57 protein-coding genes (2 of these 57 only partly in view) are annotated in these 54,545 nt (G+C 59.8%); 29 read left to right on the plus strand and 28 right to left on the minus strand.

Annotated elements, in window-relative coordinates; genetic code table 11:
- Both AC1RP7_RS20130 and moaB read right to left on the minus strand, forming a co-directional pair.
- A protein-coding gene (locus tag AC1RP7_RS20130) for a molybdopterin molybdotransferase MoeA (protein WP_090457036.1) crosses the window boundary here: on the minus strand, positions 1-1,081 show its 5' portion. Its footprint begins 146 nt before the window's first position; 1,081 of the gene's 1,227 nt are visible here — the first part of the coding sequence; the start codon lies at positions 1,079-1,081; its stop codon lies beyond the left edge, outside the window.
- Positions 1,065-1,604: a molybdenum cofactor biosynthesis protein B gene (moaB, locus tag AC1RP7_RS20135; protein WP_090457038.1), complete on the minus strand. Its 540-nt coding sequence runs from the start codon at positions 1,602-1,604 to the stop codon at positions 1,065-1,067. Before moaB ends, AC1RP7_RS20130 begins: the two co-directional genes overlap by 17 nt.
- 81 nt (positions 1,605-1,685) lie before the next feature.
- Between moaB and mobA the strand changes: the two genes are divergently transcribed.
- Both mobA and AC1RP7_RS20145 read left to right on the plus strand, forming a co-directional pair.
- Positions 1,686-2,288: a molybdenum cofactor guanylyltransferase MobA gene (mobA, locus tag AC1RP7_RS20140; protein WP_493181035.1), complete on the plus strand. Its 603-nt coding sequence runs from the start codon at positions 1,686-1,688 to the stop codon at positions 2,286-2,288.
- 77 nt (positions 2,289-2,365) lie between these two features.
- Positions 2,366-2,587 (plus strand): YgdI/YgdR family lipoprotein, encoded by a 222-nt coding sequence (locus AC1RP7_RS20145; protein ID WP_007994800.1) that lies wholly within the window; start codon positions 2,366-2,368, stop codon positions 2,585-2,587.
- A gap of 84 nt (positions 2,588-2,671) precedes the next feature.
- On the opposite strand, the gene AC1RP7_RS20150 is transcribed toward AC1RP7_RS20145, so the two are convergent.
- The 4 genes from AC1RP7_RS20150 to AC1RP7_RS20165 all read right to left on the minus strand — a co-directional run bounded on the left by AC1RP7_RS20150 (position 2,672) and on the right by AC1RP7_RS20165 (position 5,729).
- Positions 2,672-3,562: a pseudouridine synthase gene (locus AC1RP7_RS20150; RefSeq protein ID WP_493181036.1), complete on the minus strand. Its 891-nt coding sequence runs from the start codon at positions 3,560-3,562 to the stop codon at positions 2,672-2,674.
- 126 nt (positions 3,563-3,688) lie between these two features.
- Positions 3,689-4,006: a transcriptional regulator gene (locus AC1RP7_RS20155; RefSeq protein WP_090457046.1), complete on the minus strand. Its 318-nt coding sequence runs from the start codon at positions 4,004-4,006 to the stop codon at positions 3,689-3,691.
- A gap of 172 nt (positions 4,007-4,178) precedes the next feature.
- Positions 4,179-4,415 carry a glutaredoxin family protein gene (locus AC1RP7_RS20160; protein ID WP_057713838.1) on the minus strand — a complete coding sequence of 79 codons (237 nt, stop codon included), beginning with the start codon at positions 4,413-4,415 and terminating at the stop codon, positions 4,179-4,181.
- 105 nt (positions 4,416-4,520) lie between these two features.
- Positions 4,521-5,729 carry an ammonium transporter gene (locus AC1RP7_RS20165; protein ID WP_493181037.1) on the minus strand — a complete coding sequence of 403 codons (1,209 nt, stop codon included), beginning with the start codon at positions 5,727-5,729 and terminating at the stop codon, positions 4,521-4,523.
- A gap of 328 nt (positions 5,730-6,057) precedes the next feature.
- On the opposite strand from AC1RP7_RS20165, the gene AC1RP7_RS20170 reads away from it, so the two are divergent.
- The 8 genes from AC1RP7_RS20170 to AC1RP7_RS20205 all read left to right on the plus strand — a co-directional run bounded on the left by AC1RP7_RS20170 (position 6,058) and on the right by AC1RP7_RS20205 (position 16,737).
- Positions 6,058-6,372: an ElaB/YgaM/YqjD family protein gene (locus AC1RP7_RS20170; protein WP_057713836.1), complete on the plus strand. Its 315-nt coding sequence runs from the start codon at positions 6,058-6,060 to the stop codon at positions 6,370-6,372.
- 1 nt (position 6,373) lies between these two features.
- A complete protein-coding gene (locus AC1RP7_RS20175; protein WP_057713835.1) occupies positions 6,374-6,763 on the plus strand; it encodes a phage holin family protein in 390 nt (129 codons plus the stop codon).
- Positions 6,760-7,104: a hypothetical protein gene (locus tag AC1RP7_RS20180; RefSeq protein WP_493181038.1), complete on the plus strand. Its 345-nt coding sequence runs from the start codon at positions 6,760-6,762 to the stop codon at positions 7,102-7,104. The genes AC1RP7_RS20175 and AC1RP7_RS20180 overlap by 4 nt, the downstream gene beginning before the upstream one ends.
- Before the next feature lie 216 nt (positions 7,105-7,320).
- A complete protein-coding gene (locus tag AC1RP7_RS20185; RefSeq protein WP_493181039.1) occupies positions 7,321-8,649 on the plus strand; it encodes a deoxyguanosinetriphosphate triphosphohydrolase in 1,329 nt (442 codons plus the stop codon).
- Between the two features lie 178 nt (positions 8,650-8,827).
- Complete coding sequence (locus AC1RP7_RS20190; protein WP_057713832.1) at positions 8,828-9,220, plus strand: response regulator; 393 nt, start codon at positions 8,828-8,830, stop codon at positions 9,218-9,220.
- 245 nt (positions 9,221-9,465) lie between these two features.
- Complete coding sequence (locus AC1RP7_RS20195) at positions 9,466-10,092, plus strand: response regulator transcription factor (RefSeq protein ID WP_057713831.1); 627 nt, start codon at positions 9,466-9,468, stop codon at positions 10,090-10,092.
- Between the two features lie 8 nt (positions 10,093-10,100).
- Complete coding sequence (locus tag AC1RP7_RS20200) at positions 10,101-13,742, plus strand: transporter substrate-binding domain-containing protein (protein ID WP_493181040.1); 3,642 nt, start codon at positions 10,101-10,103, stop codon at positions 13,740-13,742.
- Between the two features lie 49 nt (positions 13,743-13,791).
- On the plus strand, positions 13,792-16,737 hold the full coding sequence (locus tag AC1RP7_RS20205; protein WP_493181041.1) for an HD domain-containing phosphohydrolase: 2,946 nt from the start codon (positions 13,792-13,794) through the stop codon (positions 16,735-16,737).
- Here the strand turns inward: AC1RP7_RS20205 and AC1RP7_RS20210 are convergent, their stop codons facing one another.
- The gene (locus AC1RP7_RS20210; RefSeq protein WP_057713828.1) at positions 16,738-17,220 is read right to left on the minus strand and encodes a GAF domain-containing protein; all 483 of its coding nucleotides are present in this window, start codon (positions 17,218-17,220) and stop codon (positions 16,738-16,740) included.
- Positions 17,217-18,107, minus strand: coding sequence for an ATP-binding protein (locus tag AC1RP7_RS20215; protein WP_057713827.1), 891 nt, complete (start codon positions 18,105-18,107; stop codon positions 17,217-17,219). The genes AC1RP7_RS20210 and AC1RP7_RS20215 overlap by 4 nt, the downstream gene beginning before the upstream one ends.
- Before the next feature lie 123 nt (positions 18,108-18,230).
- Between AC1RP7_RS20215 and AC1RP7_RS20220 the strand changes: the two genes are divergently transcribed.
- Positions 18,231-20,594, plus strand: a complete 2,364-nt coding sequence (locus AC1RP7_RS20220; RefSeq protein WP_493181042.1) for a hybrid sensor histidine kinase/response regulator — start codon at positions 18,231-18,233, stop codon at positions 20,592-20,594.
- On the opposite strand, the gene AC1RP7_RS20225 is transcribed toward AC1RP7_RS20220, so the two are convergent.
- The 3 genes from AC1RP7_RS20225 to msrB all read right to left on the minus strand — a co-directional run bounded on the left by AC1RP7_RS20225 (position 20,578) and on the right by msrB (position 22,112).
- Positions 20,578-21,039 carry a MarR family winged helix-turn-helix transcriptional regulator gene (locus tag AC1RP7_RS20225; protein ID WP_057713825.1) on the minus strand — a complete coding sequence of 154 codons (462 nt, stop codon included), beginning with the start codon at positions 21,037-21,039 and terminating at the stop codon, positions 20,578-20,580. The two genes, AC1RP7_RS20220 and AC1RP7_RS20225, sit on opposite strands and share 17 nt — an antisense overlap.
- Positions 21,036-21,521, minus strand: coding sequence for a glutathione peroxidase (locus AC1RP7_RS20230; protein ID WP_056727098.1), 486 nt, complete (start codon positions 21,519-21,521; stop codon positions 21,036-21,038). Before AC1RP7_RS20230 ends, AC1RP7_RS20225 begins: the two co-directional genes overlap by 4 nt.
- Before the next feature lie 195 nt (positions 21,522-21,716).
- Entirely contained in the window at positions 21,717-22,112 is a 396-nt protein-coding gene (gene msrB, locus AC1RP7_RS20235) for a peptide-methionine (R)-S-oxide reductase MsrB (protein ID WP_223532610.1), read from the minus strand.
- Between the two features lie 226 nt (positions 22,113-22,338).
- Between msrB and AC1RP7_RS20240 the strand changes: the two genes are divergently transcribed.
- Together AC1RP7_RS20240 and htpX are read left to right on the plus strand one after the other, a co-directional pair.
- Entirely contained in the window at positions 22,339-23,550 is a 1,212-nt protein-coding gene (locus AC1RP7_RS20240; protein ID WP_007973513.1) for a pyridoxal phosphate-dependent aminotransferase, read from the plus strand.
- A 316-nt stretch (positions 23,551-23,866) separates the two neighbouring features.
- Positions 23,867-24,757, plus strand: coding sequence for a protease HtpX (gene htpX, locus AC1RP7_RS20245; RefSeq protein WP_007973520.1), 891 nt, complete (start codon positions 23,867-23,869; stop codon positions 24,755-24,757).
- Positions 24,758-24,938: 181 nt separating this feature from the next.
- Here the strand turns inward: htpX and AC1RP7_RS20250 are convergent, their stop codons facing one another.
- Positions 24,939-25,595 (minus strand): thiopurine S-methyltransferase, encoded by a 657-nt coding sequence (locus tag AC1RP7_RS20250; RefSeq protein ID WP_218543376.1) that lies wholly within the window; start codon positions 25,593-25,595, stop codon positions 24,939-24,941.
- Positions 25,596-25,697: 102 nt separating this feature from the next.
- Here AC1RP7_RS20250 and AC1RP7_RS20255 point away from each other — a divergent pair, with 102 nt between their 5' ends.
- Positions 25,698-26,465: a DODA-type extradiol aromatic ring-opening family dioxygenase gene (locus AC1RP7_RS20255; RefSeq protein ID WP_340313495.1), complete on the plus strand. Its 768-nt coding sequence runs from the start codon at positions 25,698-25,700 to the stop codon at positions 26,463-26,465.
- Between the two features lie 169 nt (positions 26,466-26,634).
- Here the strand turns inward: AC1RP7_RS20255 and AC1RP7_RS20260 are convergent, their stop codons facing one another.
- The gene (locus AC1RP7_RS20260) at positions 26,635-28,308 is read right to left on the minus strand and encodes a DEAD/DEAH box helicase (protein WP_007973525.1); all 1,674 of its coding nucleotides are present in this window, start codon (positions 28,306-28,308) and stop codon (positions 26,635-26,637) included.
- Between the two features lie 422 nt (positions 28,309-28,730).
- Between AC1RP7_RS20260 and AC1RP7_RS20265 the strand changes: the two genes are divergently transcribed.
- Complete coding sequence (locus tag AC1RP7_RS20265; protein ID WP_218494463.1) at positions 28,731-29,522, plus strand: crotonase/enoyl-CoA hydratase family protein; 792 nt, start codon at positions 28,731-28,733, stop codon at positions 29,520-29,522.
- A gap of 106 nt (positions 29,523-29,628) precedes the next feature.
- Here the strand turns inward: AC1RP7_RS20265 and AC1RP7_RS20270 are convergent, their stop codons facing one another.
- A complete protein-coding gene (locus tag AC1RP7_RS20270; protein WP_493181043.1) occupies positions 29,629-30,384 on the minus strand; it encodes a spermidine synthase in 756 nt (251 codons plus the stop codon).
- Between the two features lie 150 nt (positions 30,385-30,534).
- Between AC1RP7_RS20270 and AC1RP7_RS20275 the strand changes: the two genes are divergently transcribed.
- The gene (locus AC1RP7_RS20275; RefSeq protein ID WP_150759484.1) at positions 30,535-31,881 is read left to right on the plus strand and encodes a class II 3-deoxy-7-phosphoheptulonate synthase; all 1,347 of its coding nucleotides are present in this window, start codon (positions 30,535-30,537) and stop codon (positions 31,879-31,881) included.
- A 97-nt stretch (positions 31,882-31,978) separates the two neighbouring features.
- On the opposite strand, the gene AC1RP7_RS20280 is transcribed toward AC1RP7_RS20275, so the two are convergent.
- Entirely contained in the window at positions 31,979-33,208 is a 1,230-nt protein-coding gene (locus AC1RP7_RS20280; protein ID WP_492588381.1) for a winged helix-turn-helix domain-containing protein, read from the minus strand.
- A 64-nt stretch (positions 33,209-33,272) separates the two neighbouring features.
- Positions 33,273-33,488, minus strand: coding sequence for a DUF1127 domain-containing protein (locus tag AC1RP7_RS20285; protein WP_008049076.1), 216 nt, complete (start codon positions 33,486-33,488; stop codon positions 33,273-33,275).
- A gap of 95 nt (positions 33,489-33,583) precedes the next feature.
- On the opposite strand from AC1RP7_RS20285, the gene AC1RP7_RS20290 reads away from it, so the two are divergent.
- Positions 33,584-34,438 (plus strand): LysR substrate-binding domain-containing protein, encoded by an 855-nt coding sequence (locus tag AC1RP7_RS20290; RefSeq protein ID WP_057713818.1) that lies wholly within the window; start codon positions 33,584-33,586, stop codon positions 34,436-34,438.
- Here AC1RP7_RS20290 and AC1RP7_RS20295 read toward each other — a convergent pair.
- Positions 34,428-35,177: a sulfite exporter TauE/SafE family protein gene (locus AC1RP7_RS20295; protein WP_057713817.1), complete on the minus strand. Its 750-nt coding sequence runs from the start codon at positions 35,175-35,177 to the stop codon at positions 34,428-34,430. The two genes, AC1RP7_RS20290 and AC1RP7_RS20295, sit on opposite strands and share 11 nt — an antisense overlap.
- 111 nt (positions 35,178-35,288) lie before the next feature.
- Here AC1RP7_RS20295 and AC1RP7_RS20300 point away from each other — a divergent pair, with 111 nt between their 5' ends.
- The 4 genes from AC1RP7_RS20300 to AC1RP7_RS20315 all read left to right on the plus strand — a co-directional run bounded on the left by AC1RP7_RS20300 (position 35,289) and on the right by AC1RP7_RS20315 (position 38,606).
- Complete coding sequence (locus tag AC1RP7_RS20300) at positions 35,289-36,245, plus strand: LysR family transcriptional regulator (protein WP_090457967.1); 957 nt, start codon at positions 35,289-35,291, stop codon at positions 36,243-36,245.
- Positions 36,246-36,312: 67 nt separating this feature from the next.
- A complete protein-coding gene (locus AC1RP7_RS20305) occupies positions 36,313-36,774 on the plus strand; it encodes a MarR family winged helix-turn-helix transcriptional regulator (protein WP_493181044.1) in 462 nt (153 codons plus the stop codon).
- A 361-nt stretch (positions 36,775-37,135) separates the two neighbouring features.
- Complete coding sequence (locus AC1RP7_RS20310; RefSeq protein ID WP_218494460.1) at positions 37,136-37,555, plus strand: organic hydroperoxide resistance protein; 420 nt, start codon at positions 37,136-37,138, stop codon at positions 37,553-37,555.
- Between the two features lie 34 nt (positions 37,556-37,589).
- The gene (locus AC1RP7_RS20315) at positions 37,590-38,606 is read left to right on the plus strand and encodes an alpha/beta hydrolase (protein ID WP_154910816.1); all 1,017 of its coding nucleotides are present in this window, start codon (positions 37,590-37,592) and stop codon (positions 38,604-38,606) included.
- Positions 38,607-38,796: 190 nt separating this feature from the next.
- Here the strand turns inward: AC1RP7_RS20315 and AC1RP7_RS20320 are convergent, their stop codons facing one another.
- Both AC1RP7_RS20320 and earP read right to left on the minus strand, forming a co-directional pair.
- Positions 38,797-39,366 (minus strand): elongation factor P, encoded by a 570-nt coding sequence (locus tag AC1RP7_RS20320; protein WP_007943632.1) that lies wholly within the window; start codon positions 39,364-39,366, stop codon positions 38,797-38,799.
- Between the two features lie 48 nt (positions 39,367-39,414).
- Positions 39,415-40,557, minus strand: coding sequence for an elongation factor P maturation arginine rhamnosyltransferase EarP (gene earP / locus AC1RP7_RS20325; RefSeq protein ID WP_349734938.1), 1,143 nt, complete (start codon positions 40,555-40,557; stop codon positions 39,415-39,417).
- A gap of 124 nt (positions 40,558-40,681) precedes the next feature.
- Between earP and AC1RP7_RS20330 the strand changes: the two genes are divergently transcribed.
- Both AC1RP7_RS20330 and AC1RP7_RS20335 read left to right on the plus strand, forming a co-directional pair.
- A complete protein-coding gene (locus AC1RP7_RS20330; protein ID WP_349734940.1) occupies positions 40,682-41,092 on the plus strand; it encodes a hypothetical protein in 411 nt (136 codons plus the stop codon).
- 2 nt (positions 41,093-41,094) lie between these two features.
- Positions 41,095-41,577 carry a GreA/GreB family elongation factor gene (locus AC1RP7_RS20335; RefSeq protein WP_057713812.1) on the plus strand — a complete coding sequence of 161 codons (483 nt, stop codon included), beginning with the start codon at positions 41,095-41,097 and terminating at the stop codon, positions 41,575-41,577.
- Positions 41,578-41,593: 16 nt separating this feature from the next.
- Here the strand turns inward: AC1RP7_RS20335 and cysB are convergent, their stop codons facing one another.
- The 5 genes from cysB to AC1RP7_RS20360 form a co-directional block, all read right to left on the minus strand.
- Positions 41,594-42,568 carry an HTH-type transcriptional regulator CysB gene (gene cysB / locus AC1RP7_RS20340; protein WP_015094029.1) on the minus strand — a complete coding sequence of 325 codons (975 nt, stop codon included), beginning with the start codon at positions 42,566-42,568 and terminating at the stop codon, positions 41,594-41,596.
- A gap of 113 nt (positions 42,569-42,681) precedes the next feature.
- Complete coding sequence (locus tag AC1RP7_RS20345) at positions 42,682-43,185, minus strand: universal stress protein (RefSeq protein ID WP_057713811.1); 504 nt, start codon at positions 43,183-43,185, stop codon at positions 42,682-42,684.
- A 95-nt stretch (positions 43,186-43,280) separates the two neighbouring features.
- Positions 43,281-44,186, minus strand: a complete 906-nt coding sequence (locus AC1RP7_RS20350; RefSeq protein ID WP_057713810.1) for a 5'-nucleotidase — start codon at positions 44,184-44,186, stop codon at positions 43,281-43,283.
- Positions 44,187-44,211: 25 nt separating this feature from the next.
- A complete protein-coding gene (locus AC1RP7_RS20355; protein WP_493181045.1) occupies positions 44,212-45,165 on the minus strand; it encodes a putative 2-dehydropantoate 2-reductase in 954 nt (317 codons plus the stop codon).
- Positions 45,162-45,548, minus strand: a complete 387-nt coding sequence (locus tag AC1RP7_RS20360) for a thioredoxin family protein (RefSeq protein WP_057713808.1) — start codon at positions 45,546-45,548, stop codon at positions 45,162-45,164. The genes AC1RP7_RS20355 and AC1RP7_RS20360 overlap by 4 nt, the downstream gene beginning before the upstream one ends.
- Here AC1RP7_RS20360 and AC1RP7_RS20365 point away from each other — a divergent pair.
- Entirely contained in the window at positions 45,547-45,990 is a 444-nt protein-coding gene (locus AC1RP7_RS20365; RefSeq protein ID WP_079246728.1) for a PilZ domain-containing protein, read from the plus strand. The genes AC1RP7_RS20360 and AC1RP7_RS20365 overlap by 2 nt on opposite strands.
- 187 nt (positions 45,991-46,177) lie before the next feature.
- Positions 46,178-47,254 carry a 3-deoxy-7-phosphoheptulonate synthase gene (locus tag AC1RP7_RS20370; RefSeq protein ID WP_007973561.1) on the plus strand — a complete coding sequence of 359 codons (1,077 nt, stop codon included), beginning with the start codon at positions 46,178-46,180 and terminating at the stop codon, positions 47,252-47,254.
- An 86-nt stretch (positions 47,255-47,340) separates the two neighbouring features.
- Here AC1RP7_RS20370 and AC1RP7_RS20375 read toward each other — a convergent pair whose 3' ends face one another.
- A complete protein-coding gene (locus AC1RP7_RS20375; RefSeq protein WP_007973562.1) occupies positions 47,341-47,628 on the minus strand; it encodes a GNAT family N-acetyltransferase in 288 nt (95 codons plus the stop codon).
- 640 nt (positions 47,629-48,268) lie between these two features.
- Here AC1RP7_RS20375 and oprI point away from each other — a divergent pair.
- On the plus strand, positions 48,269-48,520 hold the full coding sequence (gene oprI / locus AC1RP7_RS20380) for an outer membrane lipoprotei OprI (protein WP_003199355.1): 252 nt from the start codon (positions 48,269-48,271) through the stop codon (positions 48,518-48,520).
- A gap of 124 nt (positions 48,521-48,644) precedes the next feature.
- On the opposite strand, the gene AC1RP7_RS20385 is transcribed toward oprI, so the two are convergent.
- The 3 genes from AC1RP7_RS20385 to AC1RP7_RS20395 all read right to left on the minus strand — a co-directional run bounded on the left by AC1RP7_RS20385 (position 48,645) and on the right by AC1RP7_RS20395 (position 51,049).
- Entirely contained in the window at positions 48,645-49,619 is a 975-nt protein-coding gene (locus tag AC1RP7_RS20385; RefSeq protein ID WP_057713807.1) for a L,D-transpeptidase family protein, read from the minus strand.
- A 474-nt stretch (positions 49,620-50,093) separates the two neighbouring features.
- Positions 50,094-50,387, minus strand: a complete 294-nt coding sequence (locus AC1RP7_RS20390) for a hypothetical protein (RefSeq protein WP_003226812.1) — start codon at positions 50,385-50,387, stop codon at positions 50,094-50,096.
- 56 nt (positions 50,388-50,443) lie between these two features.
- Positions 50,444-51,049: an arylesterase gene (locus tag AC1RP7_RS20395; protein WP_090457081.1), complete on the minus strand. Its 606-nt coding sequence runs from the start codon at positions 51,047-51,049 to the stop codon at positions 50,444-50,446.
- A 10-nt stretch (positions 51,050-51,059) separates the two neighbouring features.
- On the opposite strand from AC1RP7_RS20395, the gene AC1RP7_RS20400 reads away from it, so the two are divergent.
- The 3 genes in view from AC1RP7_RS20400 to greB are tightly spaced (at most 34 nt apart) and all read left to right on the plus strand, a layout consistent with a single transcriptional unit that may run on beyond the window.
- The gene (locus AC1RP7_RS20400; RefSeq protein WP_493181046.1) at positions 51,060-51,743 is read left to right on the plus strand and encodes an ABC transporter ATP-binding protein; all 684 of its coding nucleotides are present in this window, start codon (positions 51,060-51,062) and stop codon (positions 51,741-51,743) included.
- Positions 51,743-54,247 carry an ABC transporter permease gene (locus tag AC1RP7_RS20405; protein WP_493181047.1) on the plus strand — a complete coding sequence of 835 codons (2,505 nt, stop codon included), beginning with the start codon at positions 51,743-51,745 and terminating at the stop codon, positions 54,245-54,247. The genes AC1RP7_RS20400 and AC1RP7_RS20405 overlap by 1 nt, the downstream gene beginning before the upstream one ends.
- A gap of 34 nt (positions 54,248-54,281) precedes the next feature.
- Positions 54,282-54,545: the 5' portion of a transcription elongation factor GreB gene (greB, locus tag AC1RP7_RS20410; RefSeq protein WP_057713804.1), read on the plus strand. The gene runs 234 nt beyond the window's last position; the window shows 264 of its 498 coding nt (coding positions 1-264); it begins with the start codon at positions 54,282-54,284; its stop codon lies off the right edge, out of view.

Here is a 54,545-nt window from a genome sequence, read left to right on the forward strand (position 1 = left end):
CGCTTTCCAGCCGTCCGCGCAAATACTCACGCCGATTGCCTGGCTGGAGCCAGTCAAACCCTGCCGGCACCTGCACCTTCAGCGGCTCAACGTCCATTACCCCCTGACGGCGCAAGAGATAGGGCCTGGTCAACAAGGCAAAGGTCACGAGGGTCGATGCGGGATTGCCCGGCAAGCCAATCACCGGCACACCGCGAAAATGCCCGAACGTCAGCGGTTTACCGGGCTTGATGGCGAGTTTCCAAAGCGTCAGTTCGCCCTCCTCGCGCAAGGCGATGCCCAGAAAATCGGCTTCCCCCACCGATACGCCACCGGTCGAGAGGATTAGGTCGACATCTTTCAACTCACCTAATCGGGTGCGAGTGGTTTCCAGATTGTCCGGCAGAATTCCCGCGTCGACGACCTCACACCCCAAACGCTGCAACCAGCTGCACAACAACACCCGGTTGCTGTTGTAGATCTGTCCTGGTCCCAGCGTCTGCCCCGGCTCAATCAACTCGTCGCCGGTAGACAGCACCGCCACGCGCACCTTTCGAACCACCTCCAGCTCAGCGCATCCCAGGGAGGCAGCCAATCCTTGCTCGATCGGCCCCATCTGCGTACCTGCTGGCAGAATCAACTCGCCGACAGTGGTTTCCTGGCCTTGCGGACGGATGTTCTGGCCTTGGGTCAAGGCTTGAGTGAAACGTACTCGCTCATCGGCCTGAACCTCGGCGTTCTCCTGCATCTCGACGCAATCGGCACCGGCGGGAACTGGTGCCCCGGTGAAAATGCGCGCACAGGTTCCTGGCTGCAACGGATCGGGGGCCTGGCCGGCAAACACCTTCTGACTGACCGGCAACGGCTCTCCCGTCCAGTCGACCATGCGCAAGGCATAACCATCCATGGCACTGTTGGGCCAGGGCGGCAGATCAAGCGTCGATACCAGATCCTGCGCCAGTACACGCCCCTGTACCTGCGCCAACGGCAAGCGTTCACGCTCGACAATCCTTGAGGCCTCGGCCATTTCCAGCAAGCGCGCCAACGCCTGCTCGACAGGCATCAGGCTGCCAGACTTGCCAGGCTTACCCACGGGATTCACAAGGCGCGGCCTGTTTCAAATGAGGCACGAAATTGCACGGCCGATGCCGCGCATCCAGCTGCTCGGCCAAAATGCCGTCCCAAGCGGTGCGCACGGCATTGGTCGAGCCCGGCAAGCAGCAAACCAGCGTGCCGTTGGCCAGACCGGCCAACGCCCGGGACTGAACGGTCGAGGTACCGATATCGGCAACCGAGATCTGGCGGAACAGCTCGCCAAATCCATCGACCTGTTTGTCCAGCAGGCACGCGACGGCTTCCGGCGTGCTGTCACGTCCGGTAAAACCGGTGCCGCCGGTGATCAGCACCACCTGCACGACATCGTCGGCAATCCAGTTGGCGACTTGCGCGCGAATTTTGTAGAGGTCATCTTTGAGCAACACCCGGGCGGCCAGGTAATGACCGGCAGCGGTCAAGCCATCGACAAAGACCTGACCTGAGGTGTCGGTTTCCAGTGTGCGGGTATCGCTGACAGTCAGCACTGCAATATTCAGCGGTGCGAAAGGTACATCAGCCTTGGCTTTCATAGGCTCGTCCAGTTGTAGGAGAAACAGCCCGGTGTTATATCACAGCGCTCCGTTTTTTCGCCGCCCCCATGGAGGCTCGCCATGACCACGAATTCACAATTGCCACCCTGCTCCATTCTGCTCCTGGCGGGCGGCCGCGGCCAACGTATGGGGGGGCGGGATAAAGGGTTGCTGGACTGGCACGGCGAACCGCTGATTGTGCATCTGCATCGCAAGACCCGCCCGCTGACCGATGACCTGATCATCTCCTGCAATCGTAACCCTGAGAAGTACGCCCCCTACGCCGACCAGTTGGTCCACGATGATGAAGGTGACTTCCCCGGGCCGCTGGCCGGTATTCGCGCAGGCCTGAAAGCTGCTCGCCATACCCATCTGCTGGTCATGCCCTGTGACGTTCCGGGCATTGATGCGGCGCTGATCGGCAATATGCGCGAGGCCGCCAACCTGCATCCGGACAAGCCGCTGATGGTGCGGCATGATCACCACTGGGAGCCGTTGTTGTGTGTGATTCCCGTGCTACACAGGGCAGCATTCGAAAATGCCTGGAACGAGGGTGAGCGCAGCCCTGGCCGGTTGATGCGCAATCTCGGCGCGACCGCGCTGCAATGCCCCGTCAACGACCCTCGGCTGGCAAATCTCAACACGCCGGAACTTTTAAGCGGTCATGACACTGTGTCAGACTGATATCGATCAGGAACTTGCGCGGACGGTGTACGTCTCAAGTTCAGCAACCACAGAATTCTTATTCGGAGACACAACTCATGACTCAACGGACCCTCGCCACTTTCATGCTCGCACTGGGCCTTGCCACCCTCGCCGGTTGTGCATCGCCTACAGTGATCACCTTGAATGACGGTCGCGAAATCCAGGCCGTCGACACGCCGCAATTCGACAAGGATTCCGGTTTCTACGAATTCGAACAGCTCGACGGCAAGCAGACCCGCATCAACAAAGATCAGGTTCGGACCGTCAAGGAACTGTAATCCCGACGCCGCCGGATACACAAAAGCCCGCTTGATGCGGGCTTTTTCATGCCTGGAGAACAGTGCTTCAGGATCGCTTCCCGATCACCATTGCAGGGTGATTTCACTCTCGAACTCACGCGCCTGGCCCGTGACCGGATCGATAAACTTCAGCCCCTGAGCCAGCAACTTCAAAGGATTGGCGTAGTCATCCTGCGCATCCTTGAGCACCTCGGGGTAAAACGGGTCGTTGCAGATAGCGGCTCCCAACGCCGCCATATGTACCCGTAGCTGATGTTTCTTGCCCGTCACCGGGTAAAGACCATAACGCCAGAGCTCCCCCAGTTTCTCCCTGACTTCGACCGCCGTCTCGGTATTGCTGGCCCCCGGGCCTTCCTGCATGCGGAAGAACGGTTCGCCATCGACCAGTCGGCTTTTATGCACCAACGGAAAAGCCAGGCAGGGCAGCGCCTTTGCGATGGCCTCGTAGCGCTTTTCGATCTGCCGGGTTGGAAACAACGCCTGATAAGCCGAACGGGTCTGCGGATTGGCGGAAAACAGCACCAGCCCCGCGGTGTGCCGGTCGATGCGATGCAATGGCACCAGGTGCGGATTGTCCAGGCGGCGGATCAAGCGCCGGAGCAGCGTTTGTTCGACGTATTCGCCAGCCGGGGTCACCGGCAGGAAATGCGGCTTGTCGGCGACCACCAGATGCTCATCCGCGTACAGAATCGACTCGATCACCGGGATCGGTTTTTCATCCGGCACTTCGCGAAAGTAATGAATCCGCAAACCTTCCCTGTAGACCAGGTCGAGGGCAATCGGCATGCCCTGCCCATCGAGGACCCGGCCACGGGCAATTCTGTCCAGCCATTGTTCACGACCGATGGCGCTGAAATGCTCACACAGGCAATCGACAACGGTCTGCCACGGGCCAGGTGGCAAGTAGAGCGTACTGGCCTGACTGTGTGCCGCGGAAAAAGAAGAAGTGGACATACGAAAGCTCTAACCTCAGTGCAGAGCGGCATTATCCAACAGCAAGGGGAATGAACCTAGGGGGCGTTCTCAATTAGTTTTCCCGTCGCGGCGTGAAAACTAATTGAGAACGCCCCCTAAGATTCCTCAAGCCGGGATCCGCGCGCGCGCCGCCGCTTCGGTGTACTCCTTGAGCCAGCGCAGTACATCGACCGCCTCCCAGCGGGCGGGATCATACAGGGCGTACAACAATCCCTGATAACCCACGACATCGAGTTGCCGGTGATAACCCGCGCGTTGAAACAAGGCTTCGATTTCTGCGAAACAGGTATTGAAATGCGTTTTGTTGAAGGGCGTTTTCCCCTCGGTCACCAGACCATCCAGGCGCAACTCAAGGACAGCCTCGCGCACGACGTCCGCGGACATCCGGTTCACGCTATTCTTCAACTGTTCGACATTGACCACGATTCATCCCTCTCACGCCCGGGCTTGCCTGCTCACTCCCGAAAATCAGGAACGGCAAGACAGGCACTTCGAATAACTGTATACGCATACAGTATCCGATCAACACCGAATAAGCCAAGGGGATCAATCGTAAAGTTCGACAGGCGGGACACGCCACCAACGCAAAAACCGCTCAACCCAGGAACGCCACCACCTGATCGGCACTGAAAGGCCAGCCCAGTTCAGCACCGGTATCGACTCGCCGCAACACCGGAATTCGCAGGCTGTAGGCTGCGAACCATGTTTCATCGTCAGCGATATCCACCAGCTCCACCAGCAGGCCGCGCTCGACGAATTCCATCAGCATGGCTTCGGCTACTTCACAGAGATGGCATCCAAGGGTGCCGAACAGCTGACATTCGGGAAGCATGAGCGCTCAACCAGAAAATGAAGTGATCATTCTAGGCCTGCCCCGAAAAACCGTCGAGCCATTGCGACCCCTGCCATGATGCCGTCGACCATGAAAAGACCTGAGTCAGTCCTGGCTCACGGCGCCGATCTTGTGGATCGACAGGTCCGCGCCGTAATACTCTTCTTCCTGACTCAGGCGCAATCCATGCAGCGCCTTGATCACGCCATACACCGCAAACCCGCCGGCCAGTGCCACAGTGATGCCCAGCGCAGTGCCGATCAACTGGCTGATCAGGCTGACCCCGCCCAACCCGCCCAAAGCGGTCTGGCCGAAAATGCCGCAGGCGATGCCGCCCCACACGCCGCACAAACCATGCAATGGCCACACACCCAACACATCGTCGATGTGCCATTTGCCTTGGGCCGCGGTAAAGCACCAGACAAACAGCGCCCCCGCGATGGCACCAGTGACCAGCGCCCCCACAGGATGCATCAGGTCGGAACCGGCACAGATTGCCACGAGCCCCGCCAACGGGCCGTTGTGCAGAAAGCCGGGGTCATTGCGCCCGACAATCAGCGCCGCCACCGTACCGCCAACCATGGCCATCAACGAATTCACCGCCACCAGTCCGCTGACACCTTGCAGGGTTTGCGCGCTCATGACGTTGAAGCCGAACCAGCCAACAATCAGGATCCACGAGCCCAGTGCCAGAAACGGGATGCTCGATGGCGCGAACGCGACCAGCCGACCGTCGCGATAGCGGCCATTACGCGGTCCGAGCAACAACACCGCCGCCAGTGCCAGCCAACCGCCCATGGCATGCACCACCACCGATCCTGCGAAGTCATGGAAACCGGCGCCAAAGCGCTCCAGCAACCAGGCTTGCAGACCCAGGTTGCCGTTCCAGACAATGCCTTCGAAGAACGGATAGATGAACGCGACGATCAACGCGGTTGCACACAACTGAGGAACAAACCGGGCGCGCTCGGCGATGCCTCCGGAAATGATCGCCGGGATCGCCGCGGCAAAGGTCAGCAGGAAGAAAAACTTCACCAGGCCATAACCATGGTCGGCATTGAGCACCGCCGCTGGTTGCATGAACGTCACGCCATAGGAAATCCAATAGCCTATAAAGAAGTAGGCCAGTGTCGAAACGGCGAAGTCGCTGAGGATTTTCGACAACGCATTGACCTGGTTTTTCTGTCGCACGGTTCCGACTTCGAGAAAGGCGAAACCGGCGTGCATGGCCAGAACCATGACCGCACCGATCAGAATGAACAGCGTGTTGGAGCTATGGGCCAGGGTGTCCACAGCGCTTTGCAGGTTTTCCATGGGATGGGCAGACCTTATGGCAGAAAAAAGCACCAAAGCAGTTCGCGATGACTGGCCATGCACCAAGTTGCAGCTTCAAGACATCAGCGCACTGATCTCGTTGAACCACTTTGGCGCACGGACGCCGTCCAGGAAAAACGCGCCCCGGACGTTTACGCGAGTTTTTGATTGTTGGTCCTACGGTTTTACTGAAATCATGCCCGGCAATAGCGCAATGGTGCGGACCGGCGCACCACGACTCAGCAAAAGTTGTACCAGTCATTTGTACTGAACCTTCGCCGAAGGCTCATACTCGAACGCATCAGAAAGCCACTTAAGGAGATCCACCATGGCCCGCCCCCAGGCAAAGACTGCTCAAGAAATCCTGATGAACGACTTTCAGACACTGGTCAGTGACACCGAACGCTTGCTGGAGCACACCGCGACCCTGGCCGGCGATCAGGCCGACGAGTTGCGCGAGCAGATCCACGAAAGTCTCTTGCGTGCCCGTGAAACCCTGAAGCTGACCGAAGACTCCCTGCGCGAACGCGGCAAGGCTGCTGTCACCGCCACGGAAGACTATGTCCAGGCCAACCCTTGGCAATCTGTCGGGATCGCGGCCGGCGTGGGTTTCCTGATCGGCCTGCTGGCCAGCCGGCGCTGATATGTCGATCGGCGAATCCGGCCCGTCCGTGACGGGAACCAGCTCCTCATCGCGGCGCCTGGGTGCTGCCTTCCTTGGGTTGCTGCACAGCCATGTCGAGCTGTTCGGCATCGAACTGCAGGAACAAAAAGCCCGCACCGTCAGCCTCTTGCTGTTTGCGGGCCTGGCGCTGGTGTTTGCGTTGCTGCTGTTGGTGGGGCTGTCGACGCTGGTGCTTATCGTGTTCTGGGACACGTATCGCCTGACCGCCATCATCGGGCTCTGTGTGTTCTACTCCCTCGCCGCCATATTCTGTGGAATGCGCTTGAGAGCGGCGATTTTCGATGAGTCCTCGCCCTTCCATGGCACCCTGGAAGAGCTGGCCAACGATCGGGAGCGCCTGCTGCCATGAACCTGCCTGAATTGCCACAAAACAGCTCACGCACGGAAATGCGCAAGGCCCTGATCCGCCTGCGCATGGAAATGCACCGCCAGGAAATCCGCCACGAATCCTCGCAACTGCTGCAGCCCTTGCAACGGGTGCGCGGGATGACGCAAAACCTGCAGGAGGGCTTCGGCATCAAGCACGCGCCACTCTGGGGCGTGGCCGCCGTCACCTTGCTGGGCTTTCTGACCGGCAAGGGTGCGAAAAACGGGGGTGGCCTCAGCAGTCTGACCCGGCTGATCCGCCTCGGCACCACACTGGGACCGCTGATCAAACTGATCATGCAGGGCTCTTCGCGCAAAGACTGATCAGTTTCTTTCTGGCTGCATGCTTGCAAAGTCGACGGGATGCGCTCCTCTATCGAGGGGTGCAATCCTGTGCGCCTACCCGATCAACAGGCACCCTCCAGAAAATGATCTTGCAAGGAGGCCTCGATAGCAACGCCGCCGGGTTGTAGTTCCGCTTGCAGGTCATGGCGCGAAACGGGAAGCTAGGCCATCAGACACCTGACGGAGTGACCCGCCTTGGATTGGCATACCCTGCTTACCCGCGAACGCCTCGGAAAACCTTTGCACAGCCCGGAAGAACTCGGCCGCAGCCCTTTTCACAAAGACCACGACCGCATCATTTTCTCGGGAGCTTTCCGCCGTCTCGGGCGCAAGACCCAGGTCCATCCGGTGTCCAGCAACGATCACATTCATACGCGCCTGACCCACTCGCTGGAAGTCAGTTGTGTGGGTCGCTCACTGGGCATGCGCGTCGGCGAAACCATCCGCAGGACCCTGCCCGAATGGTGCGAACCCAGCGATCTGGGGATGGTGGTGCAATCGGCCTGCCTGGCACACGACATCGGCAACCCGCCGTTCGGCCATTCCGGTGAAGACGCGATCCGCCATTGGTTCCAGCAAGCCGCCGGCCGTGGCTGGCTGGATGCAATGAGTGAAGCCGAGCGCAATGACTTCCTGAATTTCGAAGGCAATGCCCAAGGCTTTCGGGTACTCACCCAACTTGAGTATCACCAGTTCGACGGCGGCACCCGCCTGACCTATGCAACGCTGGGCACGTACTTGAAGTATCCATGGACGGCCAGGCACGCCGACTCGCTGGGCTACAAGAAACACAAGTTCGGCTGTTATCAGAGCGAGCTGCCACTGCTGGAGCAGATCGCCCAAAAACTCGGCCTGCCACAACTGGAGGAGCAACGCTGGGCGCGGCACCCGCTGGTGTACCTGATGGAGGCCGCCGACGACATCTGCTATGCGCTGATCGACCTGGAAGACGGCCTGGAAATGGAGTTGCTGGAATACGCCGAAGTCGAATCCCTGCTGTTGGGCCTGGTGGGCGATGACTTGCCGGAGACCTATCGCCAGCTCGGTCCGGACGATTCGCGCCGACGCAAACTGGCTATCCTGCGCGGTAAAGCCATCGAGCACTTGACCAATGCTGCGGCCCGCGCCTTCGTCGAGCAACAGGATGCGCTGCTGGCCGGTACACTGCCCGGCGATCTGGTGGAACACATGCACGGTCCCGCCAAGCGTTGCGTGCTCAATGCCAAGGACATGGCCCGCAAGAAAATCTTCCAGGACAAGCGCAAGACCCTGCATGAGATCGGCGCCTACACCACGCTGGAAATCCTGCTCAACGCCTTTTGCGGTGCCGCGCTGGAGCAGCACAATGGGCGTACGCCGTCGTTCAAGAGCCGCCGCATCCTTGACCTGCTGGGCAACAATGCACCCGATCCTCACGGCCCGTTGCACACTTCGTTTTTGCGCATGATTGATTTCATCGCCGGCATGACCGACAGCTATGCCAGTGACATGGCCTTGGAAATGACCGGCCGCGCCAGGCACTGAGGTGTATCGATTGATCAGCCATTACGGCATTCGTTATGGCTGATACCCCCTTCAGCATCCAACTGCACTCAAGTTTCGTCGAATTGCCCTACAGCACATGTCGAGCAAACTGATCGCTTGCCCGGTACTCTCGCGAAACAATCGCCCTCCCTTCCGTTCGACAGATGAAGTGCGCGCCATGGCCGAAGACGATCTACGCATCCTCGTGGTGGAAGACCATCCCTTCCAACTGATAGCCACTCAATGCCTGCTGGAAAGTTATGGCTTCACCCGGCTGACGACAACCGACAGCGCCAAAGGCGCCCTGCTGCAACTGCTCGGGGCCGACCAACCGTTCGACATCCTTTTATGCGATCAATGCCTGCCCGACCTGACGGGACTCGATCTGGTCCGGTTCGCCAGCCAGCGAGGGTTGATCAGGCAGGCGATCATTCTCAGTAGCCTGACGACATCTGAACTGGATGAGCTTGAAAAAACGGCCTCTGAACAGGGGCTGCCATTATTGGGTTATTTGATAAAACCACTGAAACAATCTGAATTTAGAGACTTGTTGACCTCAGCACCACTATAGAAAAAAACATATAAAAACTGACAAACATACATTGAAAAGCTTACAAACAACTTCCATTTAAAGCACACCCGCATGTTGGACTTCTTTCAGCCTTCCTAATAAGAAACCTAGTTAATACGTAGTCCCATTCTTTTTCATCTGTAGGATTTTTCCTATATTGCTGCTACAGACTGGTCAGTTCATGCGTCCCTCCAAGTATCTGAGCTATGGTGCGCGCTTTATTTGAGCTCGCATGGGACTTGATTATGAACTCCGTTTTTATTGTCGACGATCACCCGGTTATCCGCCTTGCCGTTCGAATGTTACTGGAACATGAAGGTTACAAAGTCGTCGGCGAAACTGACAATGGGGTCGATGCCATGCAGATGGTTCGCGAATGCATGCCCGACCTGGTCATTCTCGACATCAGCATTCCAAAACTGGATGGCCTGGAAGTGCTATCCCGATTCAATGCAATGAGCACCCCTCTTAAAACCCTGGTACTGACAGCGCAATGCCCGACACTTTTCGGTATTCGCTGCATGCAATCGGGTGCATCGGGCTATGTCTGCAAACAAGAGGACATCAGTGAACTGGTCAGCGCCATAAAAGCGGTATTTGCAGGTTACAACTATTTTCCGAGCGAGGCTTTGAACCCCATCCGCGGAGATGAAACACGCTGCATGGAACTGGAACTGTTCAAATCCGTAAACGACCGGGAACTGATGGTCTTGCAACTTTTTGCCCAAGGCCGCACAAACAAGGAAATCGCCAAGGGCATGTTTCTGAGCAACAAGACCGTGAGCACCTACAAAAAGCGCCTCATGCAGAAACTAAAAGCCAAATCCCTGGTTGAACTGATCGAGATGGCAAAACGTAACGCACTCGTGTGAGAACCTGGATGCCCAGACGTTTGAAGGTCTATCTGATTCAATTGACCGCAGGTCTATGCGTGAGCACCTCGTTGTTCGGGGCACCGGGCAATGAAAACTACACGCTGCTCAGCCGCTCGAAGGTCGGAGCGCTGGAGGTTCGGCTGGATGAATCCCAGCGACAATGGATAAAACAAAAAAACCAACTGACGCTCGGTACGTCAGCCCCGGACTATCCACCATTCGACCTGACCACCAGTGGTCAGGACTATGAAGGTTTTACCGCCGATTACGCCGGTCTCCTGGAAAAAGCAACCGGTCTGCCCGTCACGGTTCAGCGTTTCGATTCCCGAGGGGCCGCGATCACTGCGCTGGAAAATGGCGAAGTCGATCTGCTCGGCACCGCCAATGGATTCGAAGCTGGCAACGCCGACATTGCACTGTCCATACCCTATGCCGTCGACCAACCCGTATTGGTCACCCGCGAAGGGGAAACACGATCCCTCACCGATGGCCTGGCCGGATTGCGCCTTAGCATGGTGTATCACTACTTGCCGCTGGCCGAAGTCAAGGCGTTGTATCCGAAGGCGATCATCACGTCTTATCCGTCCTATCAGAATGCGATCAATGCCGTTGCTTTCGATCAGGCGGACGTGTTTCTCGGTGACACCATTTCAACTCACTACATGATCAACAAGGGGTATCTGAACAACATCCGCATGGCCAACTTCGGCAAACATGAAGCCTTTGGTTTCAGCTTCGCCGTCAACCGGAACAACCCTGAGCTGCTCGGCATCATCAACTCCATGATCACGGCCATCCCCTCCAGTGAACGAGAAAACATCGCCAAACGCTGGAGCGCCGGTAGCGACATTCTGCTGACCGATCAAAAGCTGCAACTCACTGACCGCGAAGAACGCTGGCTGAGCCACCACCCGATTGTGCGCGTTGTCGTCAACGAAGCCTTTGCGCCACTGACATTTTTCGATAGCAATGGCAATTTTCGCGGGGTCACCGCAGATTTGCTTGAGCTTATCAGGCTGCGTACCGGCTTGCGCTTCGATATCCGGAGCAGTCGAAGCGATGACGAGATGATCAAACAGATCAAGGACAACAAGGTAGATGTGATCGCCGCGTTGCTCCCCAGTGCCGAACGTCAAACCCAGCTGAACTTTACCCGCCCCTTTCTGGAAAATTCCTACGTCCTGCTGACCCGCAAGGCCGCCGACAGCTCGACCAACCTCGCGCAGCTACAAGACAAGCGCCTGGCCATTGCCCGCGGCAATCCAATCATCGATTACCTGCGCAGAGAGTTTCCCCGAATCAATTTGATCGAAACCCCGGACACCTTCAGCGCCGTGGAGTTGCTCGCCGAAGGCCAGGCAGAGGGCGCGGTGAACTCACTGGTCATTGCCAATTACTTTATTTCCTCGCGGCTGTTCGAGCACACATTGCAAATCAGCACCACCATCGGCACCGAGCAGGCAGCGTTTTCCCTTGCCACCGCTCGGGGCGCCAAAGAGCTGAACGCCATTCTCGACAAGGCATTGCTGAGCATCTCGCCGGAAGAACTGGGCATCATCAACAGTCGCTGGCGCGGCTATTCGGCGTCCTCGCAAAGCACCTGGCGCAACTATCAAAGACTGTTCTACCAAATCGTCATCGGTGCCGGCGTGCTATTGCTGATTTCCATTGCGTGGAACGACTACATGCGACGCCAGATCAAGCAGCGCAAGGCCGCCGAGCGTGCGCTGAACGACCAGTTCGAGTTCATGCGATCGCTGGTCAATGGCACGCCCCATCCGATCTACGTACGTGATCGCCAGGGGCTGCTGCAAAGTTGCAACGACAGTTACCTGCAAGCGTTCTGCGCCCGGCGTGAAGATGTCATTGGCAAAAGCGTCATGCAGGGATCGATGAGCAATGTGTTCGAAGCCCGGGAGTACCAGGCCGACTACCAGCGCGTAGTGGCCGAGGGCAGACCGTTGATCGTCGATCGCGAGCTGCACATTGGTGGCCGGCGGCTGACGATCTATCACTGGATTCTTCCCTATCGGGATTCCAGCGCAAAAGTGCAAGGCATTATCGGTGGCTGGATCGACATCAGCGAACGGCGGCAACTGCTCGACGATCTGCGTTGCGCGAAAGAACGCGCCGATAACGCCAACCGGGCCAAAAGCACGTTTTTGGCCACGATGAGCCATGAGATCCGCACGCCGATGAATGCAATCATCGGCATGCTTGAACTGACACTCAAGCGTCTTGATCATCAGCACCCGGAGCGTCCGGCCATCGATGTCGCGTACAACTCGGCGAATGGGTTGCTGGAATTGATCGGCGACATTCTCGACATCGCCAGAATCGAATCAGGACGCTTGAGCCTGACTCCGGAGCGGGTTGATCCGGGTGAACTTGTGACCTCGGTCGTGCGGATTTTCGAAGGTCTGGCCCGACAGAAGGAACTCGAGCTGCTGCTGGAGTTTTCATCGGCGAACCCGACCTTCGATGTGTTGCTGGACCCATTGCGCTTCAAACAGGTGCTGTCCAACCTGATCAGCAATGCCATCAAGTTTACCGAACAAGGCCAGGTCCGGGTCATTGTCGACCTGCACCCGGCAACGCAACCTGAGCATGTGCAGATGCGGGTGCAGGTTCACGACAGTGGTATCGGGATCAGCGAACAGGATCAACAACGCCTGTTCGAACCCTTCGCTCAGGCCGACCACGCCATGCAATCGGCCAGGGGAGGCGCAGGGCTGGGGCTGGTGATCAGTCGCAATCTCTGCGAGATGATGGGCGGCAGCCTGCAATTGCGCAGCGAGCCGGGCATCGGTACCCAAGTGGAGGTGTTGCTGCAGCTGGAAACGTTGCCGCTGCAACAGTCGGCCCGTGCGGTCGAAACCCAAGTCGTCGTCGCCACAACCCCATTGAATGTTCTGGTAGTCGACGATCACTCGGCCAATCGATTGCTCACATGCCAGCAACTAGAGTTTCTTGGACATCGATTTACCGTCGCGGCCGATGGACAGGAGGGATTGGAGGCATGGAAGGACCAGCCTTTTGATCTGGTGATCGCCGATTGCAACATGCCGGTCATGAACGGTTATGAGCTTGCCCGTGCCATTCGCCAGCATGAGCGACAACTCCATCGTCCTCCCTGCACCGTTCTCGGCTTTACCGCCAACGCCCAACCGGAAGAAATACAACGCTGCAAACAGGCCGGAATGGACGACTGCCTGTTCAAACCCCTCAGCCTCGGAGCCTTGAGTCAATGGGTGCAAGGCATTGAACCAACCCATGTAGCCCCGGCGTTCAGCCTTCACGGGTTGAAACTGCTGACCGGGGGCAACCCGAAATTGAACCGACGATTGCTGAACGAGTTGGTGAACAGCAACCGCCAGGATCTGCCAACGCTGCTGTCGCTATCCAGCTCTGGGGATACGCAAGCGCTGCAGGACATTGCCCACAAAATCAAAGGCGCAGCCCGGATAGTACAAGCCTCCCGCCTGATCGACCGCTGCGAGGCACTCGAAGCCGCCTGCCATGAGGATTCCGATCGCGAAAAAGTGGCCGGATGCTGCAAATCCATGGAGCGCACCATGCTCGAACTGGAGGACGCGTTGCTACGTCAGATCGAGCATTACGACGAAGGCAAACTGCCAGAGCCTTAACTATGCTTGGTCCCTCAGCGGTGTGTTGACCATCATGGAGAAACCCGCAATGCCTGACCCACTGCGCACGGATCCACGCCGGTTTCCGCTGCATGTCCATATCAGCGTGATGTTCACCTTTTTGCTGTTGCTGACCGGGGCGGTGCTGGGGCTTTTCAACTACCGGCAAACCACACAGATCATCTTGTCCAGCAGCGAAAAACTCTTCAACCGCATTGAGCAGGATGTCCGCCTGGACCTGCACGCTATCTATGACCCCATTCGTCATCTGTTGAGCCTGCTGGCACTCAACCCGGCGGGCCAGTCCCCTGATCTGGAACAGCGCCTGGCACTGCTCGAACCGTTCAGCCAGTCACTCGAGGACAACCCCAACCTGGCTTCACTGTACCTGGGCTACGACAATGGTGACTTCTTCATGGTCCGCCCGCTGCGCACCCCGGAGGTCAAAGCCCTGGTCAAGTCTCCGGACACGGCGGTTTTCCAAGTCTGGAGCATCGAGCACGACAGCAACGGCCAGCCCCACTCCCAGTCGTTGTTTTTCGACCGGAACCTGGCACTTGTCAGCCGTCAGGACAACCTGAACGACACGTACGACCCACGCAACCGCGCCTGGTTCACCAGCGCCCGCGGCGACAACGACCAGATCACGACCGAACCCTATATCTTTTTTTCCACCCACAACATCGGCACGACGCTGGCACGACGCAGCGGCGACAAGGCAATCCTGGCCGCCGACCTGACTCTGGCCGAACTCAGCGCGACCCTGGCCAAGCACGTCGTGACCCCCAGTACCGAAATCGTGCTGTTCGATGCCGAAGGCAATGCCATTGCCTACCCCGACAGCCGCAAGCTGATCATCGATGATCAGACGTCCCGCCTGGTCAAGGCGGCGGACCTGAGCCCCGGCCTGGACGCGTTGCTCAATAGTCCCCCTCAGGGCAGTCGCCTGAACGCCAACGGCCGGCAGTGGATCGTGGCCCGCAGCAGCATGCAGGAAGGCGGCCCCCAAGGCCTGCAATTGGCGCTGCTGGTACCGGAAGACGAGTTGCTCGTCGACGCTTACCGGATGCGCTGGCAGGGTGCGCTGATTACCCTGGCAACCTTGCTGTTATGCGTGCCGCTGGGTTGGCTGACATCAAGAATCCTGGTCAAACCCTTGCGCGCCCTGGTGCAGGAGGCCGATGCGATTCGCAGTTTCGATTTCAATTTTCCGCTTTCCCGCCGCTCGCCGGTGCTCGAAGTCGACCAGTTGAGTGTGTCGATGGCACGAATGAAAGACACCCTGGCGAGCTTCTTCCAGATCACTGACAGCCTCAGCGCCGAAACCCGTTTCGCCCCGCTGCTGGAACGGGTGTTGTTTGAAACCGTGAAAATCGGCCAGGCCCAGGCCGGCCTGATCTATCTGCGCGAAGGTGATGGCCAGCACATGAAACCCCACGGGCTGGTCATCAATAACACCGCCGAAAACCTGCAAGACTTCGACATCCGCGGACACTCGCTCGAGAACCCGCAAAGCCCCCCATGGCTGCACCAGTTGGCCAACGTCGACAATGTCGTCAGCAACCTGGGGTTCGAGCAGGCGGGTGATCTGCAGAAAATCCTGCTCGCGCTGGAAAGTCCTCGGGTCCATCTGATCGGGATCCGCCTGCACAATCGCCACAACGAAACCGTGGGTCTGCTGGTGTTGCTCTTGGCCGACAGCGGCGAGCAGAGCGATCTGGACAAGCTGCGGCCGGACCGCATTGCGTTTCTCCAGGCGGTGTCCGGCGCGGCTGCCGTGTGCATCGAAAGCCAGCGCCTGCAAGCCCGGCAAAAACAGCTGCTGGACGCCTTCATTCAACTGCTGGCCGGCGCCATCGACGCCAAAAGCCCCTACACCGGCGGCCATTGCCAGCGCGTGCCGGAACTGACCCTGATGCTCGCCCAAGCGGCGGCAGCGAGCCAGGAGCCCGCCTTCAGCGCCTATCAGCCGACCGAAGATGAATGGGAGGCACTGCACATCGCCGCCTGGCTGCACGATTGCGGCAAGATCACCACCCCGGAATATGTCGTCGACAAAGCCACGAAGCTGGAAACCCTGACCGATCGTATCCACGAAATCCGTACCCGCTTCGAGGTACTCAAGTGCGATGCCTGGATCAGCTACTGGCGGGGCATTGCCCTGGGCGGTGACGAGCAACCGTTGGCGGAACTGCGCAATGCCAGCCTGGCCGGACTCGATGACGATTTCGCCTTCGTTGCCCGCTGCAACCTCGGCGGCGAAACCATGGCCGACGCTGACCTGCAACGCCTGCGCCGCCTGGCTGAACGAACCTGGACCCGGACCCTGGATGACCGGCTGGGCGTGTCCTGGGAAGAAAACCGGCGTCAGGCCCGAACGCCCGCCCCCAACCTGCCCGTCAGCGAACCGTTACTGGCGGACAAACCCGAGCACCTGTTCGAACGCAGCGAAAACGAAGTGATACCGCAAGACAATCCCCTGGGCTTCAAGCTCGACGTTCCGCCCCACAAATACAACCGGGGCGAGTTGTACAACCTGAGCATTGTCCGGGGCACCCTGACGAGCGAGGAGCGGTATGTCATCAATAACCACATCGTTCAGACGATACTGATGCTCAACCATCTGCCGTTCCCCGAGCACTTGCGCAGCGTCGCGGAAATAGCCGGCGGGCACCACGAAAAAATGGACGGCACCGGGTATCCGAAACGCTTGAAGCGAGAAGAAATGAGCTTGCCGGCGCGGATGATGGCGATTGCCGATATTTTCGAAGCGTTGACGGCCGCCGACCGCCCCTACAAAAAAGCCAAGACCTTAAGCGAGGCGCTGGGCATCATGGCGTTCATGTGCCGTGATGCCCACATCGACCCGCAGCTGTTCGGGCTGTTCATCAAGGCACAGATCTATTTGCAGTACGCCAGGCGCTTCCTCGACCCCGGGCAGATCGATACGGTGGACGCGTCGGGCCTGCTGACCAAGGCCGGCCTGACGTCTTGATCAGCAGTCGGTCAGGCGCAGGAAAATCGCCGCCAGCTGTTCGATTCCAGCCTGGTCCTGCGCGGTGAAGCGCGCGAGTTTCGGACTGTCGAGGTCGAGCACACCGATCAATCGGCCGTCCTTGACCAACGGCACCACCAGTTCGCTGTTCGAGGCGCTGTCGCAAGCAATGTGACCGGGAAACGCGTGCACATCTTCGACTCGTTGAGTCTGCAGGGTGGCTGCCGCCGCCCCGCAAACGCCACGACCGAACGGAATCCGCACGCAAGCGATCTGCCCCTGAAACGGGCCCAGCACCAGTTCTTCATTACGGTTGAGGTAAAAACCGGCCCAGTTCAAATCATCGAGTTGATTGAACAGAAACGCCGAGAACTGTGCGGCATTGGCGATGAAGTCCCGCTCGTCCGCCAGCAATGATTCCAGCTGCGCGTGTAGCATGCCGTAGCCTTCGAGGCCCTGGCCGCTCTTTTGTAAATCGATCATGCCTTGTGCTCCAACAGTTTCAGCCCGACCCAGTAACGGGCAAATTGATAGGCGCAACGCCCATTGCGGTTGCCTCGGCCGGTGGCCCAACGTACCGCCAGAATGTCCAGCTCTTCGGTGCGCTGCCACGCCAGTCCGGCCTTGCCGGCCAACTGGCCGATCCAGTGCTCGACGACGTCGAGGAAGTGTTCCTGGGTAAACGGATAGAACGACAGCCACAGGCCGAAGCGGTCCGACAGTGCGATCTTGTCTTCCACCGCCTCGCTCGGATGCAGTTCGCCGTCGACCCGTTTCCAGTTTTCGTTGTCACTTTCCTTTTCCGGCACCAGGTGGCGACGGTTGGACGTGGCGTACAACAAAACGTTGTCCGGCGCCTGTTCCAGCGAGCCATCAAGGACGCTCTTGAGCACTCGGTAATCGCCCTCGCCCGACTCGAACGAGAGATCATCGCAAAACAGCACGAAACGCTGGGGCAGTTTGCCGATCTGTTCGACCACCCGCGGCAGGTCTGCCAGGTGATCACGTTCAATCTCGATCAAGCGCAAACCGGCGTGAGCGTGTTCGGCCAACAAGGCGCGCACCAGCGACGACTTGCCGGTGCCGCGCGAGCCCCAGAGCAAGGCATGGTTGGCTGGCATGCCGTCAAGGAATTGCCGGGTATTGCGCCCAAGCTGCTCGACTTGCCGGTCGACGCCGATCAGGTCCGACAAACGCATGTCGAGGCTGACCTCCAGCGGCATCAGATAACCGCCGCGCGACTCACGCTGCCAGCGCGCGGCCAGGCATTGCGTCCAGTCGATGGCTGGCCGTGGTGCCGGCAGCAACGGCTCGATACGGGCCAGAACGGCATCGGCGCGTTCAAGAAAAGCATTCAATCGGGAATCCACGACTTCTCCTCGGGCACGTTCACAGTAATGATGGTGATACAGCGACGAAACACAGCGTCACACAAGCGGCTACCCCCGCGGTACAGCCCTCGCGAGAACATCAGCAGACAGACATGATCGACTATGCTTGAGCAGCGAAAGGAAACGGAAGTGGTTCACCCCCCCATGGACATCAAATTCACCAACCGGCTGTCATTCAAGCAAGCCCGGCTTACCGTGCTGGTCGGTTTCATTCTGGGCACGCTGCTCAGCCTGCTGCAAATAGGCATCGATTATGCCAGTGAAGACGCCTCCATCAATCGTGAAATCCTTTCATTGCTGGAAATCAGCCACAACCCGGCCTCGCGAATCGCCTACAACATCGACGCCGAACTCGCCAAGGAACTGACCTTGGGCCTGCTGCGCTCGCCAGCGATCATTAGCGCAAAACTGATCGACAACAACGGCACCGTGCTGGCCAATGTCAAGCGACCCGGTGTGGAAAACGGTTACAGGATGCTCAGTGACTTCCTGTTCGGCGCCAGCCGACAGTTCGAAGACCGGCTTTACCTGGATAATTTACCCAACGAATCCCTGGGTACGCTGCGCCTGAAAGTCGATACTTACTCCTTCGGCAACCGGTTCCTGCGCCGGGCCGAAGTGACCCTGCTCAATGGCTTCGCCCGCAGCCTGCTGCTGTCCGGCATCCTGCTGGCGCTGTTCTATGTGATGCTGACCAAACCCCTGGTGCGGGTCATCCGTGAACTCAGCGGTCGCGACCCGAGCAGCACCGAAGCGACCTCGCTGGAGTGTCCCGTCGGGCACGCCAACGATGAGATCGGCGTGCTGGTCAAGGCTGCCAACCAGCAATTCAGGAACATCGCCACCGAAATCCAGCAGCGGCGCAACGCGGAAAACCGCCTGACCGAGTACCTGGGCCAACTGGAAAACATCGTCTCGGCCCGCACTGCCGAACTCAAGGCGATCAACGACCGGCTGAGCCAATCCAACGAGGAACTGGAAGCCGCCCGCAGCACAGCACTGGACATGGCCGAAGCCCGCTCGGTGTTCCTGGCCAACATGAGCCATGAAATCCGCACGCCCCTCAATGGCTTGCTCGGGATGATCGCGCTATCCCTCGACGGACCGCTCAATGCCGAACAACAGCAGCAACTGTCGATCGCCCATGATTCGGGCAAAGTGCTGGTGGAATTGCTCAACGATATTCTCGATTTGTCGAAGTTCGATGCCGGCCAACTCGAACTCGAACACATCCCCTTCGACCTGGGTTCGCTGATCGAAGACACCGCCAACCTGTTGTCGCAGAACGCCGCCCCCAGCGTCGAACTGACCTGCCTGATCGATCCGCATTTCCCGGCACTGGTGCTCGGTGATCCGACCCGGGTGCGGCAGATCGTCAGTAACCTGCTGTCCAACGCCCTCAAGTTCACCCGTTTCGGGCGGGTAGACGTACGCCTGTCGACGTTTGGCGACGGCGTCAGAATCGAAGTCTGCGACACCGGCATCGGCATCCCTCAGGAGGCGCAGGTCAAGATCCTCCAGCCTTTCACCCAGGCCGGTGCCGGCATTACCCGTCAATTTGGCGGCACCGGGCTGGGCCTGGCCCTGACCTATAACCTTTGCGAAGCCATGCAGGGGCGTCTGACCATCAGCTCCGAGGCGGGTTTTGGCAGCCAGTTCTGCGCGGAGTTGCCATTGCCCAGCCATACCCGTGCAATGCCAGCTGTTTCGCTCAGGGGCAAAGTCATTGCCATCACGGCCGCCAGCAGCGGACTGGGGGAACTGTTGAACAGCCTGTTGCCTGTCTGGGGGCTGGACTATGAACGGCGTTCCATGGATGACCCATTGCTTGGCCTGGCAGCCGACGTGCTCATCACCGACTGCCCCGAATGCCTGTTCAGTTTGCGCCCCACCCTCAGCGCGCCAATCCTGCTGATCACCGCGTATGGCAACTTCATGCCCAGCGAAGAGGTCAACGCACTCGCCCCCTTGCAACAGCAGGCCCGCCCTTTGGCCCGCAGTATGCTACTTCAAACGTTGCGCAGGATCCTGCAACCGCAAACCCAACCGGTCAACGAGGCTCGACTCGACACACAATGCCCGCAACGTCGCGGGCGCGTGCTGTTAGTGGAAGACAACCCGGTCAACCAGTTGGTGGCCAAGGGCATGCTCGGCAAACTCGGCTGCGAGGTCACCACCGCCGCTCATGGTGGCGAGGCACTGGATCAACTCGAGCAACGGGATTTCGACCTGGTGCTGATGGACTGCAACATGCCGGTAATGGACGGCTATGAAGCCAGCCGGCAAATCCGCCGCAGCGGACGCTGGCCCCAACTGCCCATCGTTGCCCTGACGGCCAACGCCATGTCGGAGGAGCGTGAACGCTGTCGTGCCGCTGGCATGAGCGACTACCTGGCCAAACCCTTCCGGCGCGAAGAACTGGCCGCCCTGCTGGACCTGTGGATCCCCGCTATGACAGCGCCTTGATCTGCCCCAACAGGTGATCGAGGCCATCGCGCAATTCGTTGAGACGATTCAGATCGACCCCGCTGTCGCACAACAGGCGCGCCTTGAGTGGCCCAACCTGTTCGCGCAAGGCCGTGCCGGCTGGCGACAGGCTCAGGTGCACTTCACGTTCATCGCGCGCCGAACGCTGACGCTGCACCAGTTGCAGTTGTTCCAGGCGCTTGAGCAAGGGTGTCAGCGTGCCGGAATCCAGAGCCAAACGCTCGCCCAATGCCTTGACGGTCGGTTGCTCCGGGGTCGCTTCCTGCCACTCCCATAAAACCAGCATCGCCAAGTACTGAGGGTAAGTCAGGCCCAACTGATCGAGCATTGGCTTGTAGCCGCGAATCACCGCCCGGGATGCCGCGTACAGCTTGAAGCACAACTGGCTGTCGAGCTTCAGGGAATCGACTGACAAGGTGTTCATTTGAGCAGGGCTTCGATCTCGCGGGTCAGGTCCTGCGGCTTGGTCGCCGGAGCGAAGCGCTTGACCAGTTGCCCGTCCTTGCCGATCAGGAACTTGGTGAAGTTCCACTTGATGCCCTGGGAACCCAGCACCCCCGGTGCGCGCTTTTTCAATTGCACGAACAGCGGATGGGCATCGGCACCATTGACGTCGATCTTTTTGAACAGCGGGAAGCTGACACCGAAGTTCAGCTCGCAGAACTCGGAGATCGCCCCTTCATTGCCCGGCTCTTGCTTGCCGAACTGGTTGCAGGGAAAGCCGAGCACCACCAGGCCTTGGTCCTTGTAGGTCTGCCACAGCTCTTCCAGGCCTTTGTACTGCGGAGTGAAACCGCACTTGCTGGCCGTGTTGACCACCAACACGGCTTTGCCGGCGAAATCCGCCAGAGTCTTTTGCTCACCCTTGATCGTGGTGCAAGGAATGCTCAGCAGGTTGTCGCTCATGTTTGAGGTTCCGATTGAATGGAAGAGATAACAAAATAGCGAGCAATTGAATTGTGTGCAATTTAAATTATCGAACGCCAATCCACTGTAGGAGCGAGCTTGCTCGCGATGGACCAGAGAACAACTCGGGGCACCAGGCTTCCCGCGTTATCGTTGACGACCATCGCGAGCAGGCTCGCTCCTACAGGGCTCGCATTACTCGCGCGGCACCAGGTCCAGGCACACCGAGTTGATGCAATAGCGCAGGCCCGTTGGCGGCGGGCCGTCGGGAAAAACGTGCCCCAGGTGCGCGTCGCATTTGGCGCAGACCACTTCGGTGCGGATCATGCCGTGGCTGACATCACGGATTTCGGTCATGGCGCTGTCGCCGATTGGCGCGTAGAAGCTCGGCCAGCCGCAACCCGAGTCGAACTTGGTTTTGGAGTCGAACAGCGGCTCGTTACAGCAGATGCAGTGGTAGATACCGTCGGTCTTGGTGGCGTTGTACTTGCCGGAAAACGGTCGTTCGGTGCCTTTGAGGCGGCACACGTTGTACTGCTCCGGGTCGAGCATCGCCTTCCATTCTTCCAGGGTTTTTTCCAACTTTTCCATCATCACACCTCAGCGGCTGAAAAAGCCCGATCTGTACCTTTTCCACGGATCGGGCGGCACGTATGATTGCGCCTCGTCAAACGCCAGTCTGGCAGCCAGACCACGCGCATTCAAACGGAAATATGGGTGCTGCATCTCAAGGCGTCAGGCCTGTGTGAATACGCAGGATTCCCAGCACGGCTGCCCAAACGCCGTCTGGATCGTTCATTTTCGGGAACACATCGCCATGCAGGTCAGCAAATCGAACAAGCTCGCCAACGTCTGCTACGACATTCGCGGCCCGGTGCTCAAGCACGCCAAGCGCCTGGAAGAGGAAGGCCATCGCATCCTCAAGCTGAACATCGGCAACCCGGCGCCCTTTGGTTTCGAAGCACCGGATGAAATCCTCCAGGACGTAATCCGCAACCTGCCGACCGCCCAGGGCTACAGCGATTCCAAGGGCCTGTTCAGTGCGCGCAAGGCCGTCATGCAGTACTACCAGCAAAAGCAGGTGGAAGGCGTCGGCATTGAAGACATCTACCTGGGCAACGGCGTTTCCGAACTGATCGTGATGTCGATGCAGGCCCTGCTCAACAACGGCGACGAAGTGCTGGTGCCAGCGCCGGACTATCCGTTGTGGACCGCAGCGGTAAGCCTATCGGGCGGTAACCCGGTGCATTACCTGTGCGACGAGCAAGCCAACTGGTGGCCAGACCTGGCCGACATCAAGGCCAAGATCACCCCGAACACCAAGGCCCTGGTAATCATCAACCCGAACAACCCGACCGGCGCGGTGTACTCCAAAGAAGTCCTGCTGGGCATGCTGGAACTGGCTCGCCAGCACAATCTGGTGGTGTTCTCCGACGAGATCTACGACAAGATCCTCTACGATGACGCCGTGCACATCTGCACCGCCTCCCTGGCGCCGGACCTGCTCTGCCTGACCTTCAACGGCCTGTCCAAGTCCTATCGCGTGGCCGGTTTCCGTTCCGGCTGGATCGCCATCTCCGGCCCGAAACACCATGCCCAGAGCTACATCGAAGGCATCGACATGCTGGCGAACATGCGCCTGTGTGCCAACGTGCCGAGCCAGCATGCGATCCAGACCGCCCTGGGTGGCTATCAGAGCATCAATGACCTGGTGCTGCCCCAGGGCCGCCTGCTGGAGCAACGCAACCGCACCTGGGAGTTGCTCAACGACATTCCGGGCGTGAGCTGCGTCAAGCCGATGGGGGCGCTGTATGCATTCCCGCGGATCGACCCCAAGGTCTGCCCAATCCATAACGACGAAAAGTTCGTCCTCGACCTGCTGCTCTCCGAGAAGCTGCTGGTGGTTCAAGGCACCGCTTTCAACTGGCCATGGCCAGACCACTTCCGCGTCGTGACCCTGCCCCGTGTCGATGACCTGGAGATGGCTATCGGACGCATCGGCGGCTTCCTCAAGTCCTACCGCCAGTAAGCGATCTGTCACCGTGCGACGTTCCCGAACGTCGCACGGTGATTCATCCGGCAACATTTGTTTGCATTGCGCCACTGACAGCCGCCTTGACCGCTGCCGGATCGCGCCTTGCCTGCTCGCGTCTAACAAAGGCGGGGCCTTCGACATGAATTGACTGACAAACACTTCCCGCATACTTGTCGGAAATGCCCTGCAAGCAGCTAGACTGTTGCCGTAGGACACAGTTTGAAATAGTCACCCGGTTGAATACCCCGGTGCAGCACCTTATATACCCCGCAGTACGCCACATCTTTAGCATGAGGAGATTTCTACAACCATGATGCGCATCCTGCTGTTCTTGGCCACTAACCTGGCGGTCGTGCTGATTGCCAGCATCACCCTGAGCCTTTTCGGCTTCAACGGGTTCATGGCGGCCAATGGGGTTGACCTCAACCTCAATCAGCTGCTGATCTTCTGTGCGGTCTTTGGTTTCGCAGGTTCGCTGTTCTCGCTGTTCATCTCCAAGTGGATGGCGAAGATGAGCACCAGCACCCAGATCATCACCCAGCCACGCACCCGTCACGAGCAATGGCTGCTGCAAACCGTCGAGCAACTGTCTCGCGAAGCCGGGATCAAGATGCCCGAAGTCGGTATCTTCCCGGCCTACGAGGCGAACGCCTTCGCCACCGGCTGGAACAAGAACGACGCATTGGTCGCGGTCAGCCAGGGATTGCTCGAGCGCTTCTCGCCGGATGAAGTGAAAGCCGTCCTGGCCCACGAAATCGGTCACGTGGCCAATGGTGACATGGTCACCCTGGCGTTGATCCAGGGCGTGGTGAACACCTTCGTGATGTTCTTCGCACGGATCATCGGCAATTTCGTCGACAAGGTGATCTTCAAGAACGAAGAAGGCCAGGGTATTGCCTACTACGTGGCGACCATCTTCGCCGAACTGGTTCTGGGCATCCTGGCCAGCGCCATCGTCATGTGGTTCTCGCGCAAGCGTGAATTCCGTGCCGACGAAGCCGGTGCAAACCTGGCCGGCACCGCCGCGATGATTGGCGCCCTGCAACGCCTGCGGGCGGAACAAGGGCTGCCGGTGCACATGCCCGACACCCTGAACGCCTTCGGCATCAACGGTGGCATCAAGCAAGGCTTCGCTCGCATGTTCATGAGCCACCCGCCGCTGGAAGAGCGCATCGACGCTCTGGCTCGTCGTCGGGGCTGATACACCCCACAGCAAAGCAAAAGGCCCGCAGCGATGCGGGCCTTTTTTTGTCTGCAGATTGCCGCGGTGCTCATTCTGGCCTCATCGCGAGCAGGCTCGCTCCCACACAGGTTCTGAGTCGCACACAAATTCACTGTGGGAGCGAGCTTGCTCGCGATGAGGCCAGTACAGCCAGCCACTATTACCGACTGGAAACCCGATAAACCCGCTCCTCAAGCCGCGTGACACCCGCCTCCAGGAATTTCCCGCTCTCGCTCAACACATCCTGATCTTCCAGGATCTTCAGCGCCCATGAGTCCCCGAACAACCGCCGCACCTCATCATCGAGCACAGCAAACGGCGGGCCGGGCATTTGCGCCTGGTCATAGTCCAGGGTAATCACCAGGCCATGGGACTCCTTCGGCAATATCCGCTTCAAATGGGCGGCGTAGCGCTCTCGCATTTCCGTCGGCAGCGCGATCAACGCCGCGCGATCATAAAGCGCGGAGCAGTCGGCCACATCGCCTGCCGTCAGCTCGAAGAAATCGCCGCACCACAGCTCAATGGAACCTGCCCGATAAACCTTGAACGGCCCCTGCTCACTGATGGCCGGATCAAAGCCATGTTCGCTGAAAAACTCCTCGATGGCTTTTTCCGACAGTTCGACTCCCAAGACCTCATGGCCTTGATGGGCGAGCCATAGCAAATCCAGGCTTTTTCCACATAACGGCACCAACACGCGTGTGCCTTCTTCAAGGCTTAACGCCGGCCAGAACCGCTTCAGATGAGGGTTCACCTGCGGCAGATGAAAGCCGATCTGGTTCGCCGCCCATTTCTTGTGCCAAAACTCCGGCTGCATAAATAACCCCGAAAATTCGATCAAAACACTCTAAAACTTATATTAGATTTAGATTAATGATCTGACTGAAGATGTTGCATCTTAACTCTCAGGAGCTCATTCATGTTCCCCAGCTTGTACATATCCCACGGCTCCCCCATGCTCGCCCTGGAACCCGGCGCCAGCGGGCCGGCACTTGCCCGCCTAGCCACCGAGATACCGAAGCCCAAGGCCATCGTGATTGTTTCCGCGCACTGGGAAAGCAATGAGCTGCTGGTCAGCGGCAATCCACAACCGGAAACCTGGCATGACTTCGGCGGCTTCCCCAAAGCCCTGTTCGAAGTCCAGTACCCGGCTCCCGGTGACCCACGACTCGCCGCCGAGGTTGCCGAACTATTGAAAACCGCTGGCTTTGCTGCACGTATCGACAGCAATCGGCCTTTTGACCATGGCGTCTGGGTGCCTTTATCGCTGATGTATCCGCTGGCAGACATCCCGATTGTCCAGGTCTCATTGCCCACCCGTGGCGGTCCCGCCCTGCAGACCCGTGTTGGCCACGCGCTGGCCAGCCTGCGCGAGCATGGCGTCCTGCTGATCGGCTCCGGCAGCATCACTCACAACCTGCGAGAACTGGACTGGCATGCCGGCCCCGAGAGCGTTGAGCCCTGGGCCCTGGCGTTTCGCGACTGGATGATCGACAAACTCGCAGCGAACGACGAAGCCGCGCTGCACGACTATCGCGCACAGGCACCAAACGCTGTACGCAATCATCCGAGTGATGAGCACTTGTTGCCGTTGTACTTTGCCCGAGCCGCTGGCGGGCAGTTCAGCGTTGCTCACCAAGGGTTCACCATGGGAGCGCTGGGCATGGATATTTACCGCTTCGGCTGACAGACAGACCGAGTCGCCCCCATCGCGAGCAGGCTCGCTCCCACATTTGATCTGCGGCACCTGTGGGAGCGAGCCTGCTCGCGAATGCCGCACCGCCGATTGAAAGGCAAAAAAAATCCCCGAACCAGTCGGGGATTTTTTATGTTCGATCAATCAGCCCGAGAGCGGATCAATCTTCGCGGTAGCGACGCAGCTTCAACTGCTTACCGGCAACGCGAGTGTCCTTCAGCTTGGTCAGCAACTTCTCCAGACCATCTTCCGGCAGCTCGACGAGGCTGAAGCTGTCACGCACCTGGATGCGACCGATCGCTTCACGCGCCAGGCCACCTTCGTTGAGGATGGCGCCCAGCAGGTTCTTGGCGGCGATACCGTCACGCGCGCCCAGCGCGGTGCGGCAACGTGCACGGCCTTCGCCCAGTGGCATCGGAGCGCGACGCTCGCGGTCACCACGCTCAGGACGATCACCGGAACGCTCTGGACGATCGCCACGCGGTGCATTGTTCGGCACCAGTGGACGCTCTTTCTCGATAGCGGCCAGGTTCAGCGCTTGACCGTTGGTAGCCTTGCGCAGCAGGGCTGCGGCCAGGGCACGCGGGCTGCAACCGATGTCGGCGGTCAGGCGATCGAGCAGATCACCGTGGGTCGATTCGGCTTCAGCCACCAGCGGCGACAGGCTGTTGGTCAGCTTCTTGATGCGCGCATCCAGAACGGCTTGAGCGTCCGGCAGGCGAACTTCAGCAACCTTTTGACCGGTTACACGCTCGATCACTTGCAGCATGCGGCGCTCACGCGGAGTCACCAGCAGCAGTGCACGACCTTCGCGACCGGCACGGCCGGTACGGCCGATACGGTGAACGTAGGACTCTGGATCGTACGGCATGTCAACGTTGAACACGTGAGTGATGCGCGGAACGTCCAGGCCACGAGCGGCAACGTCGGTCGCCACAACGATGTCCAGACGGCCATCCTTGAGGGAGTCGATCACGCGCTCACGCTGGTTCTGGGCGATGTCACCGTTCAGCGCAGCGGCTTTGTAGCCTTTGGCTTCCAGGGCACTGGCCAGGTCCAGGGTCGCTTGCTTGGTGCGCACGAACATGATCAGGGCGTCGAAATCTTCCACTTCCAGCAAGCTGAGAACGGCCGAAGTCTTCTGGTCAGCGTGAACCAGCAGGTGAGCCTGCTCGATCGCGGTAACGGTCTGGGTCTTGCTCTGAATCTTGACGTGCTTCGGATCGCGCAGGTGGCGTTCGGCGATGGCACGGATCGATTGAGGCAAGGTGGCCGAGAACAGTACGGTCTGACGGGTTTCCGGCATGGCCTTGAAGATGACTTCCAGGTCGTCCATGAAGCCCAGCTTGAGCATTTCGTCGGCTTCGTCGAGAACCAGGTGGTTCACGGTCGCCAGTACTTTTTCGTCGCGACGCAGGTGGTCGCACAGACGGCCCGGAGTGGCGACAACGATTTGTGCGCCATTACGGATTGCTTTCAGTTGTGGGCCCATCGGCGCGCCGCCGTAGACAGCCACAACAGTCACGCCCGGCATTTGCTTGGCGTAGGTTTCGAAAGCGGTTGCAACTTGTAGCGCCAACTCACGAGTTGGGGCCAGGATCAGAGCTTGCGGCTCGCGCTTGGACGGATCAATGCGGTGCAGAATTGGCAGGGCAAAGGCAGCGGTTTTACCGGTACCGGTTTGCGCCTGACCAATCATATCGTGACCGGCGAGAATGATCGGGATCGACTGCTGCTGAATGGCCGAAGGCTCTTCATAGCCGGTAGCGACTACTGCAGCGACAATATTTGGATGAAGTTCAAGAGCGGCGAAGCCGCCGATTTCCTGGGTCATGGGTCTGCCTCTAAGTGCATCCGCAAAGACCCATGCTCCAAAGCTGCACATGCCGTGTTGAGACTCAAGAGTCGCCCTGGCAGCTTTGTCGGCGGGGATTTGCGAAAACGAATGAATGAAAAGAATCGTCAAGGAAGAGTCCGCTGGGCGGACGTGCAGCCGAAGCTGGCTTCGGGGAATTGCGCTACCTAAACGCGGCCCGGTTAAAGGCCGGCGCGCACTATACCGGAATTCGCCCAAAAAGGGAGCTTTTTTTATCGGAAATCCACCGGATACACCGTTGTGTAACAGGCTTTGCGAATAATCGGTCAGCCGTCTATTTTTCAAAGGCCCGGCCCTGCGGGTGATAGCGCTAAAACGGTTCACCCTTTGCCGTGCAGACCGCCGGTCTGGCACGCCTTCCCCACCCCGAGGACCGCTCCATGAATCAGCCCAGCTCCAGTCGAGTCAGCCGCGAACGGCATGGTCATGTGTTCCTGATCGGTCTGGATCGGGTGGCCAAGCGCAATGCCTTCGATCTCGACCTGCTCAACGCGTTGAGCCTGGCCTATGGCGAGTTCGAAGCCGACAGCGAGGCGCGGGTGGCGGTGGTGTTCGCTCATGGCGAACACTTCACCGCCGGGCTCGACCTGGTCAATGCCAGCGTCACACTGACAGATGGCTGGCAGGTTCCACCCGGCGGCTGTGATCCGTGGGCGGTGTTCGCAGGTCCCAGGGTCAGCAAACCGGTAATCGTCGCCGCCCAGGGCTATTGCCTGACCATCGGCATCGAGTTGATGCTGGCCGCCGACATCAACCTGTGCGCCAGCAACACCCGGTTCGCGCAGATGGAAGTGCAACGCGGAATCTTCCCGTTCGGCGGTGCGACCCTGCGCCTGCATCAAGTGGCCGGCTGGGGCAATGCCATGCGCTGGTTGTTGACCGGTGATGAATTCGACGCCCGTGATGCCTTGCACCTGGGTCTGGTGCAGGAGGTCATGGCCAGTGAGGACTTGCTGCCCCGGGCGATTGAACTGGCCGAACGGATCGCCCGTCAGGCACCGCTTGGCGTGCAGGCGACGCTGATGTCTGCGCGACAGGCCCGGTATGAAGGGGAAACCGCGGCGGCACAGGCGTTGCCGCAGTTAGTCAAGAAGTTGATGGCTACCGAGGACGTCAAGGAAGGTGTGCGGTCGATGGTGGAGCGACGGCCGGGTGTCTTCAAAGGGCTTTAGCCTTGTATTGCCAGTAAGAAAGCTATCGCGAGCAAGCTCGCTCCCACAGGGGATCGCGGTCAAATGTGGGAGCGAGCCTGCTCGCGATGGGGCCATCACTGACAACTCAGGTAGCCGGGCGAATCGCCTTGATCAACGAATCCAGCGAGTACCCCAACCGCGGCGCCAGCGCTTCGGCGCGGCCGATCAGGCCGTCCATGTCCAGTTCCTGGTCCAGCTCCGACGGCACGATCAGAATCACGTTGCCCTCCTTCACCGGCAGCTCCCAGTAATGTCGGTGATACAAACCGCGCAACAAGGCGGCGCCCAGGGGTTTGCCATCGTCGGTCGCCCACTGATTGATGACCAGCCAGCCACCCGGATTCAATCGCTTCTGGCAGTTTTCCAGAAAGCTCCATGCCAGATGACCGACACCCGGACCGACATCGGTATAAAGGTCGACGAAAATCAGGTCGGCCGACTCAGCGGTGTCCAGCAGTTCCAGCGCATCGCCAACGCGGATGTACAGGCGCGGATCGTCATCCAGCCCCAGATATTCAATAGCCAGGCGCGGTACGTCCGGGCGTAGTTCGATGGCTTCGACATCTTCCAGCGGCAGGAACTTGAGGCAGGCCTGGGTCAGCGTCCCGGCACCGAGGCCGAGAAAAAGCGCACTTTCCGGTTGCTGGTGGCACAGCGCACCAATCAGCATCGCCCGGGTGTAGTCGTACTCGAGCCAGCTCGGATCGGCAGTGAACACGCAGCTTTGCTCGATGGCATCACCGAATTCGAGAAAACGGTAATCGGCCACTTCCAGCACACGAATCACGCCGAACTCGTCCTGTACCTCGGCGAGCAGATGCTCGACGCGCTCCTCAGTCATTTCATCTCCTGATCGTCACCGGGGCCGGCAACGCAATAACACCGCGTGTAGAAAGCGGCAAAGGCGAGATTGTCGGCGAAGCGACGGGAACAGGTCACGCACTAATTTGCTGATAACATGGAGGTCCGAGCGAAAACACTAGAGACCGTGATGAGCCAACCCTGGAGCCCTGACAGCTGGCGCGCCCTGCCGATCCAGCAACAACCCCGATACCCCGACGCCGCGCATCTGCAGCAGGTCGAGCAGACCCTGGCCAGCTATCCGCCACTGGTGTTTGCCGGTGAAGCCCGGGAGTTGCGCCGTCAGTTTGCCGAGGTGACCCAGGGCCGCGCGTTTCTGTTGCAGGGTGGCGACTGCGCCGAAAGCTTCGCCGAATTCTCCGCGGCGAAAATCCGCGACACCTTCAAGGTGTTGTTGCAGATGGCGATCGTGATGACCTTTGCCGCCGGCTGTCCGGTGGTCAAGGTCGGGCGCATGGCCGGGCAGTTCGCCAAGCCCCGTTCGGCCAATGACGAAACCATCGATGGCGTGACCTTGCCCGCCTACCGTGGCGACATCGTCAACGGCATCGGTTTCGACGAAAAAAGCCGCGTGCCGGACCCGGAACGCCTGCTGCAGTCCTATCACCAGTCCACCGCCACCCTGAACCTGTTGCGTGCATTTGCCCAGGGCGGTTTTGCCGATCTGCACCAGGTGCACAAGTGGAACCTGGACTTCATTGCCAACTCGGCGCTGGCGGAAAAGTACAGCCACCTGGCCGACCGTATCGATGAAACCCTGGCATTCATGCGCGCCTGCGGCATGGACAGCTCACCGCAGTTGCGCGAAACCAGTTTCTTCACCGCCCACGAAGCGCTGCTGCTGAACTACGAAGAAGCCTTCGTGCGTCGCGACAGCCTGACCAACGACTACTACGACTGCTCGGCCCACATGCTGTGGATCGGCGATCGCACCCGTCAGCTGGACGGCGCCCACGTCGAATTCCTGCGCGGGGTGAACAACCCGATCGGGGTCAAGGTCGGCCCGAGCATGAACCCGGATGACCTGATTCGCTTGATCGACGTGCTCAACCCGCAGAACGATCCGGGTCGCCTGAACCTGATCGCACGGATGGGCGCGAACAAGGTCGGCGATCACTTGCCGCAGCTGATCCGCGCCGTCCAGCGCGAAGGCAAGCAGGTGCTGTGGAGTTCGGACCCGATGCACGGCAACACCATCAAGGCCAGCAGCGGCTACAAGACCCGCGACTTTGCGCAGATCCTCGGCGAGGTGAAGCAGTTCTTCCAGGTACACGAAGCCGAAGGCAGTTATGCCGGGGGTATCCACATCGAAATGACCGGGCAGAACGTGACCGAGTGCATCGGTGGTGCGCGCCCGATCACCGAGGATGGCTTGTCGGATCGCTATCACACCCACTGCGACCCGCGGATGAATGCCGATCAGTCGCTGGAGCTGGCGTTTTTGATTGCTGAAACCTTGAAGCAGGTTCGGCGCTAGATTTTGCTTCTCTGATAGACCGCCATCGCGAGCAAGCTCGCTCCCACATTGGACCGCGCTCCCCTGTGGGAGCGAGCTTGCTCGCGAAGAGGCCAGCTCAGCCACCCTCAATCTGTGCCAGTGCCACCCGCAACCTCGCCGCACTCGCCCGCGGGCAATTCAGCTGAACCTGCGCCAGCCCCAGCCAATCCGCCATCTGCCGCAGATTGACCGCCAACGCCAACATCCCCTCGTCATCCAGCCCCGCCTCCTCCTCATGCACCGCATGCACCGCCAAACGGCCCACCCCCCGTTCGGCGCGCAGATCGACTCGTGCGGCAATCCGTTCGTTGTGCAAAAACGGCAGGACGTAATAGCCGTACACCCGTTTGTCCGGCGGCGTGTAAATCTCCAGCCGATAGCGGAAATCAAACAGCCGCTCGGTCCGGCTGCGTTCCCAGATCAGCGAATCGAACGGCGAGAGCAAGGCACTGGCCACGACTTTACGCGGCACTTTTGGCTCGGGCAGACAATAGGCCGGTTGTCGCCAGCCCTGCACTTCGCAGGTCAGCAATTCCCCGGCCTCGACCAACTCGGCCAAACGTGGACGACTGTCCGCAGGGTTCAAGCGGAAATAGTCACGCAAATCCTTCTCCGTACCGACCCCCAAGGCCGTTGCCGCATGCCGCAACAGGCCGCGCTGGGCCTCGTCTTCACTCAGGACGGGGTGCGCAAGCACCGCCGAGGGAATCACTCGCTCCGGCAGATCGTAGAGCCTTTCGAATCCGCGCCGTCCGGCAACAGTCACTTCACCGGCAGCGAACAACCATTCCAGCGCATGCTTTTCCGCGCTCCAGTCCCACCAGGGGCCGGCCCGTTCCTGACGGGTCGACAGGCTGCCGGCCCCCAGCGCGCCCTGCTCCTCGACCGAGGCCAGCACCCGGCGAATTGTGTCCTGTTGCTCACGACCGAAGCGCGCCAGCTGCTGATAAATATCCTCGCCACGTCTGGCACGCTGCATGCGCCAGCGCATCAGCGGGAACATGGAAAGTGGCAACAACGAGGCTTCGTGGCCCCAATACTCGAACAACGTACGGCGCCGGCCCTGACTCCAGGCAGCCTGGTCGAGCAAATCGGAGGAGTAGTTACCGAGGCGGGAAAATAGCGGAAGGTAGTGCGAACGCACCAATGCATTGACCGAATCGATCTGCAAAATGCCCAGCCGTTCGATCAGGCGATTGAGCGCAACAGCCTTGATCGCCGCTGGCGGCGACCGCCCGTTGAACCCTTGGGCGGCCAGCGCCAGACGCCGAGCCTGTTTGAGGGTAAAGGACAACGTTGCGGGCATGGGTGCCTCCTTGTCTGCTCGCAACCTACCTCACCGGTAAGGGGTTTGTGTAGCGTGGCATTCATCATTTATGCATCGGGTCATTCCAGAACGGCTTGATCGACTCGTTCTCCACATCCGCACGGCTCATGCCGATGTCCTTGAGTGCTTCGTCGCTCAAGCTCGCCAGCAATTCGCGCTCGCGATGCAATTCGTACCAGCGGCCGACCTTGTGCAGCAGATCGGATATCACGTGAATCGAGTGTTTTTCTGATCCTTGGAACTCATGTTGACCTTTCATCTTGTTGCCCTCCGTTTGGATGGCTCCAGTCTCGCGCCGGGTCTAAGATCAATCCAACGAATGTTTCTGATGTCACATATCTCGGAGATTGATGGATGTCCGCCTACCCGAGTATCGATACCGAAGTCTTGCGCACCTTCGTCGCCATCGCCGACCAGGGCGGCTTTACCCGCGCCGGGGAATTGGTCAACCGCACCCAGTCCGCCGTCAGCATGCAGATGAAACGACTGGAAGAAGATGTGCTGCAGCGTCAGTTGTTCCAGCGCGACGGGCGGCAGGTGCGACTGACGGCTGAAGGCCAGGTGCTGCTCGGCTATGCGCGACGCATCCTCAAGCTGCACAGCGAGGTCTTCAATACGTTGCGTGAGCCCGACATGGTCGGCACGGTGCGTATCGGCACGCCGGACGATTATGTGATGCGGTTCCTCCCGGGGATTCTGCGCCGGTTTGCCCAGTCTTACCCGCTGATTCAGATAGAAGTGCACTGCGAATCATCCAAACAACTGTTGATGCGCCAGGACCTCGACCTGTCAATCGTGACCCGCGAACCGGGCAGCGAAATCGGCCAGTTGTTGCGCAAGGAACGCTTTGTCTGGGCCGAGGCACAATGCTACAGCGCCCACGAGCAGACGCCGCTGCCACTGGCGATGTTCAACAGTGATTGCTTCTGCCGCCAGTGGGCCTGCAATGCCCTGGATGCCCGGGGGCGCGATTACCGGGTGGCGTACAACAGCGACAGCCTGTCGGCGATCATGGCCGTGGTCAGCGCCGGCCTGGCCGTCACGGCGCAACTTGAAAGCCTGATCACCGCGGACATGCGCATCCTCGGTGAGGCCCAGGACCTGCCGCTGCTGCCGGAGGCCAGCATCATGCTCGTGCGCAACCTGCATAACCCGTCACCCATCACCGAGTGCCTGGCCGAGCACATCATCGAAGGCTTCAAACTTTGAAGGCGAGCATCACCGCACAGAACACCAGGAACCCGCAAAACAGCCCGCGCAGCAGCCGCTCCGGCAATGCGTGGGCAACCTTCACGCCCCAACTGATGCTCATCAGCCCACCGACCGCCAAGGGCAAGCCGATCACCCAGCTGACCTGATGGTGCGCGGCGTAAGTCACCAGCGTCACCCCCGTACTCGGCAAGGCCAGCGCCAACGACAGCCCCTGCGCAACCACTTGGCTCGTGCCGAACAGACTGGTCAGCACAGGTGTCGCCACCACCGCGCCACCCACGCCGAACAGCCCGCCCATCGTGCCGGATGCAGCGCCAAGCAGGCCCAGCCAGGGCCATGAGTAGTTCATCTGCGAAGCCGGCGGAGCACTGGCGGCGAACATGCGAACGAGGTTGTACGCCGACAGTGCGATCAGAAAGGCGACAAAGCCTATGCGCATGGTTTGCGCATCAATGCCCACCGCCCAGATCGACCCGAGCCAGGCGAAGCAAAACCCCATGATGGCCAGCGGTAACGCGTGACGCAGTTCGATCCGGATGCGCTGATGATAGCGCCACAGCGCCAGCATCACGTTCGGCACCACCATCACCAGCGCGGTGCCTTGGGCAATCTGCTGATCGAGCCCGAACAGCACGCCCAGCAGCGGAATGGCGATCAGGCCGCCGCCGATGCCAAACAAACCGCCGAGTGTGCCCAACGCAGCGCCGAACACCAGATACATCAAGAACTCAATCACAGCATTTTCCCCGTTGCCGTCAGGCCTTTGATCCTACGCAGTTGCTTCTGGCACGGAAACGCATAGCAACGCACAATGGCTGTGCCAAATTCGCACAAGCACAAACCTGCCATGAACCCCAATCAACTGACCGACCAACTGGCCTTGTTCCTCGACGTGCTGGAAACCGGCAGTTTTTCCGCCGCCTCGCGCCGTCATCCGCTAACCCCTTCGGCCGTGGCACGGCGTATCGACAGCCTGGAAAGCGCGGTCGGCAGTCAGCTGTTCCTGCGCAGCACGCATGCGGTACGCGCCACGCCGGCGGGATTGGCCTTTGCCGAGCGCGCACGGCGGATCGTCGCCGAATTGCGCCTGGCCCGGGCCGAGGCGGTGTCCCTGAGCAGCGCGCCGGAAGGCCTGATTCGTATCGATGCGCCGGCAGCCTTTGGTCGCCGGCACCTGGCACCGGTGATTGCCGATTTCCTGATGCTCTACCCCGGGCTCGATGTGCAGTTGCACTTGATCGACAGCTTCGTCGACATGCAGGGCCTGAACCTCGGCAAGGTCGATCTGGTGCTGCGCGCCGGGCAATTGGCCGACACGCGACTGGTGGCCACGCCACTGGCGAGCATGGTGCGTATCGCCTGCGCCAGCCCTGATTATTTGCGACGTCGCGGCGTGCCGACCGAGCCGACACAGCTGATTGAACACGACGGACTCGACTGGGATGGCCTGGCTCCGCCCTTCGCCTGGCGTTTCGAGCGCGACGGGCAAATGCAGTTGCACCGGCCGGCGCGGATCCGCATGAGCGCCAACAATGCCGAGGCGCTGGTGTGCGGCGCATTGGCCGGACTGGGTATCGCGCACCTGCCGACCTGGCTGGCCAGCGAATACCTGTTGCGGGGTGAGTTGCTGCCGCTGTTCTGCGACAGCGGTCTGCCGAAACCGGAAAGCGCCGGCATCTACGCCTTGCGCCTGGAACAGCAGCCCAACTCCCGCAGTCGCTTGTTGCTGGAGTACCTGAAAACCCGCTTCAGCCCGATTCCGCCCTGGGATCTGGTGCTGCAAACCCATTTGCAACGGCACTGATCAAAATTATCTGGCGCATTAAAGACTCGCCCGCTAGATTCTTCAGATCACAGATCAAGGCTTCGACATGACCACCGAGCGCAACACCCCGGACAACTGCGACAACCTGCTGCTGGACAATCAGGCGTGCTTCGCCCTGCATTCCACTTCGCTGATGATGACCAAGGTCTACAAACCCTTGCTGCAAGCGCTGGGCCTGACCTACCCGCAATACCTGGCGATGATGGTGTTGTGGGAAAAGGACGGTTTGACCGTAGGTGAAATCAGCACGCGGTTGCTGACCGATCCTGGCTCGTTGACGCCGCTGCTCAAGCGCCTGGAAGCCGAAGGCCTGCTCAGCCGAACCCGCAGCCGCGAAGATGAGCGGGTGGTGATCGTCGAACTCACCGAACAGGGCCGGGCGTTGCGCGACAAGGCCCGGGACATTCCCCAATGCATCCTCGGCGCCAGCGGGATGCCCCTGGAGCGCCTGAAAAACCTGCAGGCGGAACTGCAGGAGTTGCGTCGCCACCTGCAAGACAGCCTCTAGTCTCCAAACCACCACAAATCCCTTGTGGGAGCGAGCTTGCTCGCGATGGCGGTGTATCAGTCAGCATCATTGCTGAATGTGAGACTGCAATCGCGAGCAAGCTCGCTCCCACAGCGGCTCTGCGGCCCACCAGAAAACCGGGTTCGCCACCCTCCCCAGAAAAAAACCCGCTGAAAATCCCCCTCGATAGCTCTAGCTCAATACTTTCAACCTAAACCACCTCACAGCCTTGCGTCTTTTTTCAAATTTCTTTGAAAAAATATATTGCGCGCCAAACATTAGCGCGATACATTTATTTCGCACTTACTTAGCGCGCAAACATTTAGCGCAAAACAAACAAACCCTGAACGAGGCTTTCACCATGCAAACTCTCTACACCGCAATCGCAACCTCCACCGGTGGCCGTGACGGTCGTGCGGTTTCCAGCGACAACATCCTCGACGTCAAGCTCGCCACGCCCAAAGAACTCGGCGGTGCCGGCGGCGCAGCCACCAACCCAGAGCAACTGTTCGCTGCCGGCTACTCCGCCTGCTTCATCGGTGCCCTGAAATTCGTGGCCAGCCAGACCAAGCGCAGCATTCCTAACGACGCTTCGATCACCGCTCATGTCGGCATCGGCCAGATCCCTGGCGGCTTCGGCCTGGACATCGACCTGCACATCAGCCTGCCGGGTCTTGAACAAGCCGATGCACAAACACTGGTCGATGCGGCCCACCAGGTCTGCCCGTACTCCAACGCCACCCGTGGCAACGTCGATGTGCGTCTGCACGTAACCGTCTAAGCGCTGACTACCCAGGCCCGAACAGGAAACGAACATGAACACTTTCAGCAAAGTCTTGACCGGTACCCTTCTCGCCTTGTCCATCAGCAACGCGTTCGCAGGTACCGGGGTTGAACACAACACCCAGGCGTTCCTCGACGTTCTCAACGCCGGAACCGGCAAGCCGATGGAGCAAATGACGCCCGCCGAGGCCCGCGCCGTGCTGGTGGGCGCGCAGGCCGGGGTGAAGCTGACGCTGCCAAAAGCCGATGTCAGCCAGAAGACCATTCAAGTCGACGGCCAACCGATCAGCCTGACCATCGTCCGGCCGGCCGGGGTCAAGGGCGAGCTGCCGGTGTTCATGTTCTTCCACGGCGGTGGCTGGGTGCTGGGGGACTTCCCGACCCACGAGCGGCTGGTGCGTGACCTGGTGACGGGTTCGGGTGCCGCGGCCGTATTCGTGAACTACACGCCGTCGCCGGAAGCGCATTACCCGGTGGCGATCAACCAGGCTTACGCCGCAACCCGATGGGTGGCCGAGCACGGCAAAGAGATCAACGTCGATGGCCAGCGCCTGGCGGTAGCCGGCAACAGTGTCGGCGGTAACATGGCGGCTGTGGTTGCGCTGATGGCCAAGGACAAGGGCACACCGGCGATCAGGTTCCAGGTGCTGTTGTGGCCGGTGACTGATGCCAACTTCGAAACCGCGTCCTACAACCAGTTTGCCGAAGGGCACTTCCTCACCAAAAACATGATGAAGTGGTTCTGGGACAACTACACCACCGACGCCAAGCAACGGAACGAGATCTACGCCTCGCCACTGCGCGCAACCACCGCCCAGTTGAAAGGATTGCCTCCAGCGCTGGTGCAGACCGCCGGAGCCGACGTGTTGCGCGACGAAGGCGAAGCCTACGCCCGCAAGCTGGACGAGGCCGGTGTGCCGGTGACCTCGGTTCGCTACAACGGCCTGATCCACGACTACGGTTTGCTCAACGTGGTGAGCCAGGTGCCAGCGGTGCGTTCGGCGATGCTGCAGGCGTCTGAAGAACTCAAGCAACACCTGAAGAAATAACACTGCCCCACCCTGTCCCCTGTAGGAGCGAGCTTGCTCGCGATGGTTGTTAACGATAACTCGGGCTATCTGAATGCCCGCGTTGACTGGGCCTCCATCGCGAGCAAGCTCGCTCCTACAGAGGGTGGAGTGTTTCAGGCAAAAAAAAGCCCGACTCAATGGTCGGGCTTTTTCATTCCTGAAGCTGTGCTTATTTGGCACGGCCTTTGTAGGAACCGCCTTCGCGGGTATCGATCTCGATCATGTCGCCGATTTCGATGAAGTCAGCAACCGACAGCTCGGTACCGTTCTTCAGTTTGGCAGGCTTCATCACCTTGCCGGAAGTGTCGCCGCGAGCGGAACCTTCGGTGTAGTCAACCTGACGCACGATAGTGGTCGGCAGCTCTACGGAAACCAGACGCTCTTCGAAGAAGATCGCTTCGCAAACATCGGTCATGCCTTCTTCAACGAAAGGCAGAACGGCTTCGATGTCTTCAGCGTTCAGCTCGTACATGGTGTAGTCGGTGGTGTCCATGAACGTGTAGGTGTCGCCGCTGATGAAGGACAGGGTCGCTTCTTTGCGGTCGAGGATTACGTCGTCCAGTTTGTCGTCGGCGCTGTAAACGATCTCGGTCTTGTAACCGGTCAGCAGGTTTTTCAGCTTGGTCTTCATGATCGCGCTGTTACGACCGGACTTGGTGAATTCAGCTTTCTGAACCAGCCAAGGATCGTTTTCGAGACGAATCACGGTCCCGGGTTTCAGTTCTTTACCAGTTTTCATTGCGAATATCCGAATTTGGATGGGATTTACAAAAATCTAGGCCGCGTATCATATCCAATTTCCATAAAACTGTACCAGCGCCGTGGCAAGATCGGCCTGCAAGGCCTGCTCCAGACACCACGCCTCAGCGTGTTTTTCCAGCTCTGGCCAGTGTTTACGAGTGAATTGCCAGTGGTCGGCCATTTTTTCACCGGCGTTCCACGCCCGCCAGAGACCGCTGATCGCCTCCCGCGCAGGCGCAGATACCCCCTTCACATAGAGTTCGAGGAAGGCTTCGAGCTTGTCCAGGTGGATGTCTTCTTCTTGCCGGTAGATATGCCAGAGAAATGGCCGGCCAGCCCATTGGGCGCGCACAAAGGAATCTTCGCCGCGCACGGCATTGAAATCGCAGCACCACAGCAACCGGTCGTACTGGTCCTGGCGGACGAATGGCAGCACTTGCACGGTCAAGGCATCACGCACATGCACGGCACCGGCCGCCAAACCCTGTACACCGAGCCAACGCTCGACGTCGCCGAGAATCCGCCCTTCCGGCACCAGCAGATGAGTGGCAGTAGAATCGCCGGCCATTGCATCAAGCCAACTGGCCAGACCGGTGTTTTCGTAGGCAAACAATGAGATCAGCTGCGCGCCGGGCGCAGGATCAATTCCCAAGCCTTGCAGGAATTTTCTTTGAGCCTGCGGGTTTTGCTGAAATTGCCGACGCCGTTCCAGCAACCCTCGCTCACGCAGCAGTCCGCCGGTGCCCTTCTGGAATCCTGGGAAGAAGAAGAACTTCTGCACGTTTTTGTACTTCACCGAGGGCAAACCGTGGCAGCCGATGACCCAGTCTTCGGCGCTCAGGTAATCCAGGTTCATCCACAGCGGCGTCTTCTCCCGTTCGGCCATGGCCTCCATATAGGCGCTCGGCAATTGGCAGGCAAATGCAGCAATCACCACATCGGCGGCTTCGGTCGGTTGCCACTCGGCTGGCCATTGGCGCACTTCGACGTCTTGCTGCAACTGCCTGGGAGCATGGATGTCGATTTCCGGGCACAGGCGCTCGAACGCTCGCAGGTCATCGACCCATAGACGCACCGCCAGCCCATGTTCGGCCACCAGTTGCCGGGCCAGTCGCCAGGTCACGCCGATGTCGCCGAAGTTGTCGACCACGGTGCAAAAAATATCCCAGCGGGTTTTCATTTCAGGCATTCCAGGCTCCCGTTGGCAAAGGCGCCGATTGTCCGCATAAATTACCCCGTGCAGAAGAGCCGACGGCGATTATTCTTCATGCGACAATCGCCATTCGCCAGTGACCTTTCGCCAGGAGGCAACCATGCCCCACCGCCCCACTCCGCGCCGATCCTTCCCGATCAGCCTCAGCGCCCTGCAACTGACCGGCAGTATCGCCCTCGGCATGTGGCTCGGGTTCATTGCCATTGTGTTGACCTGCTGGCTCGCGTCGCGCCTGTTTTTCAGCGAGCAACTCGCCCCGGTCGCGGCGGCGGTTGAGCAGCTGGCCCAACCACCCGCAGCGGCTCAACCGCTGCCGAACATTCCGCCACAGAGCCCGCTGTTCGAGCAATATGAAGAAAACCTGCGCAAGAACGAACAGCAGCAACGTCTTGATCAGGCACGTAGCAGCAGTCGCAACCTGGCCAACCCGAACTGTCAGTTCTGGCTGCAACAGGACCGGACTGCACCCAGCGAAAAAAGCCGCGCCAACGTCCTGCAATTCTGCGATTGATCATGAATAAGCAAACCGTCCACCAACTGATTCTCGACAGGCTGCGGATCGATCTCGACATCGCCGAGCGGGCCGCACAAACCGCCTACGAAACGGCGACCCACGAAGAAAACATCGCCGAGAACAAGTACGACACCCTGGGGCTGGAAGCGTCCTATCTCGCGGCCGGGCAAGCCAGGCGGGTCGAGGAAATTCGCCAGTCGCTGAGCCTCTGCCAGAACCTCGCCCTGCGTCCGTATGACGATCAGCGGGGCATCGAAGTGGGCGCGCTGCTGGGGCTGGAGGACGAAAAGGGGCGCGAACAATGGCTGTTTCTGGCCCCCGATGCAGCAGGGTTGAAGGTCGATCTGGTGGGGCAACTGATTACCGTCATCACCCCGCGCTCACCGCTGGGCAAAAGCCTGCTGGGCAAGTTCGAGGGCGATGAGGTGGAGATCATGGTGGCGGGCGCTCGGCAACAGTTCGCTGTCACCGAGGTGGTTTGACCGGCAGGAAACGCTATCAGTGAACGGGTAGTTCGACGCCTTCGAACAGCTCTTCCAGTTCCTGCTTGTTGTGGCACTGAATGGCCTTGGCCATGACTTCGCGGGTCAGGTGCGGCGCAAACTTCTCGATGAAGTCGCACATGAAACCCCGCAGGAAGGTGCCGCGACGGAAGCCGATCTTGGTTACGCTGGACTCGAACAGTTCGCTGGCATCGAGTACCACCAGGTCGCTATCGAGCTTGGTGTCGACAGCCATTTTGGCCACGATGCCTACGCCCAGACCCAGGCGAACATAGGTCTTGATCACGTCGGCGTCGGCGGCGGTGAACACCACTTTCGGCGTCAGGCCGCGATGGCTGAAGGCTTCGTCGAGTTTCGAACGGCCGGTAAAACCGAACACGTACGTCACGATCGGGTATTCGGCCAGTGCTTCGAGGGTCAGTTTCGACAGTTTGGTCAGCGGGTGGCCCTGAGGCACGACCACGCAACGGTTCCAGCGGTAGCACGGCATCATCACCAGATCACCGAACAGCTCGAGCGCTTCGGTGGCAATGGCGAAATCCACGGTGCCGTCAGCGGCCATTTCGGCGATTTGCATCGGCGATCCCTGATGCATGTGCAGGGCCACGTCCGGGTATTGCTTGATGAAATTGCTGATTACCGGCGGCAACGCATAACGCGCCTGGGTATGAGTGGTGGCAATCGACAGGGTGCCTTTCTTCTCGTTGGAGAACTCCTGGGCGATCTGCTTGATGCTTTCAACCTTGCGCAGAATCTCGCCAGCGGTGGTGATGATGCGCTCACCGGCCGGGGTGACACGGGTCAGGTGCTTGCCGCTACGGGCAAAAACCTCGACGCCCAGTTCGTCTTCCAGCAGACGGATCTGCTTGCTGATGCCTGGTTGAGAGGTGTAAAGGCTTTGGGCTGTAGCGGAAACGTTGAGGTCGTGGTGCGCCACTTCCCAGATGTAGCGCAATTGTTGAAGCTTCATATGAATCCCTCAAAGCAGGTAGACGCCACGGGCATCAGCGACGGTATATAACTATATTAATGGCTCGAAGAATAAATCTAGAACTTTTTTATCAAATTGCCATTATTCGTGTTCTAGAGATCCCCTTGACGACGACGTTGCACCAGCGGCACCAGATAGACCGGCACCTTGGACAGTTGCAACACACGGGCGGCGGTTCGCCCCAGAGGCGTTTCCGCACCAGCACCATGGCTGTGACTACCTACGATCAACAAATCCACGGAGAGTTTCTGCGCCTGGTCCAGAATCACCTGCGACGGATCGCCCTGCAGCACCCGTACTGCCTGAATCCGCTCCAGGTCGTGCTCCCCTTCATCCCCCAACTCCTCACGAAAACTGTCGAGCACCCGCTGCTCGATACTGGCAATCACCGTATTGAGGCCCTGGCTGTGAAACTCGTTCAGCGCCTGTTCATCGAGATAACTTTGCAGCACCGATTCGGCAAACAACCCCATGGGTTCAACCGCATGCACGACATACAAACTGGCATTGAAGGTCCTGGCCAGTTCCAGGGCATGCTGCATCACCACGGGCGCGTACAGACCAAGGTCAGTGGCATACAGCATCGAACGAATCATATGACCTCCTCGACTGCCAACATGGCGGAGATTTGATTCAGCTTAGCAGTGCCTTGGCGACTACGACGTCCCGCGCAACGCATTGAACGGTGGGCTTAAACCTTTTGCTCGTTGCTTATGCCATGGGGCACATGACCGGTGGCGACGACTTCTCGGGCCAACTCGCAGTGACCGGCCTGATCGTCGAAAAACACGTCGGCCGCGAAGGCTTCGAGAAAGGCCGACTTGGTCAGGCCGCCGAGGAACAGCGACTCGTCGAGACGGATGTCCCATTCGCGCAACGTGCGAATGACCCGCTCATGGGCCGGCGCCGATCGCGCCGTGACCAGCGCGGTACGGATCGGACAGGTGTCCTCCGGGAACTCACGCTGCAGCAGGTTGAGGGCCGCGAGAAACCCTTTGAACGGCCCACCGCGCAACGGTTCGCGGGCGGCCTCACGCTCGCTGGCCTGGAACGCCTCCAGACCACCGGCCTGATAAACGCGTTCCGACTCATCGGAAAACAGTACCGCGTCTCCATCGAAGGCAATGCGTAACTCGTCGCTGGCCGCACGGCTGGCACCGCCCGACAGAATGGTCGCTGCCGCGAACCCGGCGTCCAGTGCATTGCGCACGTCTTCAGCGTGGGTCGAGAGAAACAGGTCGCAGCCAAAGGCCTTGAGGTAGGGATACGGACTGCGCCCGCCGACAAAGGCCGCACGGGAAATGGCCAGTCCGTAGTGGTCAATCGAGTTGAACACCCGCAGCCCGGTGTCGGCGCTGTTGCGCGACACCAGAATCACCTCGACCCGGGCGCGGCCGAGGCTGTTGTTGAGGTTCAGGAGTTTCTGCACCAACGGGAAGGCATCGCCGGGCTCGAGGATTTCGTCTTCGTGTTCGATCTGATATTGCCGGTAGGCCTCGACACCACTCGACAGGTAGACCTTGTGGCTTTCGCTCAGGTCGAACAGCGCCCGCGAAGAAATCGCCAGCACCAGCTTGTCGTCAATTGCCTTTGGCATGCCCTTCCCCCTCAGGTCGGTCGACTCAGGTATTGCGTCGATCAATGAAACTCAAACTGCGATACAAGGCCTCGATGCGTGGCATCTCACACCCGGCAGCCTTCGCCGCCGCCAAAGGCCGGGCGTAGATCGCGGCCAGTTCCAGCGGTCGCTTGTGCAAATAATCGTGGTACATGCTCGGCCAGTAGTCGGGCATCTTTTCGGTCACCATGAACAAATGCTCGGCATAGCCTGCCGGTACGTCGTGCCCGCAGGCAACAGCGCCTTGGACCACTTCAGCCATCAGCGCCTTGATCAGCTCGCGGCTGTCGGCATCGGCCATCAACGGTGTGGTGCTCGCCCCCAGCAAAACCGAGAGACCGTTGTAAGGGATATTCCAGACCAGTTTTTGCCAACGCGCCTGATGCAGATTCGCCATGGCCTGGGAATCGAGGCCGGCGCTGCGAAACAGCCCGACGCCCTCCTCGACAATTGCGCTGCGTGCCGGCCCATCGGCGGGACCGCTGTGATAACCCACATGGACCGCGCCCAGCGCCTGATGGGTAATGACACCCGGCGCCTCGCGATGGACGCAGATGTAGCAGAGCCCTCCAAGCACATGCAGCGAATCGGGGAGCAACGCGCGCAGGCTGTCTTCGACGTCCAGGCCGTTTTGCAACAGCAGTACCTTGGCGCTCGGTGCCGCCGCCTGCAGGATGGCAGGTGCCAGGTCGGCGTTGCTGGTGGTTTTCGCGCCCACCAGCAGCCAATCGCAAGGTGGCATGTCTTGCGCATCCGAATAGGCCTGCACCGGGTTCAACGTCAGTACACCGTGGGGCGCGCTATCGACTCGCAAGCCATGCTCGGCCACCGCGGAGAACTCGCTGCGCAGCAGAAAATGCACATCAAAACCGGCACGTGCCAGCATCACCCCGTAGAAACCGCCGATTGCGCCGGTCCCGATAATGCCGATCGTCGGCTTGGCAACTGTCCCCATCATGGCAACTCCTCTGCTGTTCGACTCAGCGCCTGGTGCACGGCCCGATTGAGCTCGGTGCCGGTCAGGCGCGATTTCAGTGCTCCAAAGAATTCACCGTCGCGAACGACAAACAGCGCCGGCAAGTGAAAAACCTGATAACGCTCGACCACCCCGCCGTTGTTGCCGGCATCGATCCAGCACAGTCGATCGACTGCCAGGTCGAGTGTCGGCAATTGCTCGCGGGCAAAACGGCAACTGGCGCAGCCGACACTGGTGAAAATGACCAGCGATACACCGCTCATCGCCAGCAGCCGTTGGTCGGCGTCAAAATCGGTCAGTTCCAATTCGACCACTATACTGGGAGGAACAATGTCAGATGGCCGACACATGGAGTCTGTGTTCATGGGACGATTCATTCCTCACCCTGACGATGTGCCCGTCGAATTAACGTTGCTGAAACCTGAGTGTCTTTCGCGACGACAGCTGCACACTATCAGTCTCGGGGGCATGGCTTGCAATTATCACCGTGCGTGGCGTCACGGCACGGCGCTGGAGGTACGCATGCCGACCGTGAACCCGGACATGCGCTACCTGGGCTATGTCGCCTGGTGCCTGCGACGCAAGCGCGGTTATCTGGTAGGCATCGCTTTCGTCGATGAACAAACGCTGTTCAGCGCCCGGATGGGCGAACAGGTGTGCCAGATCGAACGCTACTGCCGCCTGCATGAGGCCCACGAAGACTTGCAGGACATCCAGGCCCTGGCCCTCGAATGGGTCCAGGAGCATGCCGACGAGTTCTCTCACGATTCGGTGCGCAAGGCTTTTGCGCAACCGGTGCTGGAATAGAGGCATTCTTGATCGGTTTGCCCCTCGCGGCAGGGAAACTGACTGCGAAACCCCACCAAACCGGCGTCTGCCCATTGTCGAGCCACGGTGTAACGCGCTAAGGTTCAGCTCCCCGACGCGCTTAATTTGCTGTGCTCCGCCGCGCGGGTTCGCTGGCGGCCGGCACCCGTGACCTGACGAGTAAACGATGGCTGATTTACCGATCAACGACCTAAACGTCGCCTCCAACGAGACACTGATCACTCCCGATCAGCTCAAGCGCGATATTCCCCTGAGCGACGCCGCACTGCGCACCGTCACCAAGGGCCGCGAAGTCATTCGCAACATTCTGGATGGCACCGACCATCGCCTGTTCGTCGTCATCGGGCCTTGCTCGATCCACGACATCAAGGCCGCCCACGAATATGCCGAGCGCCTGAAAGTTCTCGCCGCCGAAGTGTCCGATACCCTGTATCTGGTCATGCGCGTGTATTTCGAGAAGCCACGTACCACCGTCGGCTGGAAAGGCTTGATCAACGACCCGTACCTGGACGACTCGTTCAAGATCCAGGACGGCTTGCACATCGGTCGCCAGTTGCTGCTGGACCTGGCCGAAAAAGGCCTGCCGACCGCCACCGAAGCCCTCGACCCGATCTCCCCGCAATACTTGCAGGACCTGATCAGCTGGTCGGCCATCGGCGCGCGCACCACCGAATCCCAGACTCACCGTGAAATGGCCTCCGGGCTGTCCTCGGCCGTCGGCTTCAAGAACGGCACAGATGGCGGCCTGACCGTGGCGATCAACGCCCTGCAATCGGTTTCCAGCCCGCACCGCTTCCTGGGTATCAACCAGGAAGGTGGCGTGTCGATCGTGACCACCAAGGGCAATGCCTACGGTCACGTGGTGCTGCGCGGCGGCAACGGCAAACCGAACTACGATTCGGTCAGCGTTGCGCTCTGCGAGCAGGCGCTGAACAAGGCGAAGATCAAGCCGAACATCATGGTCGATTGCAGCCACGCCAACTCCAACAAGGATCCGGCCCTGCAACCGCTGGTGATGGAGAACGTCGCCAACCAGATCCTCGAAGGCAACAAGTCGATCATCGGCCTGATGGTTGAAAGCCACTTGAACTGGGGCGCCCAGGCGATCCCGAAAGACCTCGCCGACCTGCAATACGGCGTGTCGATCACCGACGCCTGCATCGACTGGACCGCGACCGAAAACACCTTGCGCAGCATGCATGCCAAGCTCAAGGATGTGCTGCCTAAACGCGATCGCAGCTGATCGCCTGTTTGGCGGCGCAAAAAGCACACACAAAAAAAACGCCGGGCTGGACCCGGCGTTTTTTTATGTGTTCGTTTTGTTGAAGGTCACTGACTCAGCTTGGCCGCATGCCGCTGGTGACGCTCCATGTAGCGCTCGACGTAGGAGCACGATGGAATGACGGTGTAGCCCATTTCGTCAGCGTACTCCAGCGCCTTCTCGGTCAAGGCTGCCGCAATACCGCGACCACGCAATGCGTTGGGCACGAAGGTGCGATAGATATCCAGGGTCTGTTTCCCCAGATCCATATAGGTCAGATAGGCACGATGACCGTCCACATTGGTCTCGAACTGATGACCAGCCTGGTCATGGTGGATGGACAACGCCTCGCTCATCACTACTCCTCGCGGGTCTGGAATTCCGACCCCTACCTTACCGATGTTTTTCCGGCGAAGGAACATCTACGCCACCCCGTGCCTGAGTGGGCACCGAGAAGAGCTGCACCGATCTCGCGCTACCGAGCACGTACAAATAGTAGGCACCATTGGCAGAAATGCTCAAGGTGCGCTCGTCATCGTGCGGGTTGGCGGGTGCTGCTCCGGATCACGCAGGATTGCGCTCGACCGAAGATCACTCCGGGCCGATAGCCTGAACATTGCCGGATGTTGAGACTTAAGACGAGCGCCCGCTGTTAAAGTCACCTGAACATCGAGAAAGATATTGGGAGGCGCTACGCAAAAGCCGAACAAAAGTGTAGACGAATCCATGTAGGCGGACTTTAGCCAGGCGGGAAAAAGAGCGGTGTGCCGAAGGAACTTTTTCTCTCCAGTTCGCTCAGCCACGGGCCTTGCAGCTGGATATTTTTTAAACAGTTCAGTTAAAAGTTGCTCGAAAAAGAATCAACGCCTACAATTTTTTTTGCTTCTTGCGTCACGTCAGTTTTACTTACTACAAGTAATGGGTAGTATGTACGCCGGCTCTTTCCTCAATCGGAGGAGATAGCTACTTAATAGAAAGTCCTTGAAGGGGAACACGATGAACAACGTTCTGAAATTCTCTGCTCTGGCTCTGGCCGCAGTTCTGGCTACCGGTTGCAGCAGCGCATCGAAAGAAACCGAAGCACGTCTGACCGCTACTGAAGACGCAGCTGCTCGCTCCCAGGCTCGTGCAGACGAAGCTTACCGTAAAGCTGATGAAGCTCTGGCTGCTGCTCAAAAAGCACAACAGACTGCTGACGAAGCTAACGAGCGTGCTCTGCGCATGCTGGACAAAGCTAGCCGCAAGTAATAATCCTTCGGGATTGTTATCAAGCCGACCCATTTTTTGGGTCGGCTTTTTTATTGCCTGGCGTTTCTCCAGGCAATAAAAAAACCCGTCGACGCTGTCCGCGCCGACGGGCTCTTTGCCAGCGTTACTGCAGCGGGTCGATCGGCATGCTCGATACCATCGGTGCAACGCCGTTGCCCGGCACAGCGATCTCAACCGGCAGGCCGTCTTCAGCGGCGACCACATCACGCACCACATCCCAGTTCATACGCAGGTTGTTGGTGATGTCTTCACGCTTGAGCATCGCATTGATGACTGCGGTGTGCTTGTCGACCACCGACGGGTTGCCCTTGTCGTCCAGCGGCGTATGCGCCTCCAGATAGACCTTGCCGCCACTGAGACCAAACTTGTACGGGTCGTTGATGATCCGCACGGACGTTCCGACCGGCACCATGCCCGCCATTTCCAGCACGTTGTTGTTGAACATGCGGAAGCAACCGTGGCTGGTGCGCATGCCGATACCGAACTTCTTGTTCGAACCGTGGATCAGGTAGCCCGGTGTGCCCAGGGTGAACTTGAACGGCCCCAGCGGGTTGTCAGGGCCGGCCGGCACAACGTTGGGCAGCGGGTCACCGTCTGCTGCGTGCTCGGCCTTGATCGAAGCCGGAGGCGTCCAGGTAGGGTTCGGTGTCTTGGCGGTGATGCTGGTGTGGGCAATCGGCGAGCCCCAGCCTTCACGACCGATACCCAGCGGGAACGTGTACACCACGTTCTTGCCTTTCGGGTAGTAATAGAGGCGGTACTCGGCCAGGTTGATCACGATGCCTTCACGCGGACCTGGTGGCAGGATGAAGCGAGTCGGCAGAATGATTTCCGTACCGGCGCCAGGCAACCAGGCATCGACACCCGGGTTGGCCGCGACCATTTCCGTGTAGCCCAGATCGTAGGCGGTACCAAGGTCGGCGAAGGTATCTTCGTACTTGGCCTTGATCACCTGCACCTGGCCGATGATGTCCTCACCGGGCGGTGGCAGGGGAAGCTCCAATGCTGCGACTGGACCGGCCACTAAGAGGGCGGCAAGAGTCAGGCAGCGGGTGACGGCAGGAAAGCGCGACAACATCCGGAAAATCCTATGCATGATCAACTGAGAGTATAAGAACGCGATTGTACACTGCAGTCCGTTATTTCGGGGAGATCGCCCGATTACAGGCAGTGCAAGGCGATATTGAGATTATCCTCGATCCCGTGTGGGAGCGGGCTTGCTCGCGAAGGCTGTAGGGCAGGCGGTGTGGATTTTTGAGGGTGAGGCGGCCTGCTGGCCGGGCCGATCACAACTGAACGCGTTTCCCTGTAGGAGCGAGCTTGCTCGCGAAAAACGCCAGGACAACGCGGGCATTCAGGCAGCACGCGTTATCGTTGACGTCCATCGCGAGCAAGCTCGCTCCTACAGAAGAGCAGAGCAACGGCAGGTCGGCGCACACCCGTGCTCTTCACCACTCAACAGGCCGAGCGCAACTGACCAGAGGGCAATGCCGCCGTTACCGTAGAAACGGATACACGCACAGTCGGCAAAAGGCTAACGCGCAATGACGGATCAAAGCTCAAACCGCAATTCCGGCCAGATCGGCGACGTCCCCCGCTTCTGCGACTCAAGAATGGCCCGGCACAACGAACACAGCCGCTGGTCCTGAAACACCCGGCGATCAACACTCGACCAGCGCGGTTGCGCCGGCAACAGACTGCCGCACAGGGTCCGGTCCGCCGAACCGCCCAATTCCAGCTGACGGGTCACCAGATGCACCCGCACTTCCTGGCAGGCGAACAGATCCAGCTGTTCGTCAGGCTCGATCAGTTGATAGGCAAATAGTGACCAGGCGGGACGCGGCATCGGGGGCTCCAAATCGGGGGCGCCACCTTAGCCGAAAGCCTGCTTCTAGAAAAGTGTCATAACAGCGGTTTTAGAGTAGGCCAGACATTTTCCAGCAACTTGTCCTGAGCCCCGGCCGCCGGGTGTATGCCGTCAGCCTGCATCAAGTCCGGATGGCCGCCTACGCCATCGAGGAAAAACGGCACCAGCGGGATCTTTTTCTCATCGGCCAGGTTGCTGTAGACCTCGGCGAACGCCTTGGTGTAACGCGCACCATAATTGGGTGGCAATTGCATGCCGAGCAGCAACACCTTGGCACCGCTGGCCCGGGAGCTGTCGATCATCGAAGCAAGATTTTGTTGCAATTGAGTTGGCAGCATCCCGCGCAGACCATCATTGCCGCCCAGCTCGAGGATCACCAGTTCCGGTTTATGCTCTGCAAGCAGCGCGGGCAGGCGCGCCTGGCCTCCGGCACTGGTGTCGCCACTGATGGATGCATTGATCACTTTGTCGTCGAAACCTTCGTGCCTGAGCCGTTGCTCAAGCAGCGACACCCACCCCAGCCGGGTATCCAGCCCGAAACCGGCGCTGATACTATCGCCAACGATCAGGACTGTACCCGCCGCTGCGTTTTGGGCCATGCACATCAAGGCCAGGCCAGCACTCAAAAACCAGACACGCATCGGACTCTCCATGGGCGCAAGCATTCTCATCGCGAAGGACCTTAGCAAAGTGGTTCCCAGCGCGGAAGGTGAACTGACCATCCTGCACCAACTCAGCCTGGAACTGAACAAGGGCGACAGCCTGGCCATCGTCGGCGCTTCCGGCTCCGGCAAGTCCACCCTGCTGGGTCTGCTTGCCGGCCTCGACCTGCCGAGCAGCGGCGAAGTCACACTCGCCGGGCAAGGCCTGAGCAACCTCGATGAAGACCAGCGTGCGCGCATCCGCGCCGAGCACGTGGGTTTTGTCTTTCAATCGTTTCAGCTGCTCGACAGTCTCAATGCCCTGGAAAACGTCATGTTGCCACTGGAGCTCGATGGCCGCAAAGACGCCCGCGAACGCGCCACCCAATTGCTGCAACGGGTGGGACTGGGCCAACGCCTGACTCACTCGCCGCGCCAGCTCTCCGGAGGCGAGCAACAACGCGTGGCGATTGCCCGCGCATTCGCCGCCGAGCCCGATGTGCTGTTCGCCGACGAACCGACCGGCAACCTCGACAGCCACACCGGCGAGCGCATCAGCGACTTGCTGTTCGAGCTCAACCAGGAGCGCGGCACGACACTGGTGCTGGTGACTCACGATGAACGCCTGGCCCATCGCTGCCGGCGCCTGATCCGTCTTGAAGCCGGCCTGCTGGCCGCCCCTCTGGAGCCTTGATGGCACGCCTGCCGCTGTTGCGCCTGTTCAGTCTCGCCATCCGCCAATTGCTGCGCGATGCCCGCGCCGGTGAATTGCGCGTGTTGTTTTTCGCCTTGCTGGTGGCCGTGGCCGCCAGCACTGCCATCGGTTACTTTGGCGCGCGCCTGAACGGCGCCATGATGCTGCGCGCTACCGAATTCCTTGGTGCCGACCTGCTGCTCGAAGGCAGTTCGCCTGCGCGCCCCGAACAGATAAGAAGCGGCACCGAACTGGGTCTGGAACACGCTCAAGTGGTGGAGTTCTCCAGCGTCATCGCCACCGACAACAGCATTCAACTGTCCAGCATCAAGGCGGCCGATGACACCTACCCGCTACGCGGCGAATTGAAAAGCGCGCCCGCCCCCTTTGCCACGCAAATAGTCGGTGGCGGACCGCACCCCGGTGAAGCCTGGGTCGAGGCACGCCTGCTGACCGCCCTGGACCTGAAGATCGGCGACAGCATCGATGTCGGCATGAAAACCCTGAAACTGGCGCGGGTGCTGACTTACGAACCCGATCGCGCCGGCAATTTCTACAGCCTGACACCGCGGGTGCTGATCAACCTCGACGACCTTGCAGCCACCGGCGTGGTGCAGCCCGGCAGCAGGGTCAGCTATCGCGACTTATGGCGAGGCAGCGCTCAGGCACTCGAGACGTATCGGCAACTGATCAAACCGGGGCTTGCCGCCAACCAGCGCTTGCAGGACGCCCGCGACGGTAATCGACAGATCGGTGGCGCCCTGGGCAAAGCCGAACGCTACCTGAACATGGCCAGCCTGGTGGCGGTGTTGCTGTCCGGCGTGGCGGTGGCGCTATCGGCAACCCGCTTCGCCACCCGACGGTTCGATGCCAGTGCCTTGCTGCGCTGCCTCGGGCTGTCGCGCCGGGAAACCATGGTGCTGTTCAGCCTGCAACTGACTGTCCTCGGGCTGCTGGCCAGCATCAGCGGCGCCCTCCTCGGCTGGCTCGCACAGCTGGGGTTGTTTGCCCTGCTGCATGACTTGTTGCCGACCGACGTGCCTCCGGGCGGGCTGTTTCCGGCCATTGCCGGGATCGGTACCGGACTGGTGGCGTTGGCCGGATTCGCCTTGCCGCCACTGGCGGCTCTGGGTCGGGTTCCGCCATTGCGCGTGCTGCGCCGGGACATGCTGCCGATCCCTTCCAGCACCTGGATGGTCTACGGCGTAGCGCTGGGCGCCCTCGCCCTGATCATGTGGCGCCTGAGCCTGGACCTGGTGCTGACCTTTGCCCTGCTCGGCGGCGGCGTGATTGCAGCGTTGGTGCTGGGCGGCTTGTTGTTGCTGCTGTTGAAGAGCCTGCGGCGCATGCTTGCTCGTGCGTCCTTGCCCTGGCGCCTGGGACTGGGCCAACTGCTGCGTCACCCGCTCGCTGCCGCGGGCCAGTCCCTGGCGTTCGGCCTGATTCTGCTGTCAATGGCGCTGATTGCGTTGCTGCGCGGCGAGTTGCTGGACACCTGGCAGAACCAGCTGCCGAAAAACGCTCCAAACTACTTCGCGCTGAACATCCTGCCGGCGGACAAACAGTCCTTCACCGATCACCTGATCACCGTATCGGCGCAATCGGCACCGCTGTACCCGGTGGTGCCTGGACGCTTGATCAGCATCAACGGCGAGCCAGTGCAGCAAATCGTCACCAAGGAATCGGCCGGGGACCGGGCGATCCAGCGCGACCTGAGCCTGACCTGGGCCGCGGACCTGCCGTCGGGCAACAAACTCACGGCCGGCAATTGGTGGAACCAACAGATGCCGGACGATGTTCCCGGCGTGTCGGTAGAAGGCAAGGTCGCCGAGAGTTTGAAAATAAAGCTCGGCGACCACCTGGTATTCAGCGTTGGCGGAGTCAATCGCGAGGCGAAGGTCACCAGCCTGCGGGAGATCAACTGGGACAACTTCCAGCCGAACTTCTTCATGATCTTCCAGCCCGGCACCCTCAAGGATCTGCCAGCGACCTACCTGACCAGTTTCTATCTGGCAGCGGGTCACGACCAACAGATTGTCGACCTGTCCCGTGCCTTCCCGGCGGTGACCATCCTGCAGGTCGAAGCCTTGCTGGAGCAACTGCGCAGCATCCTCGCCCAGGTGACCCTGGCGGTGGAGTACGTGTTGTTGTTCGTGTTGGCGGCGGGGATGGCGGTGCTGTTCTCCGGCCTGCAAGCGACGCTGGATGAACGCATTCGCCAGGGCGCGCTGTTGCGTGCGCTGGGGGCGGAGCGGCAATTGCTGGTCAAGGCACGGCGTATCGAGTTCGGTTTGCTGGGCGCAGTCAGTGGCTTACTGGCGGCACTGGGTTCGGAAGTGGTGAGTTGGGTGCTCTATCGCTACGCCTTTGACCTGCCGTGGCATCCACATCCATGGCTGTTGTTGCTCCCACTGGTGGGCGCCGTGCTCATTGGTGGTGCAGGGGTGTTCGGCACCCGTCGGGCATTGAACGCCAGCCCGCTGACAGTTCTGCGCGAGGGTTGATAGACTCCTGCCATCCTCACCACAAGAAGCTGTCATGAGCCGTTACCGCCCTCCCCGCACCGCTGGCACCGCGCTGATCACCCCCGAGGGTGAAGCGCGGATGCGCGCCGAGTTCCATGAGTTGTGGCATGTACGTCGGCCCCAGGTTACCCAGGCTGTCAGCGAAGCCGCGGCCCAGGGTGATCGCTCGGAGAACGCCGAATACACCTATGGCAAAAAGATGCTGCGAGAGATCGACAGCCGCGTGCGTTTTCTCACCAAACGCCTGGAAGCGCTCAAGGTGGTCAGCGAAAAACCC

Source organism: Pseudomonas sp. GW822-FHT01E03 (assembly GCF_058802985.1).

Excerpts from the sequence above, each read along its gene's own strand:
- moaB (WP_090457038.1), bottom strand. The coding sequence starts at position 1,604 with ATGAAAGCCAAGGCTGATGTACCTTTCGCACCGCTGAATATTGCAGTG.
- mobA (WP_493181035.1), top strand. The coding sequence starts at position 1,686 with ATGACCACGAATTCACAATTGCCACCCTGCTCCATTCTGCTCCTGGCG.
- AC1RP7_RS20145 (WP_007994800.1), top strand. The coding sequence starts at position 2,366 with ATGACTCAACGGACCCTCGCCACTTTCATGCTCGCACTGGGCCTTGCC.
- AC1RP7_RS20150 (WP_493181036.1), bottom strand. The coding sequence starts at position 3,562 with ATGTCCACTTCTTCTTTTTCCGCGGCACACAGTCAGGCCAGTACGCTC.
- AC1RP7_RS20160 (WP_057713838.1), bottom strand. The coding sequence starts at position 4,415 with ATGCTTCCCGAATGTCAGCTGTTCGGCACCCTTGGATGCCATCTCTGT.
- AC1RP7_RS20165 (WP_493181037.1), bottom strand. The coding sequence starts at position 5,729 with ATGGAAAACCTGCAAAGCGCTGTGGACACCCTGGCCCATAGCTCCAAC.
- AC1RP7_RS20170 (WP_057713836.1), top strand. The coding sequence starts at position 6,058 with ATGGCCCGCCCCCAGGCAAAGACTGCTCAAGAAATCCTGATGAACGAC.
- AC1RP7_RS20175 (WP_057713835.1), top strand. The coding sequence starts at position 6,374 with ATGTCGATCGGCGAATCCGGCCCGTCCGTGACGGGAACCAGCTCCTCA.
- AC1RP7_RS20180 (WP_493181038.1), top strand. The coding sequence starts at position 6,760 with ATGAACCTGCCTGAATTGCCACAAAACAGCTCACGCACGGAAATGCGC.
- AC1RP7_RS20190 (WP_057713832.1), top strand. The coding sequence starts at position 8,828 with ATGGCCGAAGACGATCTACGCATCCTCGTGGTGGAAGACCATCCCTTC.
- AC1RP7_RS20195 (WP_057713831.1), top strand. The coding sequence starts at position 9,466 with ATGAACTCCGTTTTTATTGTCGACGATCACCCGGTTATCCGCCTTGCC.
- AC1RP7_RS20200 (WP_493181040.1), top strand. The coding sequence starts at position 10,101 with ATGCCCAGACGTTTGAAGGTCTATCTGATTCAATTGACCGCAGGTCTA.
- AC1RP7_RS20205 (WP_493181041.1), top strand. The coding sequence starts at position 13,792 with ATGCCTGACCCACTGCGCACGGATCCACGCCGGTTTCCGCTGCATGTC.
- AC1RP7_RS20210 (WP_057713828.1), bottom strand. The coding sequence starts at position 17,220 with ATGATCGATTTACAAAAGAGCGGCCAGGGCCTCGAAGGCTACGGCATG.
- AC1RP7_RS20220 (WP_493181042.1), top strand. The coding sequence starts at position 18,231 with ATGCTTGAGCAGCGAAAGGAAACGGAAGTGGTTCACCCCCCCATGGAC.
- AC1RP7_RS20225 (WP_057713825.1), bottom strand. The coding sequence starts at position 21,039 with ATGAACACCTTGTCAGTCGATTCCCTGAAGCTCGACAGCCAGTTGTGC.
- AC1RP7_RS20230 (WP_056727098.1), bottom strand. The coding sequence starts at position 21,521 with ATGAGCGACAACCTGCTGAGCATTCCTTGCACCACGATCAAGGGTGAG.
- msrB (WP_223532610.1), bottom strand. The coding sequence starts at position 22,112 with ATGGAAAAGTTGGAAAAAACCCTGGAAGAATGGAAGGCGATGCTCGAC.
- AC1RP7_RS20240 (WP_007973513.1), top strand. The coding sequence starts at position 22,339 with ATGCAGGTCAGCAAATCGAACAAGCTCGCCAACGTCTGCTACGACATT.
- htpX (WP_007973520.1), top strand. The coding sequence starts at position 23,867 with ATGATGCGCATCCTGCTGTTCTTGGCCACTAACCTGGCGGTCGTGCTG.
- AC1RP7_RS20250 (WP_218543376.1), bottom strand. The coding sequence starts at position 25,595 with ATGCAGCCGGAGTTTTGGCACAAGAAATGGGCGGCGAACCAGATCGGC.
- AC1RP7_RS20255 (WP_340313495.1), top strand. The coding sequence starts at position 25,698 with ATGTTCCCCAGCTTGTACATATCCCACGGCTCCCCCATGCTCGCCCTG.
- AC1RP7_RS20260 (WP_007973525.1), bottom strand. The coding sequence starts at position 28,308 with ATGACCCAGGAAATCGGCGGCTTCGCCGCTCTTGAACTTCATCCAAAT.
- AC1RP7_RS20265 (WP_218494463.1), top strand. The coding sequence starts at position 28,731 with ATGAATCAGCCCAGCTCCAGTCGAGTCAGCCGCGAACGGCATGGTCAT.
- AC1RP7_RS20270 (WP_493181043.1), bottom strand. The coding sequence starts at position 30,384 with ATGACTGAGGAGCGCGTCGAGCATCTGCTCGCCGAGGTACAGGACGAG.
- AC1RP7_RS20275 (WP_150759484.1), top strand. The coding sequence starts at position 30,535 with ATGAGCCAACCCTGGAGCCCTGACAGCTGGCGCGCCCTGCCGATCCAG.
- AC1RP7_RS20280 (WP_492588381.1), bottom strand. The coding sequence starts at position 33,208 with ATGCCCGCAACGTTGTCCTTTACCCTCAAACAGGCTCGGCGTCTGGCG.
- AC1RP7_RS20285 (WP_008049076.1), bottom strand. The coding sequence starts at position 33,488 with ATGAAAGGTCAACATGAGTTCCAAGGATCAGAAAAACACTCGATTCAC.
- AC1RP7_RS20290 (WP_057713818.1), top strand. The coding sequence starts at position 33,584 with ATGTCCGCCTACCCGAGTATCGATACCGAAGTCTTGCGCACCTTCGTC.
- AC1RP7_RS20300 (WP_090457967.1), top strand. The coding sequence starts at position 35,289 with ATGAACCCCAATCAACTGACCGACCAACTGGCCTTGTTCCTCGACGTG.
- AC1RP7_RS20305 (WP_493181044.1), top strand. The coding sequence starts at position 36,313 with ATGACCACCGAGCGCAACACCCCGGACAACTGCGACAACCTGCTGCTG.
- AC1RP7_RS20310 (WP_218494460.1), top strand. The coding sequence starts at position 37,136 with ATGCAAACTCTCTACACCGCAATCGCAACCTCCACCGGTGGCCGTGAC.
- AC1RP7_RS20315 (WP_154910816.1), top strand. The coding sequence starts at position 37,590 with ATGAACACTTTCAGCAAAGTCTTGACCGGTACCCTTCTCGCCTTGTCC.
- AC1RP7_RS20320 (WP_007943632.1), bottom strand. The coding sequence starts at position 39,366 with ATGAAAACTGGTAAAGAACTGAAACCCGGGACCGTGATTCGTCTCGAA.
- earP (WP_349734938.1), bottom strand. The coding sequence starts at position 40,557 with ATGCCTGAAATGAAAACCCGCTGGGATATTTTTTGCACCGTGGTCGAC.
- AC1RP7_RS20330 (WP_349734940.1), top strand. The coding sequence starts at position 40,682 with ATGCCCCACCGCCCCACTCCGCGCCGATCCTTCCCGATCAGCCTCAGC.
- AC1RP7_RS20335 (WP_057713812.1), top strand. The coding sequence starts at position 41,095 with ATGAATAAGCAAACCGTCCACCAACTGATTCTCGACAGGCTGCGGATC.
- cysB (WP_015094029.1), bottom strand. The coding sequence starts at position 42,568 with ATGAAGCTTCAACAATTGCGCTACATCTGGGAAGTGGCGCACCACGAC.
- AC1RP7_RS20345 (WP_057713811.1), bottom strand. The coding sequence starts at position 43,185 with ATGATTCGTTCGATGCTGTATGCCACTGACCTTGGTCTGTACGCGCCC.
- AC1RP7_RS20350 (WP_057713810.1), bottom strand. The coding sequence starts at position 44,186 with ATGCCAAAGGCAATTGACGACAAGCTGGTGCTGGCGATTTCTTCGCGG.
- AC1RP7_RS20355 (WP_493181045.1), bottom strand. The coding sequence starts at position 45,165 with ATGATGGGGACAGTTGCCAAGCCGACGATCGGCATTATCGGGACCGGC.
- AC1RP7_RS20365 (WP_079246728.1), top strand. The coding sequence starts at position 45,547 with ATGGGACGATTCATTCCTCACCCTGACGATGTGCCCGTCGAATTAACG.
- AC1RP7_RS20360 (WP_057713808.1), bottom strand. The coding sequence starts at position 45,548 with ATGAACACAGACTCCATGTGTCGGCCATCTGACATTGTTCCTCCCAGT.
- AC1RP7_RS20370 (WP_007973561.1), top strand. The coding sequence starts at position 46,178 with ATGGCTGATTTACCGATCAACGACCTAAACGTCGCCTCCAACGAGACA.
- AC1RP7_RS20375 (WP_007973562.1), bottom strand. The coding sequence starts at position 47,628 with ATGAGCGAGGCGTTGTCCATCCACCATGACCAGGCTGGTCATCAGTTC.
- oprI (WP_003199355.1), top strand. The coding sequence starts at position 48,269 with ATGAACAACGTTCTGAAATTCTCTGCTCTGGCTCTGGCCGCAGTTCTG.
- AC1RP7_RS20385 (WP_057713807.1), bottom strand. The coding sequence starts at position 49,619 with ATGTTGTCGCGCTTTCCTGCCGTCACCCGCTGCCTGACTCTTGCCGCC.
- AC1RP7_RS20390 (WP_003226812.1), bottom strand. The coding sequence starts at position 50,387 with ATGCCGCGTCCCGCCTGGTCACTATTTGCCTATCAACTGATCGAGCCT.
- AC1RP7_RS20395 (WP_090457081.1), bottom strand. The coding sequence starts at position 51,049 with ATGCGTGTCTGGTTTTTGAGTGCTGGCCTGGCCTTGATGTGCATGGCC.
- AC1RP7_RS20400 (WP_493181046.1), top strand. The coding sequence starts at position 51,060 with ATGGGCGCAAGCATTCTCATCGCGAAGGACCTTAGCAAAGTGGTTCCC.
- AC1RP7_RS20405 (WP_493181047.1), top strand. The coding sequence starts at position 51,743 with ATGGCACGCCTGCCGCTGTTGCGCCTGTTCAGTCTCGCCATCCGCCAA.